Source organism: Cupriavidus sp. C1SS-2L, assembly GCF_057073735.1.
This window is the reverse complement of sequence record NZ_CP172708.1, coordinates 2,546,569-2,602,245: the sequence shown is the minus strand read 5'-3', so window position 1 is coordinate 2,602,245 and position 55,677 is coordinate 2,546,569. Positions and strand designations below refer to the sequence as shown.

Below are 55,677 nucleotides of genomic sequence, written 5' to 3'. Positions count from 1 at the left end.
AACGCCGGAGCGTCGGCCGGTTCGAACCTTGGGCCGACCAACCCGGCGCTGACCGATGCGGCGCGTGCGCGCATCGATGCGTTGCGTGCGGCGGATCCTGACAACAAGGCAGCGGTGCCGGTGGATCTGGTCACCGCTTCCGGCAGCGGTCTCGATCCGCACATCAGCATCGCCGCAGCGGACTACCAGGCGCCGCGCGTCGCGCGGCTGCGTAGCCTGCCGCTCGAAAAGGTCCAGGATCTGATCAAGGCGAACATGGAATCGCCCCGGCTGGCGGTGCTGGGTGCCCCAGGCGTCAACGTGCTCAAACTGAACCTGGCGCTGGATGCGGCATCGGGCAAATAGGCACGCGGTGCGCGTGGCACAATCTGACTGCGGCTGCCCCCACGCCGGGCGGCGCAGCTGACCATGCCCGAATTGCGATCTCCCGCCGAACGTCCGGATCCGGACACCCTGCTGCAACGCATGCAGGAGGAGGGCGCGCGCGCCGCGCGTGGCAAGCTGCGCGTCTATTTCGGTGCCTCGGCCGGCGTGGGCAAGACCTTTGCCATGCTTGCCGCGGCGCGGTCGCTGCGAGAGCAGGGCGTGGACGTGGTCATCGGCGTGGTCGAAACGCATGGCCGCGCCGAGACCGAGGCACTGATCGATGGCATCGAGCGCCTGCCCATGAAGGACGTGCCGTACCGCGACCGCGTGCTCAAGGAGTTCGATCTCGACGGTGCGCTGGCGCGTCGTCCGGCGCTGGTTCTCGTCGACGAGTTGGCCCATTCCAATGCTGCGGGCAGCCGCCACCCGAAACGCTGGCAGGACATCCAGGAACTGCAGTCGTCTGGCATCGACGTCTGGACGACCGTCAACGTGCAGCACCTGGACAGCCTCAATGAAGCCGTCGGCGGCATTACCGGCATTCGCGTCTGGGAAACCGTGCCGGACGCCGTGTTCGACGGCGCCGACGAAGTGATCCTCGTTGACCTGCCGGCCGACGAGTTGCTGCGGCGCTTGCGTGAAGGCAAGGTCTACCTGCCCGAGCAGGCCCGCCATGCGGTGCGCAACTTCTTCCGCAAGGGCAACCTGATTGCCCTGCGTGAACTGGCATTGCGCCGTACCGCGGACCGTGTCGATGACGATGTGCGTGCCTATCGCCGCGCCGAATCGATCCAGTCGGTGTGGCGCACGCGCGAGGCGGTGCTCGCCTGCATCGGCACTGGCAGCGATGCCGAGCAGGTCGTCAGGAGCGCGCGCCGGCTGGCCGGCCAGCTCGATTGCGACTGCCATGTGATCACGGTAGCGGCGCCGCGACTGGCATCCGTCCCCGATGCCGAGCGCGTGCGGCTGGAGTCGGCGATGCGGCTGGCCGAGGAACTCGGCGCGCGCACCGAGACGCTGGCCGGCAGCGACATGGTGCAGGCGGTGGCCGGCTATGTCCGGCGGCACAACTTGACCAAGGTCGTGCTTGGCCGCACGCCGACGCGATGGCGGCGCGAAGATGACTCGCTGCTGATGCAGGGGCGTTCGCTACTGGCCTGGGTACTATCTCCATTCCTGGGCGCGCGCGCATGGCTGTTCGGCCGCAAGAGCTTTGCCGATGCACTGTCGGCCGCGTGCCCGGAGATCGACGTGATACGCGTCGCGGCCGATTCCACGCGCGTAGACGTCAAGCCCGCCAGCGCGCCGATCCCGCTCGACGAAAGCGAGGCCGCGCACGCACAGGAGCGTCGCGTGCGCATGCAGTCGTACCTGTGGGCCATTGCGTGGTGCGCCGGCGCGACGGCGGTGTCGATGCTCGCACGGCCGTGGTTCGACCTTGTCAACATCGCCATGCTGTTCCTGGTGGCGGTGGTCGGCGTGGCGCTGCGCCATGGCCGCGCGGCGGCGGCACTGGCCTCGGTAGTTGCCGTGGGCGCATTCGATTTCTTCTTCGTGCCCCCGCGAATGTCGTTTAGCGTGAGCGACGTGCAGTACCTGCTGACCTTCCTGGTGCTGCTGTCGGTCGGCCTGGTCATCGGTCAGCTCACGGCCGGACTGCGCGAACAGGCCGAAGTCGCGGTGCAACGCGAGACCGATGCGCGCACGCTGTACGAGCTCGCGCGCGAACTGTCGTCGGCCCTGATGAACGAGCAGATCGTCTCGATTGGCAGCCGCTTCCTGCGCGCGGCCTTCGACGCACGCTCGGCATTCTTCCTCGTCGGACCGGACGGCCGGCTGCTGCCGCCTGTGGTGGATACGCAGGGACAGGCCGGCGGGCACAGCGACGCGATCGACCGCGTGCTCGCGCAGTGGGTGTTCGACCATGGCCAGCCGGCCGGCACAGGCACCCATACGCTGCCGGCCGGTACCGTGCTGTACCTGCCGCTCAAGGCGCCGATGCAGACGCGTGGCGTGCTGGCCGTCGAGCCGCAGGCGTGGCGCGCATTTGCGCAGCCGGCACTGCGGCGCCAGGTCGATGTATTCGCGACGCTGATCGCCATCACCATCGAACGGCTGCACTACGTAGACGTCGCGCAGCGGGCGCTGTTGTCGATGGAGTCGGAGCGGTTGCGCAGTTCGCTGCTGGCCGCGGTGTCGCATGACCTGCGCACGCCGCTGACCAGCCTGATCGGCATGGCCGAGACCCTGCAGCGCGGCGATCCGCCGCTCGCGCCGCGCGTAGCGGATACGGTCTCGGCGATGCGTGACCAGGCCAGGCGCATGAGCACGATGGTCGTCAACCTACTCGACATGGCGCGGTTGCAAGGGCGGGACGTGCGCATGCAGAAGGAGTGGCAGTCGTTCGAGGAGCTTGTTGGCGCGGCGCTTGGAGCCTTGCGCGATGCGCTTGTCGGACATCGTGTCGCGGTGGCGGATCTGCACAAGATGCCGCTGGTGGAGTGCGATGCCGTGCTGATGGATCGCGTGCTGTGCAACCTGCTGGAGAACGCCGCCAAGTACACGCCTGCCGGAACCGAAATCCGCATCCGCGCGGAGGTCGTGGACGACGAGGTGCGCCTCGTGGTGGAAGATGATGGCCCCGGCGTGCCCCCCGGCAGCGAACGGCAGATTTTCGAGAAGTTCACGCGCGGTGAACGTGAATCGGTGACAACTGGCGTGGGCCTGGGCCTTGCCGTCTGCGACGCGATCGTGCAGGCGCATGGCGGACGGATCTGGGTCGAGCCTGTGCGCGATGCTGCCACGGCAGGGGCTGGCATCGGTGCACGATTCATAGTGGCCTTGCCGCGCGGCAATCCGCCGGTGATCGAGCCCGAAGCCGCGGACATTCCCGCATAAATCCGCGCGGACACACATAGATGGAGTGCAACAGATGCCTTTCGAGTTTTCGCCCACGGTGCTGCTCGTCGAGGACGAACCTCATATCCGCCGTTTCGTGCGTGCGGCGCTGCAGGCCGAGGGCTGCACGGTGCACGAGGCCGATTCGCTCAAGCGCGGGCTGATCGAGGCCGGCACGCGCCAGCCCGACCTGGTGATCCTCGATCTTGGCCTGCCCGACGGCGATGGCGTTGACCTGATCCGTGAAGTGCGCACCTGGACCGAAGTGCCGGTGCTGGTGCTGTCGGCCCGCAGTGCAGAAGAAGACAAGATCGGCGCGCTGGATGCAGGCGCCGACGACTACCTGACCAAACCGTTCGGCGTGGGCGAACTGGTGGCGCGCCTGCGCGTGCTGCTGCGCCGGCATGCGCGGTCGAATCCGCACGGCTCTGCGCAGATCGCCTTTGGCGAGGTGCAGGTTGATCTTGCCAACCGCATGGTCACGCGTGCCGGAGAGCCCGTGCACCTGACGCCGATCGAATACCGCCTGCTATCGGTGCTGATCGCGCATCGCGGCAAGGTGATGACGCACCGCGAGTTGCTGCGGGAGGTCTGGGGACCATCGCATTCCGAGAGCAGCCAGTACCTGCGCGTCTACATGGGCCATCTGCGTCACAAGCTCGAGGCAGACCCTGCGCAGCCAGCGCATCTGCTCACTGAAGTCGGCGTAGGCTACCGATTTGCAGGGTAGGGCAGCGCAGCGCTTTTTATTGCAATCACTTCCACCGAGCTGTACGCGGGCATCGGCTATGGCCCAGTGTTCCTGAAATACTCCTACGCGCCGACGAACCTGTTCGGGTTTGCCGACAGCAAGCACAGCTGGTATGCCGACCTGTCGGCGAACGTGCCGCTCAATGTGTGGGGACTGACGCTGAACGCGCACGTGGGCTACCAGAAGGTGCAGATCACCGATGCGTCGTACACGGACTGGAAGCTAGGCCTGACCAAGGACCTGGGCAAGGGCTTTTCGGTGTCGGTGGCGGCGTATATCGACACGAATGCCGACAAAACCGTCTATACCAATGCCAGGGGAAATTACATGGGCAAGGCGACGGCATGGGCGTCGATCAGCAAGACGTTCTGAAACGTCTGGATGGGCTCTTAATGCGGGGGGGAGGGCGTAAAGGCGACTCCAATGCCGCCGCCTGGGCGCTACTTCGATCGCAACGATGCGGGAAGTGCCGCAAGCACGCTGAAGTGAGAAAAAGAAAAAGGCCGATGCTTTCGCATCGGCCTTCGTCTTGTATCGGATGGCTCCCCGACCTGGGCTCGAACCAGGGACCTACGGATTAACAGTCCGGCGCTCTACCGACTGAGCTATCGGGGAACAGCAAGAAATTATAGCCAGCTTCTCATTCCTTCGTCAATACCCTTCGGCATCTTTTTGTTGCCGCCGGTTTGTAATGGCGAGATGACTGGCTGCCGCGGGCGCTGTGCAGAGAAGGCCTGTTTGGCTCTCCGCAGCGTCGCATCCAACAGCGAGGCCGCATTATAGCGGCGCGCCGGACTTACAGCCAAAAGAAAAAAGCCGCCATTTCGGCGGCCTTTTTCTTCGATCGCGGCGGGTCGCGCCGTGATCAGTCGAACACCGGCGATTCCACGCCAAGCACCTTGTGCAGCTTCGGCGAGGTGGTGGTGTACTGCATGTGGATCTTCTTTTCCGGGAAGATATACGGCGCAGCACCGAACGCGGCCAGTGCGGCCTCGTGGAAGCCAGACAGGATCAGCTTCTTCTTGCCGGGGTAGGTGTTGATGTCGCCCACCGCGAAAATGCCCGGGATATTGGTCTGGAACTTCTCGGTGTCCACCTTGATCTGCTTGCGTTCCAGGTCCAGGCCCCACTCGGCGATCGGGCCGAGCTTCGGCGACAGGCCGAAGAACACCAGCACGTCGTCCACCGGCAGGCGGCGGGTCACGCCGTCGGCGCCGGTCACCTTGATCTCGGTGAGCACGCCGTCCTTTTCTTCATAGCCGCCGATCTGTCCGACCAGGAACTGCATTTCCATCTGTTCGCACAGTTCCTTCATCTTGGCGACCGATGCCGGCGCGGCGCGGAAGCCGTCGCGGCGGTGGATCATCACCACCGACTCGGCCTTGCCAACCAGGTCCAGCGTCCAGTCAAGGGCGGAGTCGCCGCCACCGACGATCACCAGGTTGCGGCCGTGGAAGCGGCTCGGATCCTTGACGCGGTAGAACAGCTGCTTGCCGTCGAACTTGTCGATGCCGTCGACCTTCAGCGTACGCGGCTGGAACGAGCCCACGCCCGCGGCGATGAAGATGGTTTTCGTGATGAAGCGCGTTCCGAGCGAGGTCTCGACGAAGAAGCGGCCGTCATCACGGCGCTCGACCACGGCGACTTCCTGCCCCAGGTGGAAAGTGGGGCCGAACGGCTCGATCTGCTTGAGCAGGTTGTCGGTCAGTTCCTGGCCGGTGCAGCTCGGCACGGCCGGGATATCGTAGATGGGCTTGTCCGGATACAGCTCGACGCACTGGCCGCCGACCACCTTGAGGGAGTCGATGACGTGCGCCTTGATTTCGAGCAGGCCCAGCTCGAACACCTGGAACAGCCCGACCGGGCCGGCACCGACAATCAGCGCATCGATTTCCAGCGGCTGGCCGCCAGCGGTACCGGCGTCAGCGGCCTTCGTCGTGTCGGCAACGGGATTGGGAATGCTCAAGTCCATAATCGTCCTGATACGTTGTGGGCACCGCGTGCCCGGCATTGCGGAAAGCGCGTGGGGACGGCTTTCTAGTCAGCTCAGCGCTGCAGGTATTGCAGCTTGTCGGTCGCGTCCTTCCACTCTTCGGCCTCGGCCAGCGGGGCCTTGGTTTTGGTGATGGACGGCCAGTTGCGCGCCAGCTCGGCGTTCAGGTCAATGAACTGCTGCTGGTCGCCCGGAACGTCTTCCTCGGCGTAAATGGCGTTCACCGGGCATTCGGCCACGCACACGGCGCAGTCGATACACTCATCCGGGTCAATGGCCAGGAAATTCGGGCCTTCACGGAAACAATCCACCGGACATACGTCAACGCAGTCTGTGTAGCGGCAACGGATGCAGGATTCGGTGACAACGTGAGTCATTTCGGTTCCAGGAAAACGGGTCGGCTTTTGAATGGGAAACTGGTTTCGGCCACTTATATGTCAGCGCACGGCCGTGCATGTCCGCCGAGGGCGAGCTGCACGGGACGAGCGAGTGCCGTGGCCTTTCAGAAGCCGATATTGTATCCGAGCCTTCTGGCAAGAATAGCGGGTCTATATAGCTGGATCAGATAGTTTTCTTATTTCTTTATGTATATTTGATTGCGAACAGGTCTGTGCCAGGCTGTGCAGTACTGGCACGATGCCATGGAGCCGGAAGCACTTTGCGCGCCGCGTCCGCCGTCGTGATCCACCAGGAGAAACTCACCATGCCTTGCCAGCAGCGCTTTGGTTCGTCGGGGTTCGGGAAGCGGGTGTTTCGCCTGACGCTGTACGGGTTAATCGCGCTCCATATGCTGGGAACTGCGCCCGCTGCGACTGCGCAGACATTGTCCGAGCCGGCCATGGCCGATAGCGTGGTATCCCGCCTGGTGGCCTGGCGCACGCGGTCGGATCAGCCGGTGACGCTGGCGGCACTGACGAGCTTCGATTGGGAAAGCTTCAGCGTCACGCGGGCCCCCGCCGGAGATGCCATGGCCAGTTGCGGGCGAGCCGGCCTGTTGCCGTGCGGGCCCGAGCTCCAGCCAGAAGCGGGGCAGATGGTGCAGGTGCTGACCTTCCAACGTTCGGGACGGCAGGTTTATTCCGAGCGCATCATGGCCGAGAATGGTGCCTTCGCCGATCCGTTGCCCGTACACGTGCCGCGCGCGTCGGCTACGCTGGTGTCGTGCCAGGCCACCGACGGGCGCCCCCTGTGGTGCGTGCAAGGCGCTCGGGTCCTCCGGCGTCCACAACCTTTTCTCGATGGCGGCTGAACTGCCATCCTGGCGCACGCCCGCCGGCAAGCGCGGACTTCGGTTAGCATGTGTGCCTGAACCGGCATCGCCGTCTGGCCCGTTATGATCATCCAATCCCTGCTCGACACCGACCTGTACAAGTTCACGATGATGCAGGTGGTGCTGCACCATTTCCCGCAGGCCCAGGTCGAGTACCGCTTCAAGTGCCGGAACGCGGATGTTGACCTGACTCCGTATGTCGACGAGATCCGCGCGGAAGTGGCCCACCTGTGCAGCCTTCGCTTCTCGGATGACGAACTTGCCTACCTGCGTAGCATGCGCTTCATCAAGAGCGATTTCGTCGATTTCCTCGCGCTGTTCCACCTGAACGAGAAATACGTGTCGATCGAGCCGGCGCCGCAGGGCAATGGTGAAATCGAGATTGCGATCCGCGGCTCGTGGCTCCACACGATCCTGTTCGAGGTGCCGCTGCTGGCCATCGTCAACGAGGTTTATTTCCGGGCCACCCAGCCGCAGCCGGACTTCACCGAGGGGCGTCGCCGGCTGGAACAGAAGCTGACGCTGCTGCGGGCGCCGAAGTACCGCGACTGCGTGATTGCCGACTATGGCACGCGCCGGCGCTTCTCGCGCGACTGGCAGGAGGAAATCCTGCTGGCGACACGCAAGACGCTGGGGGCGCAACTGGCCGGCACCAGCAACGTGCTTTTTGCATACCGGCACAATATGGTGCCGCTGGGGACCATGGCCCATGAGTACCTGCAGGCGTGCCAGGCACTGGGTCCGCGCCTGCGCGACTCACAGGTATTCGCGCTGGAGAACTGGGCGCGCGAATACCGTGGCGACCTGGGCATCGCGCTGTCGGACACCTACGGCTTCGACGCGTTCCTGCGGGACTTCGATCTGTTTTTCTGCAAGCTGTTCGATGGCGTTCGGCATGATTCCGGTGACCCGTTCCTGTGGGGCGAGAAGATGCTCGCGCACTACGCGGCCAATCGTGTCGATCCGCTCGGCAAGACGCTGATCTTCAGCGACAGCCTCGATATCCCGCGCGTGATCGAGCTGTACGAGCGGTTCCATGGCCGCTGCAAGCTGGCATTCGGCGTCGGCACCAACCTGACCAACGACCTCGGCTACACGCCGTTGCAGATCGTCATCAAGATGGTCCGCTGCAACGGCCAGCCGGTGGCCAAGCTGTCGGATACCCCGGAAAAGACCATGTGCGACGACCCCGGCTACCTGGCCTACCTGCGTCAGGTATTCGACGTTAAGGCGTCCGCGTAGCCATTTTCAGCGGCTCGGAGAGACGGGCGCGGTAGGGTGCGTCTCTATAATGGCGTGCATCGCACCGCATTTTCTGAACCTGTCCAAGCCATATGGAAACCAACAACGCCCGTGATCGCATCTTTGCCCGTATCCGCGCCGCGCAGGGGCGTTCGCCCAAGGTGACCAGCGGCGAACGCGAGGCCGTGGCCGACTATCTGGCGCGCCATCCGCAGGGGCCGCGCCCGACGCCTCGGCCGGACCGTACCGAAGCGTTCATGGATTGGGCGCAGCGCATGGCTTCCACAGTCGATCGCGTTGCCACGCTCGACGACGTGCCTGCCGCAACGGTGCGCTTCCTCGACAGCCTGAACCTCGCGCATCGCGCCGTGGCGTGGGATGCGTTCGGCGCGCTGCCATGGCAGGAAAGCGGCATGACGGTCGAATGCCGGCCTCCGGTGCGCGATCCACAGGCCGATCACGACCATGGTGACTTGGTCGGCATTACCGGCTGCTTCTGCGCCATTGCCGAAACCGGTTCGCTGATGCTGCTGTCTGGGCCCGAAACGTTTGCCTCGGCCGCGTTGCTGCCCGAAACGCATATCGCCGTGGTGCCCGTATCGCGCATCGTCGACAGCCTCGAAGACGCTTTTGCACTGGTGCGCAGCGAACGCGGCGAGCTGCCGCGCGCAACCAATATCATCAGCGGTCCGTCGCGTACCGGCGACATCGAGCAGACCATCGTGCTCGGTGCTCACGGGCCGTACCGCGTCCACGTGATCCTGGTCGACCAGGCCTGATCTCGCCGCGCCTGTCCGGCCGGCGCCGCGCGGGACGCAGTGGCGCCTGATTTACACTGGCATGTTCACGCGCGAGGCGCCGGCATTGCCGCAGGGGAAACTCCGCTGCGGTAATGCCGGCCACGTGCACTGTCAAAAGGAGAGCCCATCTGATGCAACGCGCCCGCGTGCTGTTGCCGCTGCCGGCAATGCTGGCCATCGTTCCTTCGCTATCCCACGCCGCCGACGTCGACGGCGCGACCCTGTCCGCTTGGTGGGGGTTGCCGTTCGCCGGCGTGTTGCTGTCGATCGCGCTGGTCCCGCTGCTCGCGCCGCGGTTCTGGCACCACCACTACGGCAAGATCGCGGCGGTCTGGGGCCTGCTGTTCCTGCTGCCGTTTGCCGCCGTATTCGGCATACATGCAGCGCTGGCAAGTGCTGTGCATGCGTTGCTCGGCGAGTACATCCCGTTCATCGCGCTGATCGCGGCGCTGTATATCGTTGCTGGCGGCATCTGCGTGCGCGGCAACCTGCATGGAACGCCGCGCCTCAATACCGGCATCCTGGCGCTGGGTACGTTGCTGGCCAGCTTCATGGGTACAACGGGCGCGGCCATGCTGCTGATCCGTCCGCTGCTGCGCGCCAATGACAACCGCCGCCATGTGGCCCACGTGGTCGTGTTCTTCATCTTTCTCGTGGCCAATGCGGGCGGGGCGTTGACGCCGCTCGGCGACCCGCCGCTGTTCCTGGGGTTCCTGCAAGGCGTGGATTTCTTCTGGACCATGCGCAATATCCTTCCAGAGACGCTGTTCCTGTGTGCCGCGCTGCTTGCGATCTTCTACCTGATCGATCGCCACTACTTCCTCAACAAGGAAGAAGCGCTGCCCGAGCGCAGCGATCCGACGCCAGACACGCTGGGCATCCGCATTGAAGGCAAGATCAATTTCGTGCTGTTGCTCGCGGTGGTGGGACTGGTGCTGATGAGCGGCCTGTGGAAGCCTGGCATTTCGTTCGACGTGCTCGGTACCGAGGTGCCGTTGCAGGCGGCGGTGCGCGACGTACTGCTCGTGGTGGTGGCGATCGTCTCGCTGCTGGTGACGCCGCACACCGCGCGCAGCGGCAACGAGTTCAGCTGGGAGCCGATTCTTGAGGTGGGCAAGCTGTTTGCCGGCATCTTCCTGACAATCATTCCTGTCATCGCCATGCTCAAGGCGGGTACCGATGGTGCGTTCGCCGTCGTGGTGCGGGCCGTGAGCGATGCCCACGGTCAGCCCGTCGACAGCATGTACTTCTGGGCAACCGGCATACTTTCTTCATTTCTGGACAATGCGCCGACCTACCTCGTGTTCTTCAATACCGGCGGTGGCGACGCCGCCACGCTGATGACACGCGACGCGTCGACACTTGCCGCGATCTCGGCCGGCGCGGTGTTCATGGGCGCCAATACCTATATCGGCAATGCGCCGAACCTGATGGTGAAGGCCATCGCAGAAAACCGCGGCCTGCGCATGCCCAGTTTCTTCGGCTACATGCTATGGTCTGGCTCCATCCTGTTGCCGCTGTTCCTGGTGATGACGTTCCTCTTTTTCCGTGTGTGATGCCATGAAGCCGTCCATTCTTGTCACCCGTGCCATTTTTCCCGATGTCATCGACCATCTTGCGCAGTACTTCGAGGTCGACGACAACCAGCAGGATGTCGTACTCGACGCTGCGGCGCTCAAGGCGCGTCTGGCCGGCAAGGCGGGCGTGCTCACCAACGCTGGCGACCGCATCGATGGCGGCGTGGTCGCCGCACTGCCCGACCTGCGTGCCGTCTGCAATATGGCGGTCGGCTACAACAACCTCGACATCCCCGCGCTGACGGCGGCGGGCATCGTCGCCACCAATACGCCCGATGTGCTGACGGAGACCACGGCCGACTTCGGCTGGGCGCTGCTGATGGCCACCGCGCGCCGCGTGACCGAGTCCGAGCACTACCTGCGCGATGGCAGGTGGCAGCGGTGGAGCTACGACATGCTGGTCGGCATGGACGTGTACGGCAGCACGCTGGGTATCCTCGGCATGGGGCGGATCGGCCAGGCGCTCGCACGCCGCGCGGCCGGGTTTGGCATGACCGTGCTCTATCACAACCGCAGCCAGCTGCCCGAGGCGACCGAGCGCGCGCTCAACGCGCGCTATGTGAGCAAGGCCGAGTTGCTGCAGCAGTCCGATCACCTGGTGCTGGTGCTGCCATACGGGCCGGAAAGCCACCATGCCATCGGCGCCACGGAGCTGACCCAGATGAAGCCGACGGCCACGCTGATCAACCTTGCGCGCGGCGGTATCGTCGATGACGAGGCGCTGGCCCATGCGCTCAAGACTCGCCGCATCTTTGCCGCAGGCCTCGACGTGTTCGAAGGCGAGCCCGATGTCCATCCGGACCTGCTGACCGTGTCGAACGTGGTGCTGACGCCGCACATCGCCAGCGCATCCGAGAAGACGCGCCGCGCCATGGCGATGCTGGCCGCGGACAACCTGATCGCCGCGCTCGACGCCGGTCCCAATGCCGGCCATCCGCCTTCGGTGATCGACCCTGCCGTGATGGGGCATCGCCGCTGAAGTTTTACTCATGACCTGGATTCCCTTGCTGACGCTGGGCGTAGCGCTGCTGGCGCTCGCCCTGCTTGTTGTTCTGCTGCTGCGCCAGCAGGCGACACCTACCGCGGCTGAGGAGCTGATGCGCGAGCTTGCCGATACTCGAACCGATAGCCAGCGCGGCATGGAGCGGCTCGAGCGCGAACTGCGCAACGACGTGGCCGAAGCCGCGCGCGGCGGCCGTTCGGAGTCTGCCCAGCAGATGCTGCGCTTCCAGCAGACGCTGTCGTCGCAACTGACCAGCATCGCAACGCTGCAGAACAACCAGATCGACACCTTTGCCCAGCAGCTCGCCAAGCTGACGGAATCGAACACGCAGCAGCTCGAACACGTCAGGCAGAACCTGCTGCTGCAGGGGCAGCAGGCGCGTGACGAGCAGGCGGTGTCGCTGCGCCGCTTTGGCGACGGCCTGCAGCAGCAGCTTGCGCAGATGTCGGAAGCCAACGAACGCCGGTTGGCGGAAGTCCGCACGACGCTCGAGCAGAAGCTGCGCGATATCGAGGCGAACAATGCCGCCAAGCTGGACGAGATGCGTCGGACCGTCGACGAGAAGCTGCATGCGACGCTGGAGCAGCGGCTCGGCGAATCGTTCAAGCTGGTTTCCGAGCGGCTCGAACAGGTGCATCGCGGTCTTGGCGAGATGCAGATGCTCGCGCAGGGCGTGGGGGACCTGAAGAAGGTGCTCACCAACGTGAAGTCGCGCGGCACGTGGGGCGAGGTGCAGCTAGAAATGCTGCTCGAACAGATGCTGACGCCGGATCAGTACGGCAAGAATGTGGAAACTGTGCGCAACTCGGGCGCACGCGTAGAGTTTGCCATCCGTCTGCCGGGCAAGGATCCCGCACAGGGCGTGGTGTGGCTGCCGATCGACGCCAAGTTCCCCAAGGAACAGTACGAGAGGCTGCTCGATGCCCAGGAGCGTGGCGATGTCGACGGCGTGGCTGCCTTTGGCCGCGAGCTCGAAGTGGCACTGCGGCGCGAGGCGCAGGCCATCTCGGAGAAGTACCTGTCGCCGCCGGCCACGACCGACTTCGCGATCCTGTTCCTGCCGACCGAAGGCCTGTATGCCGAAGTGTTGCGCCGGCCTGGGCTGACGGACGTCATGCAGCGCGACTACCGCGTGACGGTGGCGGGGCCGACGACGCTGACGGCCTTGCTCAACAGCCTGCAGATGGGCTTCCGTACGCTCGCGTTGGAAAAGCGGTCGAGCGAGGTGTGGGAAGTGCTGGGCGCCGTGAAGACGGAATTCGGGAAGTTCGGGGAAGTGTTGGCCAAGACCCGCGATACGCTCGAACGCGCGGCGCGGAATATCGAGCAGGCCGAGGTTCGCACGCGCCAGATGGCGCGCAAGCTGCGGACGGTAGAGGCTTTGCCTGGCGAGGCTGCGCAGCAGTTACTGGGCACGGCCGTGCCCGAGGTGCCGGAAGACGCAGGCGGCTGAGACCGGTCGGCGCGTGATGCGCGCCGGCCTTCGGGGGGCTGATCAGTGCTCCGCTTCTTCGGGAGCGAGTTCGCGTACGTGGACTTCGATGCCGCCAAAACGCGCGGCGACCCAGTTGTAGGCTTTGCAGGCGAGCCACAGCAGCCCGAATCCGATCAGCGCGTTCAGGATCAATGCACTGAACACGGTAATGCCGGGCAGGTCGCCGTAGCGGACGAACGCGACAAACAGGCCCAGCGAGACGATCGGCACCGAAAAGCACAGGTAGACCAGCACCAGCGCGCGGGCGGTCTTGACCGGGTGGAGGTAGGCAATCTCCTGATTCATGACGGGGGAGGACATTGTTTCAAAATCGTGCGGCAAGTGTAGCGATTGCCCGGACGCAAGCATAGTCCGGCAGAGAGGTGGCGTGCATTTCACCTGCCGCGGCTCGGCGGCAGGCATCAATATGCGGCGCAAAAACGACAGATCGGGGTGGGCGTGCGTCCTTCAGACCAGCCCGTCGAACAGCATCACGTCGACCATGTCGCCGGCCCGGACCGCACCCTGTTCATGGGCCAGCACGATGAAGCAGTTGGCCTCGCTCATCGAGCGCAGCACGCCGGAGCCCTGTTGCCCGGTGATGCGCACCTCCCACTCTCCGCCATCGGCGCGCGCAAGTATGCCGCGCTGGTATTCGGTGCGGCCGGGCTTCTTGCGGATGGCTTGGGCGCTGCGCACGCGCATCAGCGGCAGCGGCGGCACGTTGGCGCCCATCTGTCGATGCAGCGCGGCGCGCACGAAATGGTAAAAGGTCACCATGACGGCGACCGGGTTGCCCGGCAGGCCGAAGAGCAGCGCGTCGCGCCCGCCCGAAGCGATCCGCCCGAACGCCATCGGCCGCCCGGGGCGCATCGCAATCTTCCAGAACGTGACATCGCCGAGGCTGGCCATGATCTGCTTGGTATAGTCGGCTTCGCCGACCGAGACGCCGCCCGAGGTGATCACCGCATCGGCCGTCTCGCAGGCCGTGCGGAACGCGGCTTCCAGCGCCGCGGGGTCGTCGCGCACTACGCCCATGTCGATCAGATCGACATTCAGGCGCCGCAGCATGCCGTGCAGCGTGTAGCGATTCGAGTCGTAGACGCAACCGGCGTCCAGCGGCTCGCCGATCGAGCGCAGCTCGTCGCCGGTCGAGAAAAACGCCACGCGCAAACGACGGCGCACGCGTACCTCGGCGAAGCCGAGCGAGGCGAGCAGGCCCAGGTCGGCAGGCTGGATGATACGGCCGGCCTGCAGCGCGGACTGGCCGCGCGCGAGGTCTTCGCCGCGCAGGCGGCGGTTGTCGCCGGCACGCACAGTGTCCGCGGCAAAGCGGATCCGGCTGCCGTCTGCCAACACGTCGACGAATTCCTGCGGCACGACGGTATCGCAGCTATCCGGCATGACGGCGCCGGTCATGATCCGCACGGCCTGGCCCGCGCCCGGCTGGCTGCTCAAGCCGCCGCCCGCGAATGCGGTACTGACGACTTCGAGTTCCACTTGTCCTGCATCGGCGGCCAGCAGTGCACTGCTGGCGATCGCGTAGCCGTCCATTGCCGAGTTGTCGTGAGCGGGGACATCGATCGGCGAGATGATGTCCTCGGCCAGCACGCGGTCCAGCGCGCTGCGGATCGGCACTTGCTCGATGCCGCGCACGGGTTCGACCACTTCGCCGATGATGCGGTTGGCCTGGTCCACGGGCAGGGCGGCGGGATCGTAATCGGACAGGCAGGAAATGACGGATTGCAGGGATGGCATGGTGGGAACGGGCGTTCAGCCGGCTTCGTGCGTGCGCAGCTCGTCGAGAGTGTTGATATTGGCAAAGGCGCCAGCGTCATCGAACAGGACTTCCGCCAGCCGGTGCGACGTGGCCCACGTTTCGATCTTGCGCCCGCCGCCGTTCAGGTAGGCAATCAGGTTGTCCAGCATGCTGACCGGCATCAGGCAGAACACCGGCTGGAGCTGGCGGCGGCCATCCGTATCCACGGTGACCGGGATGGCCAGCTCCGCGCCTTCGGCTTCGATGGCCTGGGCAAGCCGCGGTACGAGGTCTGCCGGCAGGAACGGAGAATCGCATGGCGCGGTGACCATCCAGCCGGTCTGGCATTGCTCCAGTCCGGCCAGCATGCCGGCCAGCGGGCCGGCGAAGTCCGGCACCGAATCGGTCACCACCGGTACGCCGAAAGACTCGTAGGCTGCCAGGTTCCGGTTCGCGTTGATCATCAGCGCACCGGTCTGCGGCGTCAGGCGCATCATCGTGTGCATGGCCATGGGCGTGCCGCGCAAGGGCTGCAGGCCTTTGTCCGTGCCGCCCATGCGGCTGCCCCTGCCGCCTGCGAGGATCAGGCCGGTAATGTCGTCGCGTGCAATCATCGGAGGAAGGGAAGTCGGCGGGTCATCCACCGATGTATGACATTTCGATCTTGCGCTCGGCGCGCGCCTGCCGTACCGCCGGGTTGCTGCGCTGCTCCGAGTAATTGTCGGTGCGGCCCTGCCAGACCTGCGCGATCGCATTCGCAACCTGCAGGTCGCTGTAGTCGCCGCGCAGCAGTGCGCGCAAGTCATAGCCTTCGGTCGCGAACAGGCACAGGTAGAGGCGGCCTTCGGTGGACAGCCGGATGCGGCTGCAGTCGCCGCAGAACGCGTGCGTCACGCTGGAGATCACGCCGATCTCCCCGCCGCCATCGCGGTAGCGCCAGCGCTCGGCGGTTTCGCCGGCGTAGTTCGCCTGAACGGCCTCCAGCGGAAAAACTTCGTCGATGCGGCGAACCACCTCGGCGGACGGCAGCACTTCATCCATCTGCCAGTGGTTGCTGGCGCCGACATCCATAAACTCGATATAGCGCACGATGATGCCGCTGCCGCGGAAGTGGCGCGCCATCGGCACGATCTCGGCATCGTTGGTGCCGCGTTTGACCACCATATTGACCTTGATCGGCGCCAGCCCAACGGCCTGAGCGGTCTCGATGCCGTGCAGCACATCGGCCACGGCAAAGTCCACATCGTTCATGCGGCGGAAGGTGACGTCATCGATGGCGTCGAGGCTCACGCTCACGCGGCGCAGGCCGGCATCGCGCAGCGACTGCGCCTTGCGCGCGAGCAGTGACGCGTTGGTCGTCAGCGTCAGGTCCAGCGGCTTGCCCGAGACGGTGTCGATGCGCGCGAGCATTTCGACGAGCTTCTCGATGTTCTTGCGCAACAGCGGTTCGCCGCCGGTCAGACGGATCTTCTCGACGCCAAGGCTCACGAACAGGCGCGCGGTGCGTTCGATTTCCTCGAAGCTCAGCAACTCCGAATGCGGCAGGAAGGTGTAGTCCTTGTCGAAGACTTCCTTCGGCATGCAATACACACAGCGGAAATTGCAGCGGTCCGTCACCGAGATGCGCAGGTCGTGCAGCGGCCGCGCACGGGTATCGGCGACCAGCCCGGAAGGCTCGACCAGCGTTTCGGGGATGCTGGGCGTCATCGAGCGGTAGCGATGATCGCGCAGGTCGAAGATCGGAATGACGGTGTCGGTCATGGCCTGTGGGTGGGCGATGCCTCCGGCGAGCAAGGCTCGGGGGAACCGGATGCATTCTGGTGCCATTCTAGCCGAGGCGGGCCACCGGCATCGGGATTGCCCATGCACGAAAAAAGGGGACGGCCTCGGCCGTCCCCTTTTATTCTCCACTGACGCGGATGTGGTGCTTAGTGCTGCTCAGCCTTCTCGACTTCGCGGGCGCTGGTCTCGACCAGGACCATCGGGCCTTCCGGCAGCGGGGGCAGCGGCTTGCGTTCACGCGGCACGCGCGGCGCCGGAACGATGCGAGCAGCCGCTTCCTGCGCGGCACGCAGCTTTTCGCTGTCCGTGCTGACCCATTCCAGGCCGGCCGTTGCCAGCATCGGCTGCAGACCTTCCAGCGACTGGGTCGACGGACTGGCCGCAGCAGCGGCAACGGTGGTCACAGGCGCGGCAACCGGGACGGCAGGCGCTGCGATAGCCACTTCGACCGCCACAGGCTCGGCTGCGGCAGGCTGCACCGCCGGTGCGGCCGGTTCGACCGGTGCCGCTTGCGGAGCCGGTGCCGGCTCGGCCATGGTCACGGCCGGGATGACAGCCGGTGCAGTTTCGACAGCCGGGGCCTCGGCAACCACCGGCGCCGCCACCTGCGTCATAGCCGGTTGGGCAGCCACTTCAGTCACGGTGACAACAGGGGCAGCGACAGCTTCCACGGCTTGGGCCGGCTTTTCAGCGGCCAGCGCGACAGGTTCCACTTCACGCTCGTCGGCCACCGGGGCCGCCACGGCCGGGGCGGCACTGGCTTCGACGGCGACGGCTTGTGCGGCATCTGCCACGACCTCGGCGGACGTGGTGTCCTCGGCGTCATCCTGCGTGCCTTGCACCGAGTCGTCGCGTTCGCGGCGATAGCGGTTGCGACCGCGGCGGTTGCGGCGGCGGCGTTCCTCGCCTTCGCCGCCTTCGGTCACGGCTTCCGCGCCTTCCGGCAGTTCAGCGCGTTGGCCGGCCGGCTGGGTGTCTTCGAACGCGGCTTCCGGCAGGCTGGCGGCGGCCTGAATGGCGGCTACCGCTTCGGCCGGCGCGGCTTCGCCGGCTTCGGTTTCCCGTGCGTCGCCGCGATCACGCTGGCGTTCCCGCTGACGTTCACGGCGCTCCTGGTTGCGGTCGCGGCGGCCTTCCTGGCGCGCCTCGGCACGTTCGCCCTGTGCGGCTTCAGGCTGGCGAGCCAGCGCCGGAGTCGCTTGTTCACCCTGACGCGGCTGGCGGCCCTGGCGCTCGCCACGCGGCTCGCGCTGTTCCCGCGGCTCACGCTGTTCGCGTTGTTCGGCACGCTCGCCGCCCTGGCGCTCGACGCGCTCGCCACGCGGGCCGCGATCGCCGCGCTGGCGTTCGCCGCGCTCGCCACGCTCACCGCGTTCGGTACGTTCGCCACGCTCGGCGCGGTCCCCGCGCTGACCCTGGCCACGGCCTTCGCCACGCTGGCCGCGTTCACGACGGCCATCGGCGCTGCGCGCCTCGCTGGCGGCCGGCTTGGCCGGCTCCACGACGACCGGTGCAGCCGGGCGTGCGCCGAACAGACCCTTCAGCCAGGCGATGAAACCGCCGCTTTCCACGGGCTTGGTAGCCGGGACCGGCGGCGCCGCAGGAGCGGCTTCCTGGCGCGGCGCGCGCTCGGGGCGCGGCACCGACACGGGCGCCGGCTGCTCCGGGGTGATGCCCTTGACGGCGGCTTCCTGGCGCGGCTTGGCGTCTTCCTTCTTGCGGGCGCTGTAGCTGGTGTCCGCCTCCAGTTCCTTGGCGGCGGCTTCGGCCATGCGGTAGCTGGCCATGCCTTCTTCCAGGCGCGGATCGTCGTGGCGCAAGCGCTCCAGCTTGTAGTGCGGCGTCTCCAGATGCTTGTTCGGGATCAGCAGCACGTTGACCTTGAAGCGCAGTTCGATCAGGTTGATTTCCTGACGCTTCTCGTTCAGCAGGAAGGCAGCAACCTCCACCGGCACCTGGCAGTGGATGGCGGCGGTGTTTTCCTTCATCGCCTCTTCCTGGATGATGCGCAGCACCTGCAGGGCGGACGATTCGGTATCGCGGATATGGCCCGTGCCATTGCAGCGCGGGCAAGTGATGTGCGAGCCCTCCGACAGCGACGGGCGCAGGCGCTGGCGCGACAGCTCCATCAGGCCGAAGCGGCTGATCTTGCCCATCTGCACACGCGCACGGTCGTGGCGCAGCGCATCCTTCAGGCGGGTTTCGACATCCTTCTGGGCCTTGCCCGACTCCATATCGATGAAGTCGATCACGATCAGGCCGCCCAGGTCGCGCAGGCGCAACTGGCGGGCGATTTCGTCGGCGGCCTCGAGGTTGGTGCGCAGCGCGGTTTCCTCGATGTCGGCGCCCTTGGTGGCGCGGGCCGAGTTCACGTCCACGGAAACGAGGGCTTCGGTGTGGTCGATCACGATGGCGCCGCCCGACGGCAGCATGACCATGCGCGAGTACGCCGACTCGATCTGGTGTTCGATCTGGAAGCGCGAGAAGAGGGGCACGTCGTCCCGGTATTTCTTCACGCGGTTCATGTTGTCAGGCATCACCACGCTCATGAACGCGCGGGCCTGTTCGTAGATCTCGTCGGTGTCGATCAGGATCTCGCCGATATCCGGCTGGAAGTAGTCGCGGATCGCGCGGATCACCAGGCTCGATTCCAGGTAGATCAGCAGCGGGGCCTTGTTGTCGCCTGCGGCGCCGTCGATGGCCTTCCACAGTTGCAGCAGGTAGTTCAGGTCCCACTGCAGTTCCTCGGCCGAGCGGCCGATGCCGGCGGTACGGGCGATGATGCTCATGCCGTCCGGTACCTGCAGCTGCGACATGGTTTCGCGCAGTTCCTGGCGATCTTCGCCCTCGATGCGGCGCGACACGCCGCCGCCGCGCGGGTTGTTGGGCATCAGCACCAGGTAGCGGCCAGCCAGCGAGATGAACGTAGTCAGGGCCGCGCCCTTGTTGCCGCGCTCTTCCTTCTCGACCTGGACGATCAGTTCCTGGCCTTCGTGCAGGGCGTCCTGGATGCGCGCGTTGCGCACATCGATGCCTTCCTTGAAGAAGGCGCGGGCCACTTCCTTGAACGGCAGGAAGCCGTGGCGTTCTTCGCCGTAGTTGACGAAGCAGGCTTCCAGCGAGGGTTCGATGCGGGTGATGACACCCTTGTAGATGTTGCCCTTGCGCTGTTCGCGCCCGGCAGTTTCGATGTCGATATCGATCAGCTTCTGACCGTCGACGATGGCGACGCGCAACTCCTCCTGTTGCGTCGCGTTGAACAGCATGCGTTTCATCGCAATACCTCACTCCAGTGTCGCGGATTCACCGTCAAGCGGTGTCCGCGGCTATCGATGAAGCACGCAAGGGAGCGAAGCGAGGCGCGAGAATTGCCGAAAAGCGCCAGATTGCGTTGGAACACAACCGGCTGGGCGCGGGTGAAAGAAAGGCGACGACGCCGGGAGGACGTCCGCGTGGCGGGAGAGAACACCGGCTGCTGCTCTTGTCGCAGACATCCGGCGCGTTCCCGGATGCCGGTGGCGATGCGGGGCCGGCACAACTGGCGCCGGCGGCATCGCGGCCGGCCACGGAAGGCCTGGGCGCGTCAAAGAGCAAGTTTTTCGGACACGGCACTGCGGCCATTTGCCACCTGACATCTCCTGGCGGGCGCACCTACTACTTCTTGGAGTTCTGCGACCGGGCGCCGGTGTATCTAGTCAGGGGGCAGGCACCGCCTGCCGGCCGGCACCGTTTCCCGGTGCGGCGGGACTTTCTCTCACCGAAGCGGATGCCACGTGGCATCCGCCTTTGAATTCTGTATTACCTGAACACTTTGTTCCCACGTAATTGCCGGCCTTGCCGAAGCCACCTATGGGCGACTTCCTGCGCGCCGGCAACTGCGCGCGTGCTGCTTTGCCGCCATTTGCCCGTCTGGCGCTTTGCGGGTTACGCGAATAAGCGGGAGACGGAAGGGCTGGCGGCAGCCCCAAGTGTAAAATGCGATAAATCGCTTACACAGGTCTTGCGCTACCGGTCATTGGCCGGATCAGCGAGGAAATTATATTGAAAATGAATGAGTTACGCCATCAAATTGAAACAGGGACAAAGTCTGCGCCCGCGGGCCCCCAGGTGGCGTATGTCACGATTGACGAAGGCGCCGAAGGGCAGCGTATCGACAACTTCCTGCTGAAGGTTTCCAAGGGGGTGCCGAAGAGCCATATCTACCGGGTGCTGCGCTCGGGCGAGGTTCGCGTCAACAAGGGGCGCGTCGATGCTACCTACCGGCTGCAGATCGGGGATGTCGTGCGTATTCCGCCGATGCGGGTGGCGGAACCTTCAGAAACGACGCGGCATCCCGTGCCGGCAGCCGACTTTCCGGTGCTGTTCGAGGACGCGCACTTGCTGGTCATCAATAAGCCGGCCGGCGTGGCCGTCCACGGCGGTTCCGGGGTGGCTTTCGGCGTCATCGAACAACTGCGCAAGGCGCGGCCGCAGGCCAAGTTTCTCGAACTGGTTCATCGACTCGACCGCGAGACGTCGGGCATCCTGGTGCTGGCCAAGAAGCGCTCGGCGCTGGTCGACCTGCACGAGCAGATCCGCGGCAACAGCATGGACAAGCGCTACTTTGCCTGCGTGGCCGGCGAATTCCCCAACAACCGCCAGCACGTCAAGCTGCCTCTATATAAGTACAGTACGCCGGACGGCGAGCGCCGGGTCCGCGTCCAGGAAGATGGCCTTCCCTCGCATACCGTATTCAGCCGGGTCGAGGCATTTCCCGGCTTCACGCTGCTGGAGGCGGAACTGAAGACCGGCCGCACGCATCAGATCCGCGTGCACTTGGCGCATTCGGGCTATCCGATCATTGGCGACGAAAAATACGGTGACTTCGCGCTCAACAAGCAACTGGCCCGCGCCGGCGCGCGGCCGGGCATCAAGCGCATGTTCCTGCACGCGCACCGGCTGACGTTTGTCCATCCGGGTACGCGCGAGCCTCTTGTGGTGGCGGCGCCACTGCCGGACGAATGCACCGGATTCCTGCAACAATTGCGCAGCCAGAGCAATCAGGGCACTCCGAAGCCGGGTGCCTACCCAGCCAACAAGGAAACCAATGGCCAGGCAACAATTTGACCTGATCGTGTTCGATTGGGATGGAACCCTGATGGATTCCACCCCGACCATCGCAAAGTGCATCCAGCTGGCCAGCAAGGACCTGGGCCTGCCGGTGCCCGATGACAGCGCTGCGAGCCACGTCATCGGCCTGGGCCTCAAGGACGCGCTGTCCTATGCCGTGCCGACGCTGGATCCGTCTGACTATCCGCGTCTTGCCGAGCGCTATCGCTATCACTTTCTGACGCGCGATGCCGAGCTGGTGCTGTTTGCCGGCGTGCGAGAGATGCTCGAAGCCCTGCACGGGGAGCACTATTTCCTTGGTGTCGCAACGGGCAAGACCCGAGTCGGGCTGCAACGCGCGCTGGCCGCCAGCGGCCTGACCCAGTGGTTCGATGCCACGCGCTGCGCGGACGAAACCTTCTCGAAGCCGCACCCGGCCATGCTGCAGGAGCTCACGCGGGAACTCGGCCAGGACATGGGCCGCACCGTCATGATCGGCGATACGACTCACGACCTGCAGATGGCAGCCAATGCCGGCGCTCATGGCATCGGCGTGTCTTATGGTGCGCATCCCGAAGATTCCTTGCGTGCAATGACCCCGCTGCACTGCGCGGGGTCGATCGGCGACCTGACCGAATGGTTGCTGGCGAATGCCTGAGTCCGGTATTGAAGGCATGGCGGCCGCCCGGTTTCTGTGCCCGGCTGATGCGCTGGTGGATGGCGGGTCCGGCGTGCGCTTCACCGTTGAACTCAACACGCGCCAGGTTGGCGCGTTCGCGGTGCGTTTCGACGGCGCCGTGCACGGCTACCTGAATCAGTGCGCCCACGTGCCCATGGAGCTGGACTGGCTGGAGGGTCAGTTTTTCGAGTCCTCGGGCCTATACTTGATCTGTGCGACACATGGGGCGATGTACGAGCCTGATAGCGGACTGTGCGTTGGCGGCCCGTGCCGGGGTGCTTCCCTGGCCAAACTGCGGATCGAAGAGCGTGACGGCAATGTATTCTGGGTGCCCGAAGCGCCATATCATCCGGCCGACACGGCGGATAACGCGTAACTTGGCCAGGGTGCTGTCGCACCAGCCATTCCAAGAGCCTTTCCACGAGCCACTTGCATGACAGAACAGCAGAAACCGCCGCTTGGCGAATCGGGTCAGCCGGATGAACACGGGGTGGCCAGCCCGGCGGCAGCGCCGGAAGGCACGGGCAGTAACGGCGAATCGGAACGTCTGGAGACGGCTCACAAGGCCGACTATCCGCTCGAACGCGAACTGAGAGCCGCCGACGATGCCGCGCGCCGCGAGGCGGGCGAGCGCAAGGCGCGCTTGGAGGGCAGCAAGGCCAGCACGCCGGTGGGCGGCGGCGCGGGCTGGGAGCGCGATGTGCTTGAGAAGGTGCTGATGGCGACGCTGCGCGAACAGCGCGCCGCGCGGCGCTGGCGCATTTTCTTCCGCTTTGCCGTGCTGGGTATCCTTTTGGTGGTCTTCTTCGCGGTGTTCGATTTCAAGGGCGACAGCGGGATCGGATCTGGCCGCCATACCGCCATGGTTTCGCTGGACGGCGAAATCGCTGCCGGGACACCGGCCAGCGCGGAATCGATCAACGCATCGCTGCAGGCTGCGTTTGCCGACAGCAATGCGGCCGGCGTGATTCTCAAGATCAACTCGCCGGGCGGCTCGCCTGTGCAGGCCGGCATCATCAATGATGAAATCCATCGGCTGCGTACGCTGTATCCGTCCAAGCCGTTCTACGTGGTTGTGGAAGAAATCTGCGCGTCGGGCGGCTACTACGTGGCGGCGGCGGCTGACAAGATCTACGTCGACAAGGCCAGCATCGTCGGCTCGATCGGTGTGCTGATGGATGGCTTCGGCTTTACGGGTCTGATGGACAAGCTCGGCGTCGAGCGCCGTCTGTATACGTCGGGTGCCAACAAGGGCATGCTCGATCCGTTCTCTCCGCAGGTGCCGCGGCAGAAGGCCTATGCCGAGACGATGCTCAAGGAAATCCACCAGCAGTTCATCGATGTGGTGAAGGAAGGGCGGGGCGATCGCCTCAAGAGCGATCCTGAGTTGTTCTCGGGGCTGTTCTGGTCGGGCGAGCGCAGTGTCGAACTGGGGTTGGCGGACGGGCTGGGCAGTGCTGACTACGTCGCACGCGACCTGTTCAAGGCCGAGGACATCGTCGACTACACCGTCAAGGAGAACATCGCCGAACGCGTGGCCAAGCGTTTTGGCGCGGCCGTGGGCACGGCGGCGATGAAAACGATGCTCTGGAGCACCGGGATGCAGGGCATGCGGTAACAGGCAATACAGCGGGGCTCCCCGATGTTTTCGGGAGCCTTCCTCTTTTCTGTTTGCCTTGTATTTCAGCCCGCAAGCAGCGAAAAGATGGCGGGGCGCTTGTGCAGGTCCAGCCGGTCCGGCCGCCAGTCCGAGAGTGGCAGAGTGACGATGGTCTCCGTGGGCAGCGTGAGATCCACGGCAACTGACAGCAGCGTCGTGCCGGCACAGTGCTGGCGCAGCGCATCAAGCAGCGCGCCATTGCGATAAGGGGTTTCGATCCACACCTGCGTCTGGCGGAACTTGCGCGAATGCTGTTCCAGTTCACGCAGCCGTTTCGCACGCTCGTCCGGCTCCACCGGCAGGTAGCCGTTGAAGGCAAAGCTCTGGCCGTTCAGCCCGGATCCCATCACAGCGAGCAAAATCGAACTCGGTCCGACGAGCGGGCGCACGCGGATGCCGCGTGCGTGGGCCAGCCGCACCAGTTCGGCACCCGGGTCTGCCACGGCGGGCACGCCGGCTTCGGAAAGCAGGCCGCCGTCGCGCCCTGTCGCCAGCGGGGCGAGCAGGTCGGCCAGCGCATCGGTACGGGTATTGACGTTCAGTTCGCGGATTTCAATCTGCTGGATCGGGCGCGCCAGCGGGCATGTTTCGCCCAGCTTCTTGAGAAAGGCGCGAGCGGTCTTGGCGTTTTCCGCGACGAGATAGTCCAGTTTCGCGGCGATCTGCTGGACGCCGGCCGGGATGACGTCGGGCAGCGGGTCGGCTTCGTCGCGCTTGCCGAGGGTGTTGGGGATCAGATAAAGAGTGCCGCTCATCGTATGCGTACCGCTCATGCGGCAAAGAAGGGGTAACCGGACTGACGCAGCATCGACGTGAGTGCGATCAAGGGCAGGCCGACCAGCGCGGTGGGGTCATCCGACTCGACGCGCGACAGCAGGGCAATGCCCAGGCCTTCCGACTTCGCGCTGCCGGCGACATCGTACGGCTTTTCCAGACGCAGGTAGGCGTCGATTTCGGCATCGGTGAGGTCGCGCATGGTGACGCGGGTCTGCACATCGGCAAGCTGCGACTGGCCGGTGCGGCCATCTAGCAGACACAGCGCCGAATGAAATGTGGCCGTGCGTCCGCGCATCAGGCGCAGTTGTTCCCGGGCCTTGTCGTGGGAACCGGGCTTGCCCATCTGCCGGCCATCGAGCGTCAGGACCTGGTCCGATCCGATGATCAGGGCGTCCGGGTGCCGCTGCGCGATGGCCTGGGCCTTGTTCAACGAGAGACGCAGCGCGGTGGCTTCCGGCGACTCGCCGGCCAGAGGGGTTTCATTGATATCGGGCACCGCCACCTCGAAAGTTAGGCGCAGCCGTTCGAGCAACTCGCGCCGATAGGGGGAACTGGAGCCCAGGATCAGCCTGGGAAGCGGTGTTGAAGTCATAAGTGATTGAAGCGGAACAGGAATTCCATGGGCAATGCAGGCAAGGCCTTTGACCACAGGGCAGATTTCATCTTATAATCGCGCGTTTAGCTGCATCCGAATATCGGTTGCCTTGTTGCCGGTCAGGCGGCGGGCCCTGGGTGTGGCGAGCCAAGCATGAGCAGCAATATGACCCAGCCGATCGACCTGCGCGAGCTAGATCTCTTTGCGTTCTGCCGCAAAGGCAGCAGCGCAGCCGGCGAGGTGGCGGTGCGGGATTTGCCGCGCATCTTAGCCGAGACGGCCGCGCAAGCGCCAGCTTCTGCGCCCGACGAGGTATTCACCTATACGGCTACCGGCTTCGTGCATGAAGAGGCCACCGAGCCCGGCGCGCCGATGGTGCAGCGCTTGTTCCTGGAACTCGCAGTGAATGGCCAGGTCTGGCTGGATTGCCAGCGTTGCCTGGCGGCCTATGCCGAGCCTGTTGCCACGTCAATGCGCTTCGAGGTTTTCTCCAGCGAGGAAGCGGCCGATGCCGCGCCGATGGATGACGACGAGCTCGATGCAATCGCTGGCTCGAAGCGGTTTGCGTTGCTGGAACTGATTGAAGATGAGGTGTTGCTGGCATTGCCGGCGGCACCCAAGCATGCCGTCTGCCCGACCGTGCACGAGAGTCTCGTGACGGGCGTGGACGGCGAGGTGGAGCCTGAGGCTGCACCCGAAGAAGAGGAAAAGCGGCCATCGCCCTTCGCGGCGCTGGCCGGCCTGAAGACCAAGCACTGATGCCGCGATGCGGCACGACGCAAGGTCTTGCAGGTAGTGGTTGAAGCATCCGGCCGGGCCCCGGCTACGCCTAGTGCAGGGTGCGTGTGTTAATATTGAAAAATTCTCGAAGGAGTCATCATGGCTGTTCAACAGAACAAGAAGTCGCCGTCCAAGCGCGGCATGCATCGTTCGCACGACCACTTGTCGGTCGCCCCGCTGGCCGTTGAGCCGACCACCGGCGAAACCCACCTGCGTCACCACGTGAGCCCGAACGGCTACTACCGTGGTCGCAAGGTCATCAAGACCAAGAACGACTGATCGCTTCGTTCGGCGTGACATTGCGTCTCGCTCGCGCATGCCTGTAGATCAGAAACAAAAAAGCGGCAAGATCGTTGCCGCTTTTTTGTTGGGCGCTCGGGACGCGCACCGGCTTTTTGCCGGCGCCGATGCGTAATCCGTATCCGGAACAATGACGATCAAAATCGCTATCGACTGCATGGGCGGCGACCACGGCGTTTCCGTGACTGTCCCGGCAGCGATCAGTTTTCTCGCCAGCCACGACGATGCCGCGGTGGTGCTGGTCGGCCTGCCCGACGCCATCCAGGCGCAGCTGAAAAAGCTGCGCGCGCAGGATCATCCGCGCGTCAGCGTCGTGCCGGCAACCGAGGTCATCACCATGGATGACCCGGTGGAAGTGGCACTGCGCAAGAAGAAGGATTCCTCGATGCGGGTCGCGGTGACCCAGGTCAAGGAAGGCCTGGCCGGCGCGTGCATTTCCGCAGGCAACACCGGCGCGCTCATGGCGGTATCGCGCTATGTGCTGAAGACGCTCGAAGGCATCGAGCGCCCGGCCATTGCCACCACGATTCCGAACGAGCAGGGCTGGGGCACCACGGTGCTGGACCTCGGCGCCAACGCGGACTGCGAGCCGGAGCACCTGCTCCAATTCGCGCGCATGGCCGAGGCCATGGTGGCCGTGGTGGACCACAAGGAACACCCGACGGTAGGCTTGCTCAACATCGGCGAAGAGGTCATCAAGGGCAACGAGGTGGTCAAGCGCGCCGGTGAGTTGCTGCGCGCCTCGGAACTCAATTTCCACGGCAACGTGGAAGGCAACGACATCTTCAAGGGCACGACCGATATCGTCGTCTGCGACGGCTTCGTCGGCAACGTGGCGCTCAAGAGCACCGAGGGCCTGGCGAAGATGATCGGCGGCATGATCAAGGAAGAATTCACGCGTTCCTGGTTCACCAAGCTGCTTGCGGGCATTGCCATGCCGGTGCTGTCGCGGCTGGCCAAGCGGCTCGACCCGGCGCGCTACAACGGCGCCTCGCTGCTCGGCCTGCGCGGTCTGGTGATCAAGAGCCACGGGTCGGCGGATGCCCATTCTTTTGAATGGGCGATCAAACGCGGGTATGATGCCGCCAAGAACGGCGTCATCGAACGCATAGCAAGGGCATTTGCCGACAAGACCAGCGCTGCGGGCGCTGCGCCGGCCAGCCCGGAGACAGCCCCGACCCCGCACCCCAGCACCCGCGCCGCCTGATGCATCCGGCCGGCGCCTGAGGCTGCCATACGGACAAATCGATCCGACACTACATGACCAAGTACGCAAAAATCATCGGTACCGGGAGCTACCTGCCCCCGCGGCGTGTGACCAACCAGGATCTGGCGGCGCAACTGGCCGAGAAGGGCATCGAGACCAGCGACGAGTGGATATTCTCGCGCAGCGGCATCTCGGCACGCCACTGGGCCGACCCGGACGTGGCCAGCAGCGACCTGGCTGTCAAGGCGGCCGAGCAGGCAATCGAAGCGGCTGGCATCGACCGCCAGAGCATCGACCTGATCCTGGTCGCGACGTCGACGCCAGACTTCGTGTTCCCGAGCACCGCGTGCATCATCCAGAACAAGCTGGGCATCAATAACCAGTGCGCCGCCTTCGACCTGCAAGCGGTGTGCTCGGGCTTCGTGTATGCGCTGGCCACGGCCGACAAGTTCATCCGCAGTGGTTCGCACCGCAATGTGCTGGTGATTGGCACCGAAGTGTTCTCGCGGATCCTGGACTTCAACGACCGTACGACTTGTGTGCTGTTTGGCGACGGCGCCGGTGCAGTCGTGCTGTCGGCATCCGACGAGCCCGGCATCCTGTCGACGGCCATGCATTCCGATGGCAGCCATGTGGGCATCCTGTGCGTGCCGGGCAACGTCCACGGCGGCGCGATCGCAGGCAATGCTTTCCTGCACATGGACGGCCAGGCAGTGTTCAAGCTTGCCGTGACCGTGCTAGACAAGGTCGCGCGCGAAACCATGGCGGCGGCCGAGATCCAGCCCGAGCAGATCGACTGGCTCATTCCCCATCAGGCCAATATCCGCATCATGCAGGGCACCGCGCGCAAGCTCGGCCTGCCCGCCGAGCGCATGATTGCGGTCGTCCATGAACACGGCAATACCTCGGCCGCGTCAATTCCGCTGGCACTGGATGCCGCGGTGCGCGACGGCCGCATCCGTCCCGGCCAGACCGTGCTGATGGAAGGCGTGGGCGGGGGCTTCACCTGGGGCGCTGCGCTGCTGCGCATGTAACGACAGCCGGCGCGGCGGGCGAGACCGGACGCGCGGCTACCGGTATTCAAATCTAGGATTGCACTCCGATGAAATTTGCATTCGTATTTCCTGGCCAGGGCTCGCAGTCGGTCGGCATGCTCAATGCGTTCGCCGACAACGCCGTGGTGCGCGCTACCCTGGAGGAAGCTTCGACGGCACTCGGCCAGGACATCGGCCGCCTGATCGCCGAAGGCCCGGCTGAAGAACTGAACCTGACCACCAACACGCAGCCGGTCATGCTGACCGCCGCCGTGGCGGTCTACCGCGCATGGCTCGACGCCGGCGGTCCGGCGCCCGCAATGGTGGCTGGCCACAGCCTGGGCGAATACTCGGCACTGGTCGCGGCCGGCGTGATTCCGTTCGCCGAAGCCGTACCGCTGGTGCGTTTCCGTGCACAAGCCATGCAGGAGGCGGTACCGGTGGGCCAGGGCGGCATGGCCGCCATCCTGGGCCTGTCCGACGATGACGTGCGTGCTGCCTGCGCCGAAGCGTCGGCTGCTGGCGTGGTCGAGGCCGTCAATTTCAACGCACCGTCGCAGGTCGTGATCGCTGGTAGCAAGGCCGGCGTCGAGAAGGCCTGCGAAGTCGCGAAGGCCAAGGGCGCCAAGCGTGCGCTGCCGCTGCCGGTGTCGGCGCCGTTCCACTCGTCGCTGCTCAAGCCGGCGTCGGACCGCCTGCGCGAGCGCATGGCCGGCCTGACGTTCTCGGCACCGACCATTCCGCTGGTCAACAACGTGGACGTCGCCATCGTCAACGATCCGGAAGCGATCAAGGACGCGCTCGTTCGCCAGGCCGCCGCGCCGGTGCGCTGGGTGGAGTGCGTGCAGAAGATGGCCGCCGAAGGCGTCACGCACGTGATCGAATGCGGCCCGGGCAAGGTCCTGGCCGGCATGACCAAGCGTATCGACGGCAGCCTGACCGGCGGCGCGGTGTTCGATCCGGCCTCGCTGCAGGAAACCCTGGCGCTGCTGAAGTAAGCGAACGCAAGAAAAGGATAATTAGCATGACCAAACTTCTCGAGAACCAGGTCGCACTGGTCACCGGCGCTTCGCGTGGCATTGGCCGCGCCATCGCGCTGGAGTTGGCTCGTCAGGGCGCCACGGTGATCGGCACCGCTACCAGCGAGTCCGGTGCAGCGGGTATCACCGAATACCTGGGCGCCGACGGGCTGAAGGGTAAGGGTGCAGTGCTGAACGTCAATGACGCGGCAGCCTGCGACGCGCTGATCGACGAGATCGTGAAGACCCACGGCGGCATCGGCGTGCTGGTCAATAATGCCGGCATCACGCAGGACCAGCTCGCCATGCGCATGAAGGATGAGGACTGGCTCGCCGTGATCCAGACCAACCTGACTTCCGTGTTCCGTTTGTCGCGCGCGGTGCTGCGCCCGATGATGAAGGCACGCCAGGGCCGAATCATCAACATCACTTCGGTGGTCGGCTCGGTGGGCAACCCCGGCCAGATGAACTACTCGGCGGCCAAGGCCGGCGTGGCCGGGATGACCCGTTCGCTGGCTGCCGAGATCGGCAGCCGCAACGTGACCGTCAATTGCGTCGCGCCGGGCTTTATCGATACCGACATGACCAAGGCGCTGTCGGAAGAGCAGCATGCTTCGCTCAAGCAGCAGATTCCACTTGGCCGCCTGGGCCAGCCGGAAGATATTGCCAATGCGGTCGCTTTCCTGGCTGGTCCGCAAGCCGCCTATATCACCGGCACCACGCTGCATGTGAACGGCGGCATGTACATGAATTAATGAGTTTTTGGGCAGATCGTTCGGTGCAGAAGCCGGAAGAAGCTGCCTGAAGTCGTAGTTTTCCGAACCAATCGGGCGCGATTCTTGCAAAGCTTGGCAGGCGGCATTTCTGACGCCCCAAACCTGCTAAAATGCGCCCACTTTTTGTCGAACTTCCCTGGAGGGTTACATGGACAATATCGAACAACGCGTCAAGAAAATCGTGGCAGAACAGCTTGGCGTGGCCGAGGCAGACATCAAGAACGAATCGTCGTTCGTGAACGATCTCGGTGCGGACTCGCTGGACACGGTTGAACTCGTGATGGCGTTGGAAGATGAATTCGGCATGGAAATTCCTGATGAGGAAGCCGAGAAGATCACGACCGTGCAGCAGGCAATCGACTACGCCACCGCGCACGTCAAGGCCTAAGCCAGTCGTTTCTGAATTCCGAGCCACAGAAGGCGGGTGGGCGCACCGTTCGGTCGCGCCTCGCTGTTTTCTGTGGCTTTCGTCTGTTCGAAGACGCAGAATCAAGGCACGTACCGCGCGCCGCTGACCCTCGGGTCCGCGATCTTGGCGGCACGTGTCCCTGATCCTGCATCACGCACCCGTAGGAAATCATAGTGAGCCGTCGTCGCGTCGTTGTCACTGGGCTTGGCCTTGTGTCTCCGGTCGGAAACACGGTTGCCGAAGGCTGGGCCAACCTGGTTGCCGGCAAGTCCGGTATCGCCACCGTCACCAAATTCGATCATTCCGCGCTTTCCGTGCACTTTGCCGGTGAAGTGAAGGGCTTCAATGCCGAGGATTACATCCCGGCCAAGGAAGCCCGCAATATGGATACGTTCATCCACTATGGCATTGCTGCCGGCGCCCAGGCGCTCAAGGACAGCGGCTATGAGGTGACCGATGCCAATGCGGAGCGCATCGGCGTGCTGGTCGGCTCGGGCATTGGCGGCTTGCCGATGATCGAGGACACGCATGCCACGCTGACCGAGCGTGGTCCACGCCGTATTTCGCCGTTCTTCGTGCCGGGATCGATCATCAACATGATCTCTGGCCACCTGTCGATCATGCACGGCCTGAAGGGCCCGAACCTCGCCGCGGTGACCGCCTGCACGACCGGCCTGCACAGCATTGGCCTGGCTGCTCGCCTGATTCAGGCCGGCGACGCCGACGCCATGCTGGCGGGCGGTGCCGAGTCGACCGTGTCGCCGCTGGGCATCGGCGGTTTCGCGGCCGCGCGCGCCTTGTCGACGCGCAATGACGATCCCGCAGCCGCTTCGCGCCCGTGGGACAAGGACCGCGACGGCTTCGTGCTGGGCGAGGGTGCCGGCGTCATGATGCTGGAAGAGTACGAATCTGCGAAGGCGCGCGGTGCGCGCATCTATGCCGAGCTCGTGGGCTTCGGCATGAGTGGAGACGCATTCCACATGACTGCGCCGAACATGGACGGCCCGCGCCGCTGCATGGTCAACGCGCTGCGGGACGCCGGCATCAACGCGGACGAGGTGCAGTACCTGAACGCGCACGGCACGTCGACGCCGCTCGGCGACAAGAACGAAACCGATGCTATCAAGGCAGCCTTCGGTGACCATGCCTACAAGATGGTGGTGAATTCGACCAAGTCGATGACCGGCCACTTGCTGGGCGGCGCAGGTGGCCTGGAATCGGTGTTCACCGTGCTCGCACTGCATAACCAGGTGTCGCCGCCGACCATCAACATCGATAACCAGGATCCGGAATGTGACCTGGACTACGTGGCCAACACGGCGCGTGAAATGAAAATCGATGTGGCCGTGAAGAACAACTTCGGCTTCGGCGGTACCAACGGCACGCTGGTCTTCCGTCGCGCCTGATTCGGTGTCACGGACACGCCTCGCCGGCTCCCGACTCGGCGGGCTTCATCGCTTGCGGTGGGCCCTGCTCGTGCTCTGGGCGGGCGAGGCAATTGCCTTCGGCCTGCTGGCCCGGATGTGCCTGAATGCAATCCCGCCTCGGGGCTTGGTCGGCAGCGTCTATCCCTTCCTGATTTGTACTGCTGGGCTAGGTCTGTCTGTCCTGGTTGGCTGGGTCACGCGTGGCTGGTGGTCGTGGGCCGCCCAGTCCTGTTCCGCAGTCTTGCCGTCGCCGCAGCGCTACGGCATGCCTCGCGTGGTGGTGCGGCGGTCCGGCGCCAGCAGTGAAACCGCGGTCGTGACCGGCAGCTGGAACATCGGCAGCATCCTCTTCCTGAGTCTGGCGCAGGGCCCCGGCAAACGCCGCGGACTGCTGGTTTTGCCGTTCCAGGCGCGATCCCATCGAGTGCTACGTGCCGCGCGGCTTGCTCTGGCGGTTGCACGAGAGGTGCAACCTTTGCAAGACCATAGGGAACGTTATTGTTAGCCAGCGGTCACAGCATGCACTTTCAAGCACTGGGCGATCGCAGTTCGTAGGTAAAATACAACGTTCGTCGTGACGACCAAACCAAGAGATACACTGCAGGTGAACCATACGTGAGCGAACGCGAAGCCGATCAGCTCCTAGTTGAACGCGTCCAGCAGGGCGACAAGCGGGCCTTTGAGCTGCTGGTGGCAAAGTACCACCGGAAGATCATCCGCCTGATTTCGCGCCTGGTGAGAGATCCCGCCGAAGTCGAGGATGTGGCGCAGGATGCCTTTATCAAGGCATATCGTGCCTTGCCCCAATTCCGCGGGGAATCCGCCTTCTACACATGGCTGTACCGGATCGCCGTGAATACGGCCAAGAACTATCTGGCTACGCAGGGACGACGACCCGAGGCGTCCACCGACATCGATACGGAAGAGGCTGAAACTTTTGCGGACGGTGAGCAACTAAGGGATATCAATACGCCGGAGTCGATGCTTCACACGCGCCAAGTCGCCGAAACGGTGAACCGAGCGATGGAAGCGTTGCCGGAAGAGTTGCGTACCGCCATCACCCTGCGCGAGATCGAAGGCCTCAGCTATGAGGAAATCGCGGAGGCGATGGGTTGCCCGATCGGAACGGTGCGTTCACGCATTTTCCGTGCGCGTGAGGCGATTGCTGAAAAATTGCGCCCGCTGCTGGGAACGGCAGAGGGCAAGCGATGGTAGTGAGAAGAATGTCGTGCGGCCAGCGTTGCAGCCTATTCCTGCATCGATAAGCGACAGCAAGTGACGGGATTATCGGTGTTCAATGGAATTGGAATGTCTTGGGGTGGGAAATGGGTCAGGCTCATAAGCAGTCGGTTCATGTAGTGGAAGCGGCGGAGCAAATCTCCGTCCTGATGGATGGCGAGTTGTCGCCGCACGAGGTCGATCCCGTACTGGCGCTCGCGAAAAGCGAGCCCGGCATGGAGAACTGGACCATGTTCCAGATGATTGGCGATACGCTGCGGTCGGAAGAGTTGAGCCATGCGGGCCCGACCGGCGATTTTCTTGCCCGCTTCGCCGCGCGCCTCGAAGACGAGCCGCACGTACTGGTGCCCGCCGTGGCCCAGGCCGCTGGCATGCGACAGCGCCTGCTGGTGCGACCTTCGTGGGTGCGGCGCGTGATGCCGGGCACCGCGATTGCCGCGGCAGTAGCGGCTGTGAGTTGGGTCGTCGTTCCCCAGTTGCGCGGACCGTCCGACCTGGGTACGCCTGACGCCGTGGTTGCGCGCGTCGACCAGCCTGCCGCCGCGAAAGCCGCGGCCGCGAACATCGTTACCGTCGCAGCCGAAAACGCCCAGATGATCCGCGATCCGCGGCTGGACGAATACCTGCGTGCCCACCGCACGTCCGTCGCAACGGAGGCATTCGTGCCGACCATGCGTACGGTCGCCAACGGTGCCAATTTCTCTCAGGACAATTCGCAGGAATAATGCCGGACATGCACAAAGGATGGTCGCCCGCCAACGTAGCGGGCGCACCGAGAATGGGGGCCCTGCGTAGGTCCTTTTTTCTGGCCTTGTGTCTGAGCGCGGCGGCGGCCACGGCCCAGCCCTCGGACAGTTCGCTGAACCGGCGCGACGCGTCCGCCTGGCTCAGCAAGATCCACCGTGCAGCGCAGCGCGAAAACTATGTCGGCACGCTGATCTATCAGCGCGGCAGTGTGATGCATGCGTCGAAGATCCAGCACTACAGCGATCTCGTGCACAACGAGTACGAACGGCTTGAGACGCTCGACGGCAAGCCGCGCGAAGTGCTGCGGCAGAATGACGTGGTGCACAGCCTGATTCCCGAAGCCAAGCTCGTGGTGGTCGAGAAGCAGGAGGCCAAGGACCGCTTCCCGGCGCTGCTGGCCACCACCAAGAGCGACGTGCTCGATCTCTACGAGATGCGCAAGCTCCCGGGCGAGCGCGTGGCCGGCGTGGAATGCGAGGTGTTCTCGCTGGAGCCGCACGATGCGGCCCGCTACGCCGTACGCTTGTGGGCCGAAAAAAATTCGGGCCTGCTGATGCGGGCGCAGACCATCGGGGACGGCGGCAAGGTGCTGGAGCAGGTTGCCTTTTCGCAGGTCGACATCGGCGTGCCGTCGGACAAGCAGCGCATCCTCGGGGCCATCAAGAACGCCAGTTCCTGGAATCACTATGAGGTCACGTACCAGCCAACCAACGTCGCGGACGAAGGCTGGACCATTGCGGTGCCGCTGAAGGGCTTCCAGAAGATCCGCGAGGTGCGTCGCCCGCTCGGTGAACTGCGCGCGCCTGCGCAGGGCAGCGGACGCGGCCAGGTGTTCGAGGTGCTCCAGGTCGTCTACAGCGACGGGCTGACTGGCTTGTCGGTGTTTATCGAACCGGTCTCCGAGCAGCGTGTGCGCCGCGAAGGCGTCGCGTCGCTGGGCGCCACGCAGGTTGTGGTCCGCCGCATTGCGGACTACTGGATTACAGTGGTGGGCGAAGTGCCCGCCAGCACGGTGCGGCAGTTCGCGTCGGCCGTGGAATATCGCCCTCCCAAGGCGTTACACTGAGCTCGGGGAAGTGCCGGATACGGGGCTCGCAAGCCCGTGTCCGGTGGCCCCTGTGAGGGCGTCCTGCCGCTTCGTTCCAGTCGCTACTTCATCATTTGCTGAATCCCGGGAGTTGTCGATGACGTTCAGATCCCCAGCCCTGGCGCGTGCCGTGGTCATGGCTGCCATATTGATTCTCGGCCCGGCGGTTGCCGAAGTGGGCCACGCCCAGGCCGCCGCGTCCAATTACAACCTGCCCGACTTTACCGACCTGGTGGAAAAGGCCAGCCCCGCCGTGGTCAACATCCGGACCACCGAGCGCATTCGCTCGCGCGGTGGTTCAGGCGGCGACGACGACGAGATGGCTGAGTTCTTCCGGCGTTTCTTCGGGGTTCCGATGCCAGGCGCTCCGACGCCGGGGGCCCCAAATGCGCCGCGCCGCGGCCAGCCGCCGCAGGGCGAGGAACAGAGCCGCGGCGTCGGTTCCGGATTCATCATCAGCCAGGACGGCTATGTGATGACAAATGCCCATGTGGTGGCTGACGCGGAAACCATCTATGTCACGCTGCCTGACAAGCGCGAGTTCAAGGCCAAGCTGATTGGCTCGGACAAGCGTACCGACGTGGCGCTGATCAAGATTGAAGCGACAGGCTTGCCAAAGCTGGTGCTTGGGGATTCCGACAAGGTTCGTGCCGGAGAGTGGGTGCTCGCGATCGGTTCGCCGTTCGGCCTCGACAACAGCGTGACCGCCGGCATCGTGTCCGCCAAGGGCCGTGATACCGGCGACTACCTGCCGTTCATCCAGACCGACGTGGCGGTCAACCCAGGCAATTCGGGCGGCCCGCTGATCAACCTGCGCGGTGAAGTCATCGGCATCAACTCGCAGATTTACAGCCGCAGCGGTGGCTACATGGGCATTTCGTTCGCGATCCCGATCGACGAGGCCATGCGCGTCACCGAGCAGTTGAAGACGTCGGGCCGCGTCACGCGCGGGCGGATTGCCGTGGCGATCGGCGATGTGACCAAGGAAGTGGCCGATTCACTCGGACTAGGCCGTGCGCGCGGGGCACTGGTCGGCAGCGTGGAGCCGGGCGGACCGGCGGAAAAGGCCGGCATCGAGCCCGGTGACATCATCCTGAAGTTCAACGGCCGCGAGATCGAAAAGGCGTCCGACCTGCCGCGCATGGTTGGCGATACCAAGCCGGGCACGCGCGTGCCGATTCAGTTGTGGCGCAAGGGCGCCACCCGCGATGTGTCGATCACCGTGACGGAGTTGGAGCCGGAAGCCCGCGCGAAGGCGCGCAATGCCCCCTCGTCCAAGGATGACGCCAGTGCGCAGGCACCTAAACCTAACGCGCTCGGTCTGATCGTCAACGACATTCCCGACGCTCGCCTGAAGGAGCTTAAGGTAAGGTCCGGCGTGGAGGTCGAGGTCGCGGATGGCCCGGCCATGCGTGCAGGCATTCGTCCTGGCGACATCATCCTGCGGCTTGGCGATACTGACGTGACCGGCGCGCGCCAGTTCAATGATCTGGTGAAGGGGTTGGACAAGAGCCGCATCGCCGCCGTGTTCGTGCGTCGTGGCGATGCCACCCAGGTCCTGACGCTGCGTCCGGGGGCGACCGCCGCCCGCTGACCGTCGTCATGCTGCCGCTCACGGGGAAGGGATCCCTGTGAGCTTTGCCACGACTTCCTCTATGTCGTGGCCCTTCGGGTGTGGCATGCGTCGCAGCAGGCGACCGAACGGCCACTTCCGATCGCACCGAAGCGGCCGGAAGTCATTGAAAATCCGGTAAAATTCCAGATTGGCGCAAAATCCGCGCCCCAAGACCCGCGGCCTCGACGTGGGCGCCTGTGATGGGCGCCCGCGACGGGGCCGTTCACGAATCCGCTGCGCCCGGGCGAAGTCGCCGGCGCCTGCCTGAAGATTAGATGGACCACATTCGCAATTTCTCGATCATTGCCCATATCGACCATGGGAAATCCACCCTGGCCGACCGGATCATTCAGCTGTGTGGGGGGCTGTCCGATCGCGAAATGGAGGCCCAGGTCCTCGACTCGATGGATATCGAGAAGGAGCGCGGCATCACGATCAAGGCGCAGACTGCCGCGCTGACCTACAAGGCCCGTGACGGCAAGGTCTACAACCTGAACCTGATCGATACGCCGGGACACGTCGACTTCAGCTACGAAGTGAGCCGGTCGCTGTCGGCGTGCGAAGGCGCGCTGCTGGTGGTCGATGCTTCGCAGGGTGTCGAAGCGCAGACCGTGGCCAACTGCTACACGGCGATCGAACTCGGTGTGGAAGTGGTGCCGGTGCTGAATAAGATCGACCTGCCACAGGCCGACCCGGCCAATGCCATTCAGGAAATCGAAGACGTCATCGGCATCGACGCGCACGACGCCACCCCGTGCTCGGCCAAGACTGGCCAGGGCGTGGAGGACGTGATCGAGGCGCTGATCGCCAAGGTGCCGCCGCCCAAGGGCGACGCCAGCGCGCCGCTGCAGGCGCTGATCATCGACTCGTGGTTCGACAACTACGTCGGCGTGGTCATGCTGGTGCGCGTGGTCAATGGCACGCTGCGTCCGAAGGACAAGGCGCTGTTGATGGCCACCGGTGCGCAGCACCTCGTGGAGCAGGTTGGCGTGTTCTCGCCGAAGTCGGTGCAGCGCGATTCGCTGACCGCCGGGCAGGTGGGCTTCGTCATCGCAGGCATCAAGGAACTCAAGGCCGCCAAGGTCGGTGACACCATCACGACCCTGCCGCGCAAGGCCGAGGCGCCGCTGCCGGGCTTCAAGGAAGTCAAGCCGCAGGTGTTCGCCGGCCTGTATCCGGTCGAGGCAAACCAGTACGAGGCACTGCGCGAATCGCTCGAAAAGCTGCGCCTGAACGACGCGTCGCTGATGTTCGAGCCGGAAGTGTCGCAGGCGCTTGGCTTTGGTTTCCGCTGCGGCTTCCTGGGCCTGTTGCACATGGAAATCGTGCAGGAGCGCCTCGAGCGCGAATTCGACATGGACCTGATCACGACGGCGCCGACCGTGGTGTACCAGGTACAGATGCGCGACGGCACCATGGTGACCGTGGAGAACCCGGCCAAGATGCCCGACCCGAGCCGGATCGAGGCCATCCTGGAGCCGATCGTCACGGTCAACCTGTACATGCCGCAGGAATATGTCGGCTCGGTGATCACGCTGTGTACGCAGAAGCGCGGCTCACAGATCAACATGAGCTACCACGGCAAGCAGGTGCAGTTGACCTACGAAATTCCGATGGCGGAAATCGTGATGGATTTCTTTGATCGCCTCAAGTCGGTGTCGCGTGGCTATGCATCGATGGATTACGAGTTCAAGGAATATCGACCGTCCGACGTGGTCAAGGTCGATATCCTGATCAACAGCGACAAGGTCGATGCGCTGTCGGTGATCGTGCACCGCTCGAATTCGCAATACCGTGGTCGCGAAGTGGCCGCGAAAATGCGCGAGATCATTCCGCGCCAGATGTACGACGTGGCGATCCAGGCCGCGATCGGCTCGAATATTATTGCGCGCGAAAACGTCAAGGCGTTGCGCAAGAACGTGCTGGCCAAGTGCTATGGCGGCGATATCAGCCGCAAGAAAAAGCTGCTCGAAAAGCAGAAGGCCGGCAAAAAGCGGATGAAGCAGGTCGGTACCGTCGAGATTCCGCAGGAAGCCTTCCTGGCGATCCTGCAGGTCGACGACAAGTAAGCGGTTTCGCGAACAGGAACGGGGCTGCCGCGTCTGAGGCGCGGCGGTAGTAGAAGAGGCTGTAGCAAGACATCCAAGAACCAGAAGCCGTCATGAATTTTGCACTGATCCTTTTTGTGCTGGTGGTGATTACAGGTATCGCGTGGGTCGCGGACAAGCTCGTGTTCGAGCGGCAACGGCGCGCTTCAGCGCGGCTTGCGCTGGCCGAGTTCGATTCGCGCCAGTCGGACCTGCAGGGCCGCTTCGGTTCCGGCGAGGTTGATTCGACGCGCAAGCGTCTGGCCGAAGAAAAGCTGCGCCAGCCGTGGTGGCTTGAGTATTCGGCGAGCTTCTTCCCGGTCATCCTGGCCGTGTTCGTACTGCGCTCGTTCGTGGTCGAGCCGTTCAAGATTCCGTCCGGCTCGATGATTCCCACGCTGCTGATCGGCGATTTCATCCTGGTCAACAAGTACGACTACGGGATTCGCCTGCCGGTGGTGAACAAGAAGATCGTCGACGTCGGCGAGCCGCAGCGCGGCGACGTCATGGTGTTCCGCTACCCGAAAGACCCCTCGCTCGATTACATCAAGCGCGTGATCGGCGTGCCTGGCGATGTGGTGCAGTATTCGAACAAGCATTTGACAATCAACGGCAAGCCCGCTGACTACACGCCACTGCCTGATTATCTGGATGAGGAACGCCTGGCCTATTCCAAGCATTTCCGGGAGAAACTGCCCGGCGGCGTGGAGCACGGCATCCTTAATGATGTGGATCGACCGGCATTTGTCGCCGGTGCCGATCCGGATTTCCCGTTCCGGGAAAACTGCACTTACAATCAGCAGGGTGTGACCTGCAAGGTGCCTGCAGGTCACTATTTCGTGATGGGTGACAATCGCGACAACAGCCTGGATTCCCGTTACTGGGGATTCGTGCCGGACGAGAATATCGTCGGCAAGGCGTTCGTGATCTGGATGAACCTCGGCAATTTTGGACGCGTCGGTTCATTCAAATAACACCTGCGCGGCGCAGAACACTCAACTAGAACGAGGGAAGCGCAAATGGGTCAGATGGGTCAATTGGGTTGGGTCGGGAAAGATAGCCGGCGGCGGGCAAGGGGATTTTCTCTGTGGACGCTGCTGGTCGTGATCGTATTCGTGATCGGCGTTGCCTTGCCGGCGCTCAGGGCGATACCGAGCCTGACTGAATATTTTTCGGTCAAGCGGGCGGCAAGTTACGCCAAGCAACGAGCCACCAACAAGCGAGAGGTGGTGGAGTATTTTGACAAGCAGGCAACCATCGACCGGATTGCCGCGGTGAAGGGGGAAGACCTCCAGATTCGCGAAAATGAGAATGGAACGATCCAGTCGGTCGATTTTGCCTACCGGACCGAAGTTCCTGTCTACGGTCCACTGAGCTTACTGATTACTTATTCGGGAACGCAGCACTGATATGAACCTCGACGCCTTGCAGCAACGTCTCGGCTACCGTTTCAGCAAGCCTGAGTTGCTGCAGCAGGCGCTGACGCACCGCAGCCACAGCGCCCAGCACAACGAACGCCTCGAATTCCTGGGCGACTCGGTGCTGAACTGCGCCGTGGCCGACATGCTGTTTGGCATGTTCGGCAAACTCGATGAAGGCGACCTGTCGCGCGTGCGCGCGAACCTGGTCAAGCAGCAGGCGTTGTACGAAATTGCACAGATGCTGCAGTTGTCCGAAGTGCTGCGCCTGGGCGAGGGCGAACTGAAGAGCGGTGGATTCCGCCGCCCGTCGATTCTCGCCGATGCGCTTGAAGCCATTGTCGGAGCGGTGTTCCTCGATGCCGGTTTCGAAGCCGCGCGCACGCTGATCCGCAAGTTGTATATCCCCATCCTGGAGCAAGTCGATCCACGCACGCTCGGTAAGGATGCCAAGACGCTGCTCCAGGAATACTTGCAGGGCCACAAGATCGCCCTGCCTCAATATAACGTAATCGCCACTCACGGCGCCGCGCACAGCCAGCAGTTTGAAGTCGAGTGCATGGTGCCTAAACTGGAAGTCCGGGTGTTCGGCACCGGTGCCTCCCGCCGAGCCGCGGAGCAGGCGGCGGCCAAGCTGGCGCTCGATGAAGTCCAGAAGCTCGTGCCGCAGCTGCTCAAGCGCAGCCGCGCCGAGCGCACCGGCAAGACCCGCAAGCAGCCGGTACCGCCGGACCCACAGTTGTCTCTCAGGTTGAAGGAATGACCGAATCCCATGATTCGCAGCAGCCCGCTGCGGATACCCAAGCCAAGGCGTTCCGCTGCGGCACCGTGGCCATTGTTGGCCGCCCCAACGTCGGCAAGTCCACGCTGATGAATGCGCTGGTCGGCCAGAAGATCAGCATCACGTCGCGCAAGGCGCAGACCACGCGTCACCGCCTGGTCGGCATCCAGACCACGGATGACGCGCAGTATGTCTTCGTCGACACGCCAGGTTTTCAGACCCGCCACGCCAGTGCGCTGAACCGCTCGCTCAACCGCGCAGTCACCTCCACGCTGTCGTCGGTGGACCTGGTGCTGTTCGTCGTGGAAGCCGGCTACTATGGCGCCGATGACGAAAAGGTGCTCGCGCTGCTGCCGAAGAACACGCCGGTGCTGCTGGTGACCAACAAGCTCGACCGCGTGACTGACGACCGCGCCGGGGTGATGATGCCCTTCCTCGAAAAGATGGGCCAGCTGTTCCCGTTCCGGGAAGTGGTGCCGATGTCGGCCAAGACGCGCGACCATATCGCGCGCCTGTTCGAGATCATCCGGCCTTACCTGCCGGAAGGCGAACCGATGTACGACGCCGACGCGATGACCGACCGCAGCGAGCGTTTCCTCGCCTCGGAAATTATCCGCGAGAAGGTGTTCCGCTGGACCGGCGACGAACTGCCGTACACGAGCACCGTCATCATCGACAAGTTCGAGACGGAAGGGCGCCTGCGCCGCGTGTTTGCCACGATCCTGGTCGAGCGCGACGCGCACAAGGCCATGATCATCGGCAACAAGGGCAGCAAGCTGAAGCAGATCTCCACCGAGGCGCGCCTCGACATGGAAAAGCTGTTCGACGGCAAGGTCTACCTGGAAATGTGGATCAAGGTGAAAAGCGGCTGGGCCGATAACGAAGCCGGACTGCGCGCATACGGCTACGAGTGAGCAAAATGCCTGACTTCGCGCGTGGGCCTGCGAAGGCCCGCCGCGCCGATCCGGTCGTGGACGAGGCCGCGGAGCTGCTGGACAGCCGCGCGCTGCCCGGCATGGCCGACGCTGCCGGCCGCGCGATGATGGACCGCGCGATGCGCATCGTGCCGGCGCGCAGCGAAACCCGCGTGTCGGAGCAGCCGGGCTTCGTGCTGCATGCCTGGCCGTATCGCGAGACCAGCCTGATCCTCGATGTCTTTACGCGCGACCACGGGCGGCTGTCGATGGTTGCCAAGGGCGCCAAGCGGCCGCATTCGGCGCTGCGTCCTGTGCTGCAGCACTTCCATCCGATCTCCCTGTCGTGGAGCGGCCGCGGCGAGGTCAAGACGCTGACGCGCGCCGAGTGGGTCGGCGGCATGCCGCCGCTGGCCGGCGATGCGCTGCTGTCCGCGTTCTACCTCAACGAACTGCTGATGCGGTTCTGCCCGCGCGAGGACGGCCATCCGGCGCTGTTCCGGCACTACATGGCGACGCTCACGCGTCTGGCGCACGGCGAGGCCGCAGGTCTGGTGCTGCGCAGCTTCGAGCGTGTGCTGCTGCAGGAAACCGGCTTTGCAGTGGCCTTCGACCAGTGCCTGAGCACAGGGGAGCGCGTGCAGCCGCATCTGGACTATGTCTACCAGCCCGAGCGCGGTGTGCGCCGGGCCCAGCCGAGCGATCCGTCGTCGTGGCCCGTGGTGTCGGGCCAGACCTTGCTCGACATGTCGCAGGACGATTACGGGCGCGCGCAGACCGCTCTGCAAAGCCGCGCGCTGATGCGCTTCCTTCTGCATTATTATTTGCAGGGAGCGCCGCTCAAGACGCGGCAGATCCTGATCGACCTGCACTATCTCTGACCCGCCGGGCAGCCGGCCCACCGCTGATTCCGCAAGCATGATCTTCCACGCAAATCCGGGCGTCATCGACCTCGGCATCAACATCGACCACGTCGCCACGCTGCGCAATGCGCGCGGCACGGTGTATCCCGACCCGATCGAGGCAGCATTGCAGGCCGAAGAAGCCGGCGCGGACCTGATCACGCTGCACCTGCGCGAAGACCGCCGCCATATCCGCGATGCCGATGTGCGCGCGCTGCGCCCACAACTCGCCACGCGCATGAACCTGGAATGCGCCATCACGCAGGAGATGCTCGACATCGCCTGCGAGATCCGGCCGCAGGACGTCTGCCTCGTGCCCGAGCGGCGCGAGGAGGTCACGACCGAAGGCGGGCTCGATGTGGCAGGTCGCTTTGGACAGGTCAGTTCCGCTTGCAAGCAGCTCGCCGCAGCCGGCATCCGTGCATCGCTGTTCATTGACGCCGATGCCGACCAGATCGCCGCCGCTGCGGCCTGCGGTGCGCCGGTGATCGAACTGCATACCGGCCGCTATGCCGATGCGCATACGCCTGACGAGCTGGCCATCGAATTCCGCCGCGTTGCCGACGGCGTCGATGTCGGCATCCGCCACGGCCTGGTCGTGAACGCGGGCCACGGCCTGCATTACACGAACGTGCAGCCGATTGCGGCGCTGGCGGGCATCAAGGAACTCAACATCGGCCACGCGGTCGTCGCGCATGCCGTGTTCGTGGGCTGGCAAAACGCCGTGCGCGAGATGAAGGCCATCATGGTGGCCGCGCGTCTCGGCACCCGTTACCCCGCTGCAGGCAAGCCGGCGTGATCTACGGCGTCGGCACCGACATCATCGAGATCGCGCGCGTGCAGGGCGTGATGGAGCGCACGCGCGGCCGCTTTGCCGAGAAGGTGCTCGGGGCCGATGAACTGGCCAAGTACCACGCGCGCAAGGCGCGCTCCGAGCGGCGCGGGCTGGCCTTTCTTGCGACGCGCTTTGCCGCCAAGGAGGCCTTCTCCAAGGCCATCGGCCTCGGCATGCGCTGGCCGATGACCTGGCGCGCGATGGAACTGATGAACCTGCCTTCTGGCGAGCCGACGCCGATCTGTCATGGTGAACTCGCGCAGTGGATCGCGGAACGCGGCATCACCGTGCGTGTCAGTGTCAGTGATGAACGTGACTATGCGGTTGCCTTTGCAATCGCCGAGCGGGGCGGCCATGCGGCAGTCCCCGAAAACCCAGCCTAGCCTCGAACAAACTCCATGATCAAGAAGCTTTCCGGCAAACGGCCGGGACCGGTGGTACTTGACGTCGTCGGCAAGCAGCTCGACGCCGAAGACGCACGCCGTATTGCGCACCCGCTGACTGGCGGCGTCATCCTGTTCGCGCGCAACTTCGAGTCGCGCGCGCAATTGCTGGCGCTCACGCGTGCGATCCGCGCGGTGCGTGAAGACGTGCTGATCTGTATCGACCACGAAGGCGGCCGCGTGCAGCGCTGCAAGACCGATGGCTTTACGCATCTGCCAGCGATGCGCAAGCTCGGCGAACTGTGGGAACACGACGTGCTGGCTGCTACCAAGGCAGCGATCGCGTGCGGCTATGTGCTGGCCGCCGAACTGCGCGCGTGCGATATCGACCTGAGCTTCACGCCGGTGCTCGACCTCGACTATGGCCGCAGCGCCGTGATCGGCGACCGCGCTTTCCACGCCGATCCGCGCGTGGTCACCATGCTGGCGGGCCACCTGAACCATGGCCTGTTGCTGGCCGGCATGAGCAACTGCGGCAAGCACTTCCCCGGCCACGGCTACGTGGAAGCGGACTCGCATGTCGCGATTCCCGTGGACGAGCGTTCGCTGGAAGATATCCTGTCGCAGGACGCACGTCCGTACGACTGGATGGGCCTGTCGTTGGCGTCGGTCATGCCGGCGCACGTGATCTACCCGAAGGTCGACCCCAACCCGGCGGGTTTCTCGCGCTTCTGGCTGCAGGACATCCTGCGTACGCAACTCGGCTTCGAGGGTGTGATCTTCAGCGACGACCTGAGCATGGAAGGCGCCAGCGTTGCAGGTAACGTCACGCAAGCCGCGCGCGCCGCGCTGGCGGCCGGTTGCGACATGGTGCTGATCTGCAACCATCCCGAGCGTGCCGACCAGTTGCTGACCGAACTCGACGTGAACATCGGCAAGACTTCGCAGCGCCGGATCCGCAAGCTCTTCGCGCGCCGCAAGCCGCTCGACTGGAACAAGCTGCAGCAGGAGGGCGAATACCGTGCCGCGCTGCGCCTGCTCAAGGACCACGATCTGATCGCCTGAGCGCGCGACGGGTTTGCGCCAGACGACAAAAAAGGCAGCCGCGGCTGCCTTCTTTCATCACCGGCTCCGCCACGGAGGCGGAGCGAGCCGTGCGCTTAGTTGGCGCGGCTGCGATATTCGCCGGTACGCGTGTCGATTTCGATCTTGTCGCCGATGTTGCAGAACAGCGGCACTTGCAGTTCGAAGCCGGTGTTGATCTTGGCGCCCTTCAGCACCTTGCCCGACGAGGTGTCGCCCTTGACAGCCGGTTCGGTGTAGACAATCTCGCGGACCAGCGTGGTCGGCATTTCGACCGAGATGGCCTTCTCGTTGTAGAACACCACTTCGACGGCCATGCCGTCTTCGAGGTAGTTCAGGGCGTCGCCCATGCTGTCCTGCTCAACTTCAAACTGGTTGTAGTCGGCGTCCATGAACACGTACATCGGGTCGGCGAAGTACGAGTAGGTGCATTCGCGGCGCTCGAGCACCACGACTTCGAACTTGTCGTCAGCCTTGAACACCGACTCGCCCGGGGCTTCGGTGAGCAGGTTCTTGTACTTCATCTTGACCACGGCGGCGTTGCGGCCCGACTTGTTGTACTCGGCCTTTTGCACAACCATCGGAGCGCCGTTCATCATGAACACGTTGCCGACGCGGAGTTCCTGTGCGATTTTCATCTGAACTGTTTTCCTGAAAAAGAAAGTCTCGGAAATTGGTATGGCGAGGTATGGCGGAGGCGCCGTGCAGGCAGCCTGTCGCTACCGGCAGCGCCTGGTGGGCCCATGCCCACGCGCTCTTGACCCCGTGCTCAGTGTTCGCTCAGGTTCCCGCACCGCGGCGCGCGCATTGCATCGCTGCCGGCTGGTGATGGGGAGCCTTGGTTACCCGGCCCGGTCGCCATCAAATCAACCCGCTATTTTACCCGATTTTCGCAAAACGCCACGAGATTTGCCGCCAGGTCGCCCAATCCGAGCAGGCGCGCCTGCCATTGCTGCGCGGCTTGCGTCAGCGCGGGCAGTTTGCTGCGCAGCGCGGCCCAGTCGGGTGCATTGCCGTACGCATTCCACGCGTGCCAGAAAGCCGTCAGCGCTTGCGCGGCCCCGGCGTCGACACCGCTGCGGCCGAAGAGCGTGAGCCAGGCGTCGAGTTTGTCATGGTGCGCATCCTCGTCCTGCGGGTAGATATGCCATACGAGTGGCCGGGCCGCCCACTGCGCACGCACGAAGGAATCTTCTCCGCGCACGAAGTTGAGGTCGCAGGCCCACAGCATCTCGTCGTAGTGCTCCTGGCGCACGAACGGCACGATATTGACCTGCAGGTTGCCGCGCGTGACCGCCTTGCCAGGCACGGCGGCTTCTCCCGACCATGCGGCCCACTGTTCGGCCGCGAGCCCCTGGGGGATCAGGCACTGGACCGGCTCCGGGCCGTCGCGCCATTGTTCGAGCAGCACCGGCAGTGCGGGATTCTGGTATGAAAACAGGCTGATCTTCAGCGCACTGCCGTCTGGCGTCGCACGCAGCCGGTGCCACAGCGCGGCCTGTGCGGCCGGTCCGGCGAGGAAAGCGCTGCGCTGCGCGCCGAGCATCGATTCGCGCAACAGGCCGCCGGTGCCACGCTCGAAGCCCGGGAAAAAGAAGTGCTTGACCAGGGGCAGCCGCGGATGCGGCGACGGCATGCCGTGGTGCTCGCGCACCCATGGCTCGGCACTCAGGTATTCGAGGTTGATCCATGCCGGCGCAAGTTCGCGCGCCACCATGCGCGCAAGAAACACATCGGGCAGGTGGCAGGCGAACGCTTCAATGACGGCGTCATGTACGGTGACGTCTGCAAACCGCGCCCGGTCGTCCGCATCGCCGCCCGGGCGCCATGTGCGGATCTCCACGCCCGATAAGTGCTGACTGCGGGCGGCCGTGTCGAGCGTCGGCGCGAGCCGCGCGAAGCTGTGCAGGTCATCGACCCACAGGCGCACGGCATGGCCGTGTTCCTGCGCCAGCTGGCGCGCCAGCCGCCAGCAGACGCCGATGTCGCCGAAGTTGTCGATGACGGTGCAGAAGATGTCCCACGAACGGATTGGCATGTCAGGCAAGGCGGGTAAAGCAAGGGGGGCGGTGAATTGCACTAAACTTCGGCTCTAAACTCCGGATTTTAGAGCCGTTGCCGCGAATCGCGAGCCGGCCGCATCGATTTGGTCATCGTCCCTCATGTCCGACCAGCTTCCAGACGCTTCGGCTCAACCGCCTGATCCTGCCCAGGCAGAGCCCTTCGACCCCAAGCCGGTCATCGCCCGCCTGCCGGGCTTGCCTGGTGTGTACCGCTACATCGACAGTGCCGGCAACGTGCTGTACGTCGGTAAGGCGCGCGACCTCAAGAAGCGCGTATCGAGCTATTTCAACAAGACGCAGTTGTCGCCGCGCATCGCGATGATGGTGGCCAAGATCGCGCGCATCGACACCACCGTCGTGCGCACCGAGGCCGAGGCGCTGCTGCTCGAGAACAACCTGATCAAGGCCCTGGCGCCGCGGTACAACATCCTGTTCCGCGACGACAAGTCGTATCCGTTCCTCAAGCTCACGGGCCATCGCTTTCCGCGCATGGCCTACTACCGTGGCGCCACGGATCGCAAGCACCAGTACTTCGGCCCGTTCCCGAGCGCCTATGCGGTGCGCGAGAGCATGCAGATCCTGCAGAAGGTGTTCCAGCTGCGCACCTGCGAAGACACCGTCTTCAACAACCGCACGCGGCCCTGCCTGCTGCATCAGATCCATCGCTGCACCGGGCCCTGCGTGGGTGCGATCAGCGAGGCTGACTATGCACGCGACGTCGGCAACGCGGCGAGTTTCCTGCAAGGACGCGAGACGGAGGTTCTCGAAGGCTTGCAGTCGAAGATGGAAGAGCACGCCATGCAGTTGGAGTTCGAGCAGGCCGCCGCGGTGCGCGACCAGATCGCAGCGCTGTCGACGGTGCTCAAGCGCCAGGCGGTGGAGGAAGTCGGCCAGGCACGCGATATCGACGTGCTGGCGGTGGCCGTGGAAGGTGGCCGCGCGTGCGTCAACCTGGCCATGGTGCGTGGCGGCCGCCATCTTGGCGACAAAGCCTATTTCCCCGCGCATGCCGACGAAGCGGCGATGATCGTCGAGGACGGTGACGAAGGCGCTGAAGGCGGGGAAACCGAGCCGGCGCCGGCAGTGCCGCTTGGCGTGGAGCGCATTGCTGCACGCGTGCTGTCGGCATTCATGGCGCAGCATTACCTCGACCAGGCGCCGCCGCCGATCATTGTCGTCAGCCATGTTCCGGACGATGCGGCGTTGCTGGAGGCGCTGGCGCTTCACGCCGGTCGCAAGATCGCGCTGGTGCGGCAGCCGCAGGGCCAGCGCAAGGCCTGGCTGGAAATGGCGCAGCAGGGCGCCGCGCTGGCGCTCGCGCGGCGGCTTTCGGAGCAGGGCAGCCAGGAGGCCCGTACACGCGCACTCGCGGAGACCATCGGCATCGACCTGGAAGATCTTGCACTGCTGCGCGTGGAGTGCTTCGACATCAGCCATACCGCGGGCGAAGCGACGCAGGCGTCGTGCGTCGTGTTCCATCACCACGATATGCAGAATGGCGAGTACCGGCGCTACAACATCCAGGACATCACGCCGGGCGACGACTACGCGGCCATGCGGCAGGTACTGACGCGCCGTTATCAGAAGCTCGTCGAGCTGATGCAGGAACAGGGCGGTCTCGATCCGGCTGGCGAGGCTTCGTCGCCGATGCCGCATGTGGTGCTGATCGACGGGGGCAAGGGGCAGGTCGAGGTGGCGCGGCAGGTGTTCGAGGAACTCGGTCTCGATATCGGGCTGCTGGTCGGCGTGGCCAAGGGGGAGGGCCGCAAGGTGGGCCTGGAAACCCTGGTGTTCGCCGATGGCCGTCCATCGCTGGAACTGGGGCAGGGCAGTGCGGCGTTGATGCTGGTGGCGCAGATCCGCGATGAGGCACACCGCTTCGCCATCACCGGCATGCGCGCGCGCCGGGCCAAGGCGCGTACCACGTCGCGGCTAGAAGAGATCGAGGGCGTGGGGGCGCGCCGGCGGCAGAAGCTGCTGACGCGGTTTGGCGGCCTGCGCGGCGTCATGGCGGCCAGTATCGACGAGCTCGCCAGCGTCGACGGCATCTCCCGTGGTCTGGCCGAAGAGATCTATCGCCAGCTACATTGATGTGCCCGTGCCCGGCGAATTGTCCCGCCGGGCGCGCATTGGTACGGAAATCGGCGACAATCGCGGAATTCGTCACTGCACTGTCGGTTTCCCAACCCCATGCCCTTCAATATCCCGATCCTGCTGACCTGGTTGCGCGTTGCCATGATTCCCCTCGTGGTGGGCGTGTACTACCTGCCGGAAGCATGGCTGCCGATGCACACGAAGAACATCACTGCGGCGTCGTTTTTCATCATCGCAGCGGTCACCGACTGGCTGGACGGATTCCTCGCGCGGCGCTGGAACCAGACCTCGGCGTTCGGTGCGTTCCTGGATCCGGTTGCGGACAAGCTGATGGTCACGGCTGCGCTGCTATCGCTGCTGGCCCTGGGCCGCGTGGCGGATCTGGTGGCGCTGGTCATCATTGGCCGCGAGATCACGATCTCGGCGTTGCGCGAGTGGATGGCGCAGATCGGCGCTTCCAAGAGCGTCGCGGTCAACTTCCTCGGCAAGCTGAAGACGACGGTGCAGATGATCGCGATCCCCTTGTTGCTCTACACGGACCGCCTGTTCGGCGTCGACGCGCAGGTGCTGGGTACGTGGATGATCTACCTGGCGGCAGTGCTGACGCTGTGGTCGATGTTCTATTACATGAAGCTGGCGTGGCCGCAGATCCGCGAGCGCAGCGGCGTGCTCAACGAAGCGCGCGCGCCAAAATGAAGTCCCGCGCAAAAAAGTGTTGACGAACGGATTCATTCTTTGCAATAATCTCGTTCTCGCTGCTGACGACGCAAACGAAAGCAGCGAGATAAGTCGGTTTAACGCAAGAAGCTGTTATTTGCAGTCAAATGCGTAGCGGTGCAATGCGGGAGTAGCTCAGTTGGTAGAGCGCAACCTTGCCAAGGTTGAGGTCGCGAGTTCGAGACTCGTCTCCCGCTCCAGATTGATTCTGGGTTTGATGGCAGGTAATTCGTATCGCCTGCGTCGGGCTCGAAGTAGCAAACGTTGTACGCGGGAGTAGCTCAGTTGGTAGAGCGCAACCTTGCCAAGGTTGAGGTCGCGAGTTCGAGACTCGTCTCCCGCTCCATCCCGAAGGGAAGCAGCGCTTCCCTTTTTGTTTGGGTTGGTATCCGCAGGCGCTGTCAGGCAGCGTTCGATGAATGCAGATACAATCCAGCAGCACGTCACCTGGCGGGGTGGCAGAGTGGTTATGCAGCGGCCTGCAAAGCCGTGTACGCCGGTTCGATTCCGACCTCCGCCTCCAGTTGAAGAAAACAGCGCCCGATGGGCGCTGTTTTCGTTTGTGCGTCGACTTTGCGACGTTCAGGCCGGTGCGCTGGCTTGCGCTGCGACGACACGCAGGTATTCGGTGAAGGCCAGCAATCCCCGCGTCGGAAACTTGTCCTGGTGCACGACAAGCTGCAGCGGACGCATGATGCGCGGCAGGCCTTCCCGCACTGCGACCAGCGTGCCGCGCTCCAGTTCGTCGCGCACCACATGCAGCGACAGGCAGCTCACGCCGAAACCGCTCATCACGGCGCGCTTGATGGCCTCCGCATTGCCCAGTTCCAGTGCGAAGCGCAGCTCTCCGAGCAGCGGCACAAGCCTTTCCTCGATGATCTCGCGCGTGCCTGAACCGGGCTCGCGCACGATCCATTCGGCATCGCGCAGGCCATCGAGTGGTGCATTCGGTCCGGCGAGCGGATGAGACGGCCCCACGACTACGACCATCTCGTCATCGCACCAAGGCACGCTCCGCAATTCGCGTTCATGGCTCGCGCCTTCAACGAGCCCGATGTCGGCATCGAATTGCATCAATGAGCGCAGCACATCGCGCGTGTTGCCGATCCGCAGGTCGAGCTGGCAAGGGCCCGCTTGCGAGGCGCGAAAGCCCGCCAGCAGGGCAGGGAGGATATAGCTGCCGATTGTATTGCTGGCCGCGATGCGCAGCTGCACGCCGGTCTGCGTGGCAAAGCGCTCGAGTTCCTGTGCCTGGTCGAGCAGCGACAAGGCGCGCGGAAAGAACTGGCGTCCAGTCTCGTTGATGCTCAGGCGCCGCGCCACGCGGTCGAACAAGGGGCCGTCGAGCGCACGTTCCAGTTCCGCCAGCGACGCGCTGACAGCTGACTGCGACATGGCCAGCGCTTCCGACGCGGCCACCGTGCTGCCGTGCTGGGCCACGGACACGAAGACTTGCAGCTGGCGCAATGTCAGGCGAAGAGGGCGCTGGTCCATATCGACATTTCAGGTAATTCATAGCGATATTACCCGTTTTGCAGATTGAAGTGGGGCAGTTACGCTGCAAGCACTAACCAAAACCCACTGCCGCCATGTCTACCGTGTCCGCTCCCAATTCTGCCCAGGCTGTTTCGCCAGCCGCCGTGCTCTCGTGGCACCAGCGCCTGCTGCCTTTGCTGCCTCTGGGCGGCGTGGCCTGGATCGCAATGGTCCTGGCCAATCATCCGGCCATTTCGCGTTACGGCCTGAGCGCGCTGACGCTGGCGATGTGCGCCGGCATGGTCGCCGCCAACACGATGCCCAAGCACTGGCTGCAGCCGCTGGCACCGGGCATGCAGATCGCGCGCCATTACTTGCTGCGTCTCGGCGTGGCGCTGTACGGGCTGCGGCTGACCTTTGCGTCGATTGCGGCGCTGGGCTTGCCGGGCATCGTGGTGCCGCTTGCCATGCTGCTTGCTACGCTGCTGTTCGGTACCTTGATCGGCACGAAGGTGTTCGGTCTGAGCCGGCGCGAGGCGATCCTGGTCAGCTCGGGCAGCGCGATCTGTGGCGCCGCTGCAGCGATTGCGGTGGCGTCCGTCGTGCGCACCGATGACAAGCAGACGGCCGTGGCCGTGGCGACGGTGGTGCTGTTCGGTACCGTCGGCATGCTGCTCTATCCGTACCTGTTCGATCTGGTGACGGGCCCGTGGCACTGGAATGTCAGCGAGCGGATGTTCGGCATCTTCACCGGCGCTACGCTGCACGAGGTGGCCCAGGTGATCGCGGCAGGCAAGATGATCGGCGACACCACGGCGGACGCCGCGGTGGTGGCCAAGATGGTGCGCGTGCTGGCACTCGGCCCGGTGCTGCTGGTGATGGCCCTGTGGCCGAACAAGGACGCAAAAGCCCAGGCTGGCGGCCCAAGCCTGCGTGGCCTGCTGAAGTCGGTGCCGTGGTTTGCGGTCGGCTTCGTCGCGGTGATGGCGGTGAACTCTGTCGGTGCGGTGCCTCAGGAATGGAAGGGCGGACTGATTGCGCTCGACAACTGGCTGCTGGCCTGTGCCATGCTGGCGATCGGGCTGCACACGCGGATCGGCGACCTGCTGCGCGCCGGGCGCAAGCCGCTCGCCCTCGCCGGTGTGCTGTTTATCTTCCTGATGGTCGCTGGTGCTTCGCTCTGCTACGTGATGGCCTGAGCGACGGGATCCAGCTGAATGACTAAGGCAGTGGCCGCACCCAGCCTGGGGTTGGTGCGGCCGACGGGACTCGAACCCGTAAGCCCGTAAGGGCGGCAGATTTTAAGTCTGCTGAGTCTACCAATTTCTCCACGGCCGCGCGGAAAGCCCGATATTGTGGTGGTTGCGCATCCGGGATGCAAGTACATGGCGCAATCGCTGCTTGTCGAAACCGATTCTCCGACAAATGTGATCCCTCTGTTACGGCTGGTAACAATGTCGCGAGCGCCGTTGCACTCGGAAATTTCCGAGCCATTAAAATAGAGTCATGAGGAATCCTGGGACAGAGGGGCAGGAAATGAAACGTTGGTGGCTCGCAGCATTCGGTATCGGCGCCGGCCTTGCGTCGGGAGCGGCAATGGCTCATGTGAGCGTTGGCGTTGCGGTCGGTGTGCCAGGTGTCGTGATTGGCGCGCCGGCGTATTACCCTCCGGCTCCCGTCTACTATCCGCCCGCACCGCCGGTGGTGGTGGCGCCAGCGCCGGTCTACTATGGGCCGCCCGCGCCGGTATACTACGGTCCCCGTTATTACGGCCCGGCGCGTTACTATGGCCCGCGGCCTTACTACGGGCCTCGTGGCTACTACGGGCCTCGTGGTCACGGCCATGGCCACTGGCGTTGAGCCGATTTTGCAAGGCTTTTGAAAAGAAAGAGCCCCGGAAACGGGGCTCTTTTATTTTGACCCCAAATCGGAGGCTTGTAGCAGGCGGGTCTCCGCCGGTTCCCTATGAGATCAGTGTGGTCAAATTTCCTGAACAGACTGATCAAACGGTTGCAGATGTTCGGATTAGGGTTTTCCCCTAAACTGCACCTGTGACGCCGCGATGTCACACGAAAAGTTCGTGTCGCCGCCGGCGCCTTCTGTCAGTGAAAAAAAGGGGAATCTCTCATGAATCTCAAGCGTAGTTTGGCGGCAGCAATGGCCCTTGCGGCGCTTTCCATGGTATCGCTGCCCTCGTTCGCCGGCACGGGCAAGGTGGACCCGTATCTGGACGGTTCGAAGATCAGCAAGCCCGATCCGTTTACCGATGGCGCACGCGTTGGTAAGACCGATCCTTATACGGACGGCGCCAGCATCAGCCAGCGCGATCCGTACACCGATGGCGGCCGCGTCAGCAAGCCTGACCCGTTCACGGACGGCGCCTGACCCGCAGTGGATGGCGCCGGCTGAGGGCGCTCATCTTGCAGACCGCAGATTGACCCGCATTCGTGCGGGTCAAGTCGTTTTGGGCAATTGTGTTTGACCTTTGCTGACGCGGCTGGCGCGATGACTGGGGTATTTGTGCAGCGCTATACTTCCGGTTCACACAGTATGAACATCAGGAGAGTGGTATGCAGCAAAAGACCGTGCTGACGGCAGAAGACGTGAAGAAGATCATGGCCGCAGCAGAGGCCGAGGCAAAGACCCATCAGTGGGCTGTCTCGATCGTGGTGGTGGATGATGGTGGCCATATGCTGGCCATGCAGCGCCTGGATGGCGCCGCGCCAATCTCGGCCTACATCGCCACGGAAAAGGCCCGCACGTCGTCGCTGGGCCGCCGCGAGTCGAAGGTCTACGAAGACATGATCAACAACGGCCGCTATTCGTTCATGACTGCCCCGACGCTGCAGGGCATGCTGGAGGGCGGCGTGCCTATCGTCCACAACGACCAGGTTGTTGGCGCAGTGGGTGTCTCCGGTGTCAAGTCGACGGAAGACGCGCAGATCGCCCGTGCCGGCATTGCTGCGCTGGGTCTCTGATCGCTCGTCGTAGAGCCCCGCAGCGGCGGGGCTGGCATTTGCATCCTCCCGGCGGGCCGTTCGGCCTGCCGCTCCCCCGGCTTCTCATTTCTCCACAGCCCGCACCATAGTGCAGGCGTCGTGCATTCCCTTTACTTCGTCAGGATCAGCTTGCCGTAGCGCGTGACGCGCAGCGTGTAGATGTCGCCGTTGTGGCGGATCGGCAGCGTCGTGGCGCCGCGCATGATCGTTTCCAGCGCGACGGGCTCGCTCGCCGGCGTATTCGGCAGGCTGTCTCGCACGAGCGCTTCCAGCCTTGCGGGCAACGCTGCAACGGCCGATTTCACGGATTCGAGGGCGGATGCCGCAGCAGCATCGCGTCGGCCCTGGGGCGAAACTTCCACGCGGCGCAACGACAGGCGGCGGCGGGTAACTTCACGGGGTTGCGACAGCGGCAGGGAAAGGGTGCTCATCATCTGGCTCCGTTCGGCGTAAGGTTGGTTGGCTTGCACACTGTCTAGTGCGATTTCGACAGGCATGTGCTGGCGATGAAATGGATATTAAATGAGAACCATTACCATTTCAATGGTGCTGATCAATCGTTACATCTCTC

General features: G+C 64.2%; 52 protein-coding genes, 5 tRNA genes and 1 pseudogene (1 of these 58 only partly in view). 43 read left to right on the top strand and 15 right to left on the bottom strand.

What is annotated here, in order from left to right:
* The 4 genes and pseudogenes from kdpC to ACIGJG_RS12030 form a co-directional block, all read left to right on the top strand.
* Positions 1-345 carry the 3' portion of a potassium-transporting ATPase subunit KdpC gene (kdpC, locus tag ACIGJG_RS12045; RefSeq protein WP_041679661.1) on the top strand. 282 nt of this gene lie to the left of the window's left edge, so 345 of the gene's 627 nt are visible here — the last part of the coding sequence; the start codon falls outside the window, past its left edge; the stop codon is at positions 343-345.
* A gap of 63 nt (positions 346-408) precedes the next feature.
* Complete coding sequence (locus ACIGJG_RS12040; RefSeq protein WP_483672390.1) at positions 409-3,264, top strand: DUF4118 domain-containing protein; 2,856 nt, start codon at positions 409-411, stop codon at positions 3,262-3,264.
* Between the two features lie 34 nt (positions 3,265-3,298).
* On the top strand, positions 3,299-3,994 hold the full coding sequence (gene kdpE, locus ACIGJG_RS12035) for a two-component system response regulator KdpE (protein WP_483672389.1): 696 nt from the start codon (positions 3,299-3,301) through the stop codon (positions 3,992-3,994).
* 30 nt (positions 3,995-4,024) lie between these two features.
* Positions 4,025-4,387 (top strand): annotated as a pseudogene (locus tag ACIGJG_RS12030) (TorF family putative porin); the annotation flags it as partial.
* Between the two features lie 167 nt (positions 4,388-4,554).
* Here ACIGJG_RS12030 and ACIGJG_RS12025 read toward each other — a convergent pair.
* From ACIGJG_RS12025 to fdxA, 3 genes are all read right to left on the bottom strand, one after another.
* A tRNA-Asn gene (locus tag ACIGJG_RS12025) sits at positions 4,555-4,630 on the bottom strand.
* A 250-nt stretch (positions 4,631-4,880) separates the two neighbouring features.
* On the bottom strand, positions 4,881-5,987 hold the full coding sequence (locus tag ACIGJG_RS12020) for an NAD(P)/FAD-dependent oxidoreductase (RefSeq protein WP_011298440.1): 1,107 nt from the start codon (positions 5,985-5,987) through the stop codon (positions 4,881-4,883).
* Positions 5,988-6,061: 74 nt separating this feature from the next.
* Positions 6,062-6,385 carry a ferredoxin FdxA gene (gene fdxA / locus ACIGJG_RS12015; protein WP_010814656.1) on the bottom strand — a complete coding sequence of 108 codons (324 nt, stop codon included), beginning with the start codon at positions 6,383-6,385 and terminating at the stop codon, positions 6,062-6,064.
* 326 nt (positions 6,386-6,711) lie between these two features.
* Here fdxA and ACIGJG_RS12010 point away from each other — a divergent pair, with 326 nt between their 5' ends.
* The 6 genes from ACIGJG_RS12010 to ACIGJG_RS11985 all read left to right on the top strand — a co-directional run bounded on the left by ACIGJG_RS12010 (position 6,712) and on the right by ACIGJG_RS11985 (position 13,353).
* The gene (locus ACIGJG_RS12010; RefSeq protein WP_011298439.1) at positions 6,712-7,257 is read left to right on the top strand and encodes a hypothetical protein; all 546 of its coding nucleotides are present in this window, start codon (positions 6,712-6,714) and stop codon (positions 7,255-7,257) included.
* An 84-nt stretch (positions 7,258-7,341) separates the two neighbouring features.
* Positions 7,342-8,520: a nicotinate phosphoribosyltransferase gene (pncB, locus tag ACIGJG_RS12005; RefSeq protein ID WP_140950604.1), complete on the top strand. Its 1,179-nt coding sequence runs from the start codon at positions 7,342-7,344 to the stop codon at positions 8,518-8,520.
* 92 nt (positions 8,521-8,612) lie between these two features.
* A complete protein-coding gene (locus ACIGJG_RS12000; RefSeq protein ID WP_011298437.1) occupies positions 8,613-9,299 on the top strand; it encodes a LutC/YkgG family protein in 687 nt (228 codons plus the stop codon).
* Between the two features lie 152 nt (positions 9,300-9,451).
* Positions 9,452-10,876 (top strand): sodium:proton antiporter, encoded by a 1,425-nt coding sequence (locus ACIGJG_RS11995; protein WP_483672387.1) that lies wholly within the window; start codon positions 9,452-9,454, stop codon positions 10,874-10,876.
* Positions 10,877-10,880: 4 nt separating this feature from the next.
* Positions 10,881-11,876: a 2-hydroxyacid dehydrogenase gene (locus tag ACIGJG_RS11990; RefSeq protein WP_483672386.1), complete on the top strand. Its 996-nt coding sequence runs from the start codon at positions 10,881-10,883 to the stop codon at positions 11,874-11,876.
* Between the two features lie 10 nt (positions 11,877-11,886).
* Positions 11,887-13,353 carry a DNA recombination protein RmuC gene (locus ACIGJG_RS11985; protein ID WP_483672385.1) on the top strand — a complete coding sequence of 489 codons (1,467 nt, stop codon included), beginning with the start codon at positions 11,887-11,889 and terminating at the stop codon, positions 13,351-13,353.
* A 42-nt stretch (positions 13,354-13,395) separates the two neighbouring features.
* On the opposite strand, the gene ACIGJG_RS11980 is transcribed toward ACIGJG_RS11985, so the two are convergent.
* The 5 genes from ACIGJG_RS11980 to ACIGJG_RS11960 all read right to left on the bottom strand — a co-directional run bounded on the left by ACIGJG_RS11980 (position 13,396) and on the right by ACIGJG_RS11960 (position 20,190).
* Positions 13,396-13,680, bottom strand: coding sequence for a hypothetical protein (locus ACIGJG_RS11980; RefSeq protein WP_011298433.1), 285 nt, complete (start codon positions 13,678-13,680; stop codon positions 13,396-13,398).
* Between the two features lie 162 nt (positions 13,681-13,842).
* Positions 13,843-15,132: a molybdopterin molybdotransferase MoeA gene (moeA, locus tag ACIGJG_RS11975; protein WP_483672384.1), complete on the bottom strand. Its 1,290-nt coding sequence runs from the start codon at positions 15,130-15,132 to the stop codon at positions 13,843-13,845.
* A 15-nt stretch (positions 15,133-15,147) separates the two neighbouring features.
* Positions 15,148-15,747, bottom strand: coding sequence for a molybdenum cofactor guanylyltransferase MobA (gene mobA, locus ACIGJG_RS11970; protein ID WP_483672383.1), 600 nt, complete (start codon positions 15,745-15,747; stop codon positions 15,148-15,150).
* Positions 15,748-15,769: 22 nt separating this feature from the next.
* Positions 15,770-16,894, bottom strand: a complete 1,125-nt coding sequence (moaA, locus tag ACIGJG_RS11965; RefSeq protein ID WP_041679660.1) for a GTP 3',8-cyclase MoaA — start codon at positions 16,892-16,894, stop codon at positions 15,770-15,772.
* 167 nt (positions 16,895-17,061) lie between these two features.
* Positions 17,062-20,190, bottom strand: coding sequence for an Rne/Rng family ribonuclease (locus tag ACIGJG_RS11960; RefSeq protein ID WP_011298429.1), 3,129 nt, complete (start codon positions 20,188-20,190; stop codon positions 17,062-17,064).
* Positions 20,191-20,962: 772 nt separating this feature from the next.
* Here ACIGJG_RS11960 and ACIGJG_RS11955 point away from each other — a divergent pair.
* The 4 genes from ACIGJG_RS11955 to ACIGJG_RS11940 are packed head-to-tail and all read left to right on the top strand — an operon-like array spanning position 20,963 to position 24,300.
* Positions 20,963-22,021, top strand: a complete 1,059-nt coding sequence (locus tag ACIGJG_RS11955) for an RluA family pseudouridine synthase (RefSeq protein ID WP_483672382.1) — start codon at positions 20,963-20,965, stop codon at positions 22,019-22,021.
* Complete coding sequence (locus ACIGJG_RS11950; RefSeq protein ID WP_220630904.1) at positions 22,002-22,661, top strand: HAD-IA family hydrolase; 660 nt, start codon at positions 22,002-22,004, stop codon at positions 22,659-22,661. Before ACIGJG_RS11955 ends, ACIGJG_RS11950 begins: the two co-directional genes overlap by 20 nt.
* Positions 22,654-23,058, top strand: a complete 405-nt coding sequence (locus ACIGJG_RS11945) for a Rieske (2Fe-2S) protein (protein ID WP_011298426.1) — start codon at positions 22,654-22,656, stop codon at positions 23,056-23,058. The genes ACIGJG_RS11950 and ACIGJG_RS11945 overlap by 8 nt, the downstream gene beginning before the upstream one ends.
* Before the next feature lie 57 nt (positions 23,059-23,115).
* Positions 23,116-24,300, top strand: coding sequence for a S49 family peptidase (locus tag ACIGJG_RS11940; RefSeq protein ID WP_011298425.1), 1,185 nt, complete (start codon positions 23,116-23,118; stop codon positions 24,298-24,300).
* A gap of 65 nt (positions 24,301-24,365) precedes the next feature.
* Here ACIGJG_RS11940 and ACIGJG_RS11935 read toward each other — a convergent pair whose 3' ends face one another.
* Both ACIGJG_RS11935 and ACIGJG_RS11930 read right to left on the bottom strand, forming a co-directional pair.
* Positions 24,366-25,097, bottom strand: a complete 732-nt coding sequence (locus tag ACIGJG_RS11935) for an SAM-dependent methyltransferase (protein WP_041679659.1) — start codon at positions 25,095-25,097, stop codon at positions 24,366-24,368.
* Positions 25,098-25,111: 14 nt separating this feature from the next.
* Positions 25,112-25,711 (bottom strand): Maf-like protein, encoded by a 600-nt coding sequence (locus ACIGJG_RS11930; protein WP_011298423.1) that lies wholly within the window; start codon positions 25,709-25,711, stop codon positions 25,112-25,114.
* 168 nt (positions 25,712-25,879) lie between these two features.
* Between ACIGJG_RS11930 and ACIGJG_RS11925 the strand changes: the two genes are divergently transcribed.
* The 21 genes from ACIGJG_RS11925 to nagZ all read left to right on the top strand — a co-directional run bounded on the left by ACIGJG_RS11925 (position 25,880) and on the right by nagZ (position 45,739).
* Positions 25,880-26,473, top strand: a complete 594-nt coding sequence (locus ACIGJG_RS11925; RefSeq protein ID WP_483673077.1) for a DUF177 domain-containing protein — start codon at positions 25,880-25,882, stop codon at positions 26,471-26,473.
* A gap of 120 nt (positions 26,474-26,593) precedes the next feature.
* Complete coding sequence (gene rpmF, locus ACIGJG_RS11920) at positions 26,594-26,773, top strand: 50S ribosomal protein L32 (RefSeq protein ID WP_008644820.1); 180 nt, start codon at positions 26,594-26,596, stop codon at positions 26,771-26,773.
* A gap of 151 nt (positions 26,774-26,924) precedes the next feature.
* Positions 26,925-28,001 carry a phosphate acyltransferase PlsX gene (gene plsX, locus ACIGJG_RS11915; protein ID WP_011298421.1) on the top strand — a complete coding sequence of 359 codons (1,077 nt, stop codon included), beginning with the start codon at positions 26,925-26,927 and terminating at the stop codon, positions 27,999-28,001.
* A gap of 53 nt (positions 28,002-28,054) precedes the next feature.
* Positions 28,055-29,035, top strand: a complete 981-nt coding sequence (locus ACIGJG_RS11910; protein ID WP_011298420.1) for a beta-ketoacyl-ACP synthase III — start codon at positions 28,055-28,057, stop codon at positions 29,033-29,035.
* 68 nt (positions 29,036-29,103) lie between these two features.
* Complete coding sequence (gene fabD / locus ACIGJG_RS11905; RefSeq protein WP_011298419.1) at positions 29,104-30,033, top strand: ACP S-malonyltransferase; 930 nt, start codon at positions 29,104-29,106, stop codon at positions 30,031-30,033.
* A gap of 26 nt (positions 30,034-30,059) precedes the next feature.
* Complete coding sequence (fabG, locus tag ACIGJG_RS11900) at positions 30,060-30,809, top strand: 3-oxoacyl-ACP reductase FabG (RefSeq protein WP_011298418.1); 750 nt, start codon at positions 30,060-30,062, stop codon at positions 30,807-30,809.
* 169 nt (positions 30,810-30,978) lie between these two features.
* Positions 30,979-31,218 (top strand): acyl carrier protein, encoded by a 240-nt coding sequence (acpP, locus tag ACIGJG_RS11895; protein WP_008644813.1) that lies wholly within the window; start codon positions 30,979-30,981, stop codon positions 31,216-31,218.
* A 194-nt stretch (positions 31,219-31,412) separates the two neighbouring features.
* On the top strand, positions 31,413-32,645 hold the full coding sequence (gene fabF / locus ACIGJG_RS11890; protein ID WP_011298417.1) for a beta-ketoacyl-ACP synthase II: 1,233 nt from the start codon (positions 31,413-31,415) through the stop codon (positions 32,643-32,645).
* 636 nt (positions 32,646-33,281) lie between these two features.
* Positions 33,282-33,881, top strand: coding sequence for an RNA polymerase sigma factor RpoE (rpoE, locus tag ACIGJG_RS11885; RefSeq protein WP_011298415.1), 600 nt, complete (start codon positions 33,282-33,284; stop codon positions 33,879-33,881).
* 110 nt (positions 33,882-33,991) lie between these two features.
* A complete protein-coding gene (locus ACIGJG_RS11880; protein WP_011298414.1) occupies positions 33,992-34,630 on the top strand; it encodes a sigma-E factor negative regulatory protein in 639 nt (212 codons plus the stop codon).
* Positions 34,631-34,638: 8 nt separating this feature from the next.
* On the top strand, positions 34,639-35,718 hold the full coding sequence (locus tag ACIGJG_RS11875) for a MucB/RseB C-terminal domain-containing protein (protein ID WP_011298413.1): 1,080 nt from the start codon (positions 34,639-34,641) through the stop codon (positions 35,716-35,718).
* A 118-nt stretch (positions 35,719-35,836) separates the two neighbouring features.
* Positions 35,837-37,333: a DegQ family serine endoprotease gene (locus ACIGJG_RS11870; RefSeq protein ID WP_011298412.1), complete on the top strand. Its 1,497-nt coding sequence runs from the start codon at positions 35,837-35,839 to the stop codon at positions 37,331-37,333.
* Positions 37,334-37,629: 296 nt separating this feature from the next.
* The gene (gene lepA / locus ACIGJG_RS11865) at positions 37,630-39,423 is read left to right on the top strand and encodes a translation elongation factor 4 (protein WP_011298411.1); all 1,794 of its coding nucleotides are present in this window, start codon (positions 37,630-37,632) and stop codon (positions 39,421-39,423) included.
* A gap of 92 nt (positions 39,424-39,515) precedes the next feature.
* Positions 39,516-40,415, top strand: coding sequence for a signal peptidase I (lepB, locus tag ACIGJG_RS11860; protein WP_011298410.1), 900 nt, complete (start codon positions 39,516-39,518; stop codon positions 40,413-40,415).
* 54 nt (positions 40,416-40,469) lie between these two features.
* On the top strand, positions 40,470-40,850 hold the full coding sequence (locus tag ACIGJG_RS11855) for a DUF4845 domain-containing protein (RefSeq protein ID WP_373460943.1): 381 nt from the start codon (positions 40,470-40,472) through the stop codon (positions 40,848-40,850).
* A gap of 1 nt (position 40,851) precedes the next feature.
* Positions 40,852-41,622, top strand: a complete 771-nt coding sequence (gene rnc, locus ACIGJG_RS11850) for a ribonuclease III (protein ID WP_011298408.1) — start codon at positions 40,852-40,854, stop codon at positions 41,620-41,622.
* Positions 41,619-42,554 (top strand): GTPase Era, encoded by a 936-nt coding sequence (gene era, locus ACIGJG_RS11845; protein ID WP_011298407.1) that lies wholly within the window; start codon positions 41,619-41,621, stop codon positions 42,552-42,554. The genes rnc and era overlap by 4 nt, the downstream gene beginning before the upstream one ends.
* A 5-nt stretch (positions 42,555-42,559) precedes the next feature.
* The gene (gene recO, locus ACIGJG_RS11840; protein WP_011298406.1) at positions 42,560-43,435 is read left to right on the top strand and encodes a DNA repair protein RecO; all 876 of its coding nucleotides are present in this window, start codon (positions 42,560-42,562) and stop codon (positions 43,433-43,435) included.
* Positions 43,436-43,472: 37 nt separating this feature from the next.
* Positions 43,473-44,255, top strand: a complete 783-nt coding sequence (pdxJ, locus tag ACIGJG_RS11835; RefSeq protein WP_483672381.1) for a pyridoxine 5'-phosphate synthase — start codon at positions 43,473-43,475, stop codon at positions 44,253-44,255.
* Positions 44,252-44,674: a holo-ACP synthase gene (gene acpS / locus ACIGJG_RS11830; RefSeq protein ID WP_011298404.1), complete on the top strand. Its 423-nt coding sequence runs from the start codon at positions 44,252-44,254 to the stop codon at positions 44,672-44,674. Before pdxJ ends, acpS begins: the two co-directional genes overlap by 4 nt.
* Before the next feature lie 15 nt (positions 44,675-44,689).
* Entirely contained in the window at positions 44,690-45,739 is a 1,050-nt protein-coding gene (gene nagZ, locus ACIGJG_RS11825; RefSeq protein ID WP_140950736.1) for a beta-N-acetylhexosaminidase, read from the top strand.
* 95 nt (positions 45,740-45,834) lie between these two features.
* On the opposite strand, the gene efp is transcribed toward nagZ, so the two are convergent.
* Positions 45,835-46,395, bottom strand: a complete 561-nt coding sequence (gene efp, locus ACIGJG_RS11820; protein ID WP_011298402.1) for an elongation factor P — start codon at positions 46,393-46,395, stop codon at positions 45,835-45,837.
* A gap of 236 nt (positions 46,396-46,631) precedes the next feature.
* On the bottom strand, positions 46,632-47,795 hold the full coding sequence (gene earP, locus ACIGJG_RS11815; RefSeq protein ID WP_011298401.1) for an elongation factor P maturation arginine rhamnosyltransferase EarP: 1,164 nt from the start codon (positions 47,793-47,795) through the stop codon (positions 46,632-46,634).
* A 124-nt stretch (positions 47,796-47,919) separates the two neighbouring features.
* Here earP and uvrC point away from each other — a divergent pair, with 124 nt between their 5' ends.
* From uvrC to ACIGJG_RS11790, 5 genes are all read left to right on the top strand, one after another.
* A complete protein-coding gene (uvrC, locus tag ACIGJG_RS11810; protein WP_140950737.1) occupies positions 47,920-49,911 on the top strand; it encodes an excinuclease ABC subunit UvrC in 1,992 nt (663 codons plus the stop codon).
* Between the two features lie 99 nt (positions 49,912-50,010).
* The gene (gene pgsA / locus ACIGJG_RS11805; protein ID WP_011298399.1) at positions 50,011-50,610 is read left to right on the top strand and encodes a CDP-diacylglycerol--glycerol-3-phosphate 3-phosphatidyltransferase; all 600 of its coding nucleotides are present in this window, start codon (positions 50,011-50,013) and stop codon (positions 50,608-50,610) included.
* A gap of 145 nt (positions 50,611-50,755) precedes the next feature.
* Positions 50,756-50,831 (top strand) — tRNA-Gly (locus tag ACIGJG_RS11800).
* A gap of 70 nt (positions 50,832-50,901) precedes the next feature.
* Positions 50,902-50,977: transfer RNA gene (locus ACIGJG_RS11795), tRNA-Gly, on the top strand.
* A gap of 103 nt (positions 50,978-51,080) precedes the next feature.
* Positions 51,081-51,154: transfer RNA gene (locus ACIGJG_RS11790), tRNA-Cys, on the top strand.
* A 59-nt stretch (positions 51,155-51,213) separates the two neighbouring features.
* Here the strand turns inward: ACIGJG_RS11790 and ACIGJG_RS11785 are convergent.
* Complete coding sequence (locus ACIGJG_RS11785) at positions 51,214-52,125, bottom strand: LysR family transcriptional regulator (RefSeq protein ID WP_011298398.1); 912 nt, start codon at positions 52,123-52,125, stop codon at positions 51,214-51,216.
* 95 nt (positions 52,126-52,220) lie between these two features.
* On the opposite strand from ACIGJG_RS11785, the gene ACIGJG_RS11780 reads away from it, so the two are divergent.
* Complete coding sequence (locus tag ACIGJG_RS11780) at positions 52,221-53,306, top strand: YeiH family protein (RefSeq protein WP_011298397.1); 1,086 nt, start codon at positions 52,221-52,223, stop codon at positions 53,304-53,306.
* Positions 53,307-53,358: 52 nt separating this feature from the next.
* Here the strand turns inward: ACIGJG_RS11780 and ACIGJG_RS11775 are convergent.
* A tRNA-Leu gene (locus ACIGJG_RS11775) sits at positions 53,359-53,445 on the bottom strand.
* 789 nt (positions 53,446-54,234) lie between these two features.
* Here ACIGJG_RS11775 and ACIGJG_RS11770 point away from each other — a divergent pair.
* The gene (locus tag ACIGJG_RS11770; protein ID WP_011298396.1) at positions 54,235-54,492 is read left to right on the top strand and encodes a hypothetical protein; all 258 of its coding nucleotides are present in this window, start codon (positions 54,235-54,237) and stop codon (positions 54,490-54,492) included.
* Positions 54,493-54,677: 185 nt separating this feature from the next.
* On the top strand, positions 54,678-55,085 hold the full coding sequence (locus ACIGJG_RS11765) for a GlcG/HbpS family heme-binding protein (RefSeq protein ID WP_011298395.1): 408 nt from the start codon (positions 54,678-54,680) through the stop codon (positions 55,083-55,085).
* A gap of 131 nt (positions 55,086-55,216) precedes the next feature.
* On the opposite strand, the gene ACIGJG_RS11760 is transcribed toward ACIGJG_RS11765, so the two are convergent.
* Positions 55,217-55,537, bottom strand: a complete 321-nt coding sequence (locus ACIGJG_RS11760) for a hemin uptake protein HemP (RefSeq protein ID WP_041679999.1) — start codon at positions 55,535-55,537, stop codon at positions 55,217-55,219.
* Positions 55,538-55,677 lie beyond the last annotated feature (140 nt).

Bases quoted from the DNA above. Each gene is read 5' to 3' on its own strand.
- ACIGJG_RS12040 (WP_483672390.1), top strand. From the start codon at position 409: ATGCCCGAATTGCGATCTCCCGCCGAACGTCCGGATCCGGACACCCTG.
- kdpE (WP_483672389.1), top strand. From the start codon at position 3,299: ATGCCTTTCGAGTTTTCGCCCACGGTGCTGCTCGTCGAGGACGAACCT.
- ACIGJG_RS12020 (WP_011298440.1), bottom strand. From the start codon at position 5,987: ATGGACTTGAGCATTCCCAATCCCGTTGCCGACACGACGAAGGCCGCT.
- fdxA (WP_010814656.1), bottom strand. From the start codon at position 6,385: ATGACTCACGTTGTCACCGAATCCTGCATCCGTTGCCGCTACACAGAC.
- ACIGJG_RS12010 (WP_011298439.1), top strand. From the start codon at position 6,712: ATGCCTTGCCAGCAGCGCTTTGGTTCGTCGGGGTTCGGGAAGCGGGTG.
- pncB (WP_140950604.1), top strand. From the start codon at position 7,342: ATGATCATCCAATCCCTGCTCGACACCGACCTGTACAAGTTCACGATG.
- ACIGJG_RS12000 (WP_011298437.1), top strand. From the start codon at position 8,613: ATGGAAACCAACAACGCCCGTGATCGCATCTTTGCCCGTATCCGCGCC.
- ACIGJG_RS11995 (WP_483672387.1), top strand. From the start codon at position 9,452: ATGCAACGCGCCCGCGTGCTGTTGCCGCTGCCGGCAATGCTGGCCATC.
- ACIGJG_RS11990 (WP_483672386.1), top strand. From the start codon at position 10,881: ATGAAGCCGTCCATTCTTGTCACCCGTGCCATTTTTCCCGATGTCATC.
- ACIGJG_RS11985 (WP_483672385.1), top strand. From the start codon at position 11,887: ATGACCTGGATTCCCTTGCTGACGCTGGGCGTAGCGCTGCTGGCGCTC.
- ACIGJG_RS11980 (WP_011298433.1), bottom strand. From the start codon at position 13,680: ATGAATCAGGAGATTGCCTACCTCCACCCGGTCAAGACCGCCCGCGCG.
- moeA (WP_483672384.1), bottom strand. From the start codon at position 15,132: ATGCCATCCCTGCAATCCGTCATTTCCTGCCTGTCCGATTACGATCCC.
- mobA (WP_483672383.1), bottom strand. From the start codon at position 15,747: ATGATTGCACGCGACGACATTACCGGCCTGATCCTCGCAGGCGGCAGG.
- moaA (WP_041679660.1), bottom strand. From the start codon at position 16,894: ATGACCGACACCGTCATTCCGATCTTCGACCTGCGCGATCATCGCTAC.
- ACIGJG_RS11960 (WP_011298429.1), bottom strand. From the start codon at position 20,190: ATGAAACGCATGCTGTTCAACGCGACGCAACAGGAGGAGTTGCGCGTC.
- ACIGJG_RS11955 (WP_483672382.1), top strand. From the start codon at position 20,963: ATGAATGAGTTACGCCATCAAATTGAAACAGGGACAAAGTCTGCGCCC.
- ACIGJG_RS11950 (WP_220630904.1), top strand. From the start codon at position 22,002: ATGGCCAGGCAACAATTTGACCTGATCGTGTTCGATTGGGATGGAACC.
- ACIGJG_RS11945 (WP_011298426.1), top strand. From the start codon at position 22,654: ATGCCTGAGTCCGGTATTGAAGGCATGGCGGCCGCCCGGTTTCTGTGC.
- ACIGJG_RS11940 (WP_011298425.1), top strand. From the start codon at position 23,116: ATGACAGAACAGCAGAAACCGCCGCTTGGCGAATCGGGTCAGCCGGAT.
- ACIGJG_RS11935 (WP_041679659.1), bottom strand. From the start codon at position 25,097: ATGAGCGGCACTCTTTATCTGATCCCCAACACCCTCGGCAAGCGCGAC.
- ACIGJG_RS11930 (WP_011298423.1), bottom strand. From the start codon at position 25,711: ATGACTTCAACACCGCTTCCCAGGCTGATCCTGGGCTCCAGTTCCCCC.
- ACIGJG_RS11925 (WP_483673077.1), top strand. From the start codon at position 25,880: ATGACCCAGCCGATCGACCTGCGCGAGCTAGATCTCTTTGCGTTCTGC.
- rpmF (WP_008644820.1), top strand. From the start codon at position 26,594: ATGGCTGTTCAACAGAACAAGAAGTCGCCGTCCAAGCGCGGCATGCAT.
- plsX (WP_011298421.1), top strand. From the start codon at position 26,925: ATGACGATCAAAATCGCTATCGACTGCATGGGCGGCGACCACGGCGTT.
- ACIGJG_RS11910 (WP_011298420.1), top strand. From the start codon at position 28,055: ATGACCAAGTACGCAAAAATCATCGGTACCGGGAGCTACCTGCCCCCG.
- fabD (WP_011298419.1), top strand. From the start codon at position 29,104: ATGAAATTTGCATTCGTATTTCCTGGCCAGGGCTCGCAGTCGGTCGGC.
- fabG (WP_011298418.1), top strand. From the start codon at position 30,060: ATGACCAAACTTCTCGAGAACCAGGTCGCACTGGTCACCGGCGCTTCG.
- acpP (WP_008644813.1), top strand. From the start codon at position 30,979: ATGGACAATATCGAACAACGCGTCAAGAAAATCGTGGCAGAACAGCTT.
- ACIGJG_RS11880 (WP_011298414.1), top strand. From the start codon at position 33,992: ATGGGTCAGGCTCATAAGCAGTCGGTTCATGTAGTGGAAGCGGCGGAG.
- ACIGJG_RS11875 (WP_011298413.1), top strand. From the start codon at position 34,639: ATGCACAAAGGATGGTCGCCCGCCAACGTAGCGGGCGCACCGAGAATG.
- ACIGJG_RS11870 (WP_011298412.1), top strand. From the start codon at position 35,837: ATGACGTTCAGATCCCCAGCCCTGGCGCGTGCCGTGGTCATGGCTGCC.
- lepA (WP_011298411.1), top strand. From the start codon at position 37,630: ATGGACCACATTCGCAATTTCTCGATCATTGCCCATATCGACCATGGG.
- lepB (WP_011298410.1), top strand. From the start codon at position 39,516: ATGAATTTTGCACTGATCCTTTTTGTGCTGGTGGTGATTACAGGTATC.
- ACIGJG_RS11855 (WP_373460943.1), top strand. From the start codon at position 40,470: ATGGGTCAATTGGGTTGGGTCGGGAAAGATAGCCGGCGGCGGGCAAGG.
- rnc (WP_011298408.1), top strand. From the start codon at position 40,852: ATGAACCTCGACGCCTTGCAGCAACGTCTCGGCTACCGTTTCAGCAAG.
- era (WP_011298407.1), top strand. From the start codon at position 41,619: ATGACCGAATCCCATGATTCGCAGCAGCCCGCTGCGGATACCCAAGCC.
- recO (WP_011298406.1), top strand. From the start codon at position 42,560: ATGCCTGACTTCGCGCGTGGGCCTGCGAAGGCCCGCCGCGCCGATCCG.
- pdxJ (WP_483672381.1), top strand. From the start codon at position 43,473: ATGATCTTCCACGCAAATCCGGGCGTCATCGACCTCGGCATCAACATC.
- nagZ (WP_140950736.1), top strand. From the start codon at position 44,690: ATGATCAAGAAGCTTTCCGGCAAACGGCCGGGACCGGTGGTACTTGAC.
- efp (WP_011298402.1), bottom strand. From the start codon at position 46,395: ATGAAAATCGCACAGGAACTCCGCGTCGGCAACGTGTTCATGATGAAC.
- earP (WP_011298401.1), bottom strand. From the start codon at position 47,795: ATGCCAATCCGTTCGTGGGACATCTTCTGCACCGTCATCGACAACTTC.
- uvrC (WP_140950737.1), top strand. From the start codon at position 47,920: ATGTCCGACCAGCTTCCAGACGCTTCGGCTCAACCGCCTGATCCTGCC.
- pgsA (WP_011298399.1), top strand. From the start codon at position 50,011: ATGCCCTTCAATATCCCGATCCTGCTGACCTGGTTGCGCGTTGCCATG.
- ACIGJG_RS11785 (WP_011298398.1), bottom strand. From the start codon at position 52,125: ATGGACCAGCGCCCTCTTCGCCTGACATTGCGCCAGCTGCAAGTCTTC.
- ACIGJG_RS11780 (WP_011298397.1), top strand. From the start codon at position 52,221: ATGTCTACCGTGTCCGCTCCCAATTCTGCCCAGGCTGTTTCGCCAGCC.
- ACIGJG_RS11770 (WP_011298396.1), top strand. From the start codon at position 54,235: ATGAATCTCAAGCGTAGTTTGGCGGCAGCAATGGCCCTTGCGGCGCTT.
- ACIGJG_RS11765 (WP_011298395.1), top strand. From the start codon at position 54,678: ATGCAGCAAAAGACCGTGCTGACGGCAGAAGACGTGAAGAAGATCATG.
- ACIGJG_RS11760 (WP_041679999.1), bottom strand. From the start codon at position 55,537: ATGAGCACCCTTTCCCTGCCGCTGTCGCAACCCCGTGAAGTTACCCGC.